Below are 57,180 nucleotides of genomic sequence, written 5' to 3'. Positions count from 1 at the left end.
GCCGTTGCCAGGAGGCCCAGCCGCTGGTAGGCGTTCTCGATCTGGGCCTTGGCCTCGGCGGGCAGCTCGGCCTGCGGGGGACGCGAGTGCGGGTAGGCGCCGGTCGGCAGCCCCAGCAGCGAGGCGGCGTACTTGAACGCCCCGCCCCAGTGGGTGAAGTAATCGGCCCTGCCCGGGTAGCAGGTCCACCACGAACCGACGTCCAGGTCGAACTGGTCCAACCCGGATTCCCGGCCGTAGTCCATCGCCTCGATGAGCTTGCCGCTCTGCACCAAATCCCAATATTCGGAGAACAATCGGCGCTGCGGGGTCTCGAACAGGTAGCCGGCGGTACCCAGCTGCGCCGGGCACACGATCCCGTCGCGCAGCCACCCGGCGCGGTACACCGTCTTGTCGCATTCCCAGAGCACCAGGCCGGGTGCCAGCTCGTGCAGCAGCCGGCTGGCCCCCGGCCGGAAGGCGCCTTCCTTGGTGGCGCACACCGCGGGAACCTCGTGATAGATCCGGGCGCTTTCGGCCGGCGTCAGCACGTAGCCCGACGACGGCGAGTTGAACATGCCCAGGGCGATGTCGGTGCGCGCCGCCACATACTCGAAGAAGCGCAACACGCCTTCGCCGCCGTGGGCCTCCATCATCGGCGTCTGGATGTAGGCGATGTCGGCGCCCACCTGCTGGGCGTGCAGCGTCAACTCCACGCAGTCCTTCGCCGACATGGCCGCCGTGCAGGCCTGGATCACCACGTCGGGATTCGCGGCGCGTCCTTCTTCGATTGCCACTTCCAGCAGGCGTTTTCGCTCATCGAGGGTCAGGGCCCAGAACTCGGCGATGCCGCTGGTGCACCACAACATCGGGTGGCCGAGATCGCCGACGCAGTAGCGCACCAGTTCCCGGTAGGCGTCCCAGTCGATGTCGTCGCCGTCCGGTCCGCAGAACGGGGTGTAGAGGGAGTCACCGATCCCCCGCAATGCGCCGCGCGCCCAGGTGCGCGCGTCTGCTGCCGTAGCCACAGTCGACTCCTTTTGTCTGCCAATCGTTTTCTTTCACCGCCGGTTCAGGTGAAGTCCGAACCGCCGTCGACGTTGATGTTGGCGCCCGTCATGTAGGAGTTGCGTCGTGAGGCCAGGAACGCCGCGACCGGTCCGATCTCCTCCGGCAGGCCGGCGCGCGGCATGTGCGCGGGATGACCGAAATGCTTGCCGATCGCCTCCATCAGGGCGTACGGGTCGCGCCCGTCGACGCCCACCGAATTCGCCCAGCCCACCAGCGATTCCGACGCGATGCTGCCCGGCGAGATCACGTTGACCAGGATCTCGTCCTTGGCCAGCAGCAGGGACAGGTTCTTGGAAACACTCGTCAGCATCGATTTGGCCGCGGTGTAGGCGGGCAGCAGCACGCTTTGACGCTGCGTCGAATGCGCCGAGAAGTTGACGATCCGCGCCCATTGCGCCTTGCGCAGCAGCGGAAGTGCCGCACGGACACAGCGCACCATGCCCAGCACCCCGTCCTCGACGGCCTGGCGCCACTGCTCGTCGGTCAGGTCCTCGAACGTGCCGGCCGCGCCCGGCCCCACCGTGATCACCAGAGCATTGAGTTCGCCGTCCCAGCGCCGCGCGAGCTCGCCGAACGCCTGGCCCACCGCGGCGTCGTCGCCGATGTCGGCGACCAGCCCGAGCGCGTCCGGGCTGCCGCGTCGGGTGAGATCGGTCACCGCCGAGTCGAGGGCGTCGCGGCTGCGGCCGATCACCGCGACCCGCGCGCCCTCATCGGCCAGGCAGCGCGCCGTCGCCAACCCCATCCCGCGGCTGCCGCCGACCACCACCGCGGCGGCATTGGCCAGCCCTAGATCCATTGCTCTAGCCTGGTCATTTTCGCCTGTCCAGCCGATTTACCAAAAAGCCTACGATAGGTATTACAGTAGCAGAGGGAAATTGCGACACGTAAGCGTATACGCAGGTCAGAACCGAGGAACCGGTAAATTCGAGTTTACCGGCTGCGCCGCCGCCGGACCGCATGCACGGAACAGATTTTGATGGAGGTGCCCGTAGTGGCAAAACAGGCAACCGCCGACAAGCGCCAACGACGCGAGCGCGGGTCCATCAATCCCGATGACATCATCACCGGCGCTTTCGAACTCGCGGAGCAGGTGTCGATCGACAACCTGAGCATGCCGCTGCTGGGCAAACATCTCGGTGTCGGTGTGACGAGCATCTACTGGTACTTCCGCAAGAAGGACGACCTGCTCAACGCCATGACCGACCGCGCGCTGAGCAAGTACGTGTTCGCCACCCCTTACGTCGAAGCCAGCGACTGGCGCGAGACGTTGCGAAATCACGCCCGTTTGATGCGTAAGACGTTCATGGGCAACCCCATTCTGTGCGACCTGATTCTGATTCGGGCGGCGCTGAGCCCCAAGGCGGCGCGGCTGGGGGCCCAGGAGATGGAAAAAGCGGTGGCCAATCTGGTGCAGGCCGGCCTGTCACCGGAGGACGCGTTCGACACCTACTCGGCGATCTCCGTTCACGTGCGCGGTTCGGTGGTGCTGCAACGGCTCTACGAAAAGAATCAGTCGTCCGACGTCGGGCCGCGCGCCATCGAGGACGCCGTTGCCATCGATCCGGAAAAGACCCCGCTGCTGGCTCAAGTGACCCGGATCGGTCATCGCATCGGGGCGCCCGACGAAACCAATTTCGAGTACGGCCTGACCTGCATCCTCGACCACGCCAGCCGGCTGATCGAGGAGGGTAAGGGCGCTAAGGCCGGGCCGTCGCGGCAGCGCAAGCCCGCCAAGTCGTCGGCCGCGCGGGGCCGCACCAAGGCGCCGGCGAATCGCTGACCGTTCCCGAAAAGGCTTGTCACGCCTCGGGTTCCGGCACGTGGAAGTGCTCGTCGCGAAGCCGGAACGCTTCCTTGGCGCCGTGCTCGGCGCGGGTCTTGACGAAGTTGAACTCCCCCGGGGCGAATTGCAGGTTGGTGCCGAAGGCATGGAACAGATAGCTGGCGACCTCCTCGCCCTGATACGCCTGGCTCTGCTCGACCAGCCGGAAGGCCTCCTTGGCGATCACCACCCCGTCGGCGGGCATCTTCGCCGCCTTCTCGGCCCAGTAGCGCGCCCGGGCCGTCACCGCAGCGGGATCGCAGGTGTCGGTGAAGATTCCGAGGTGTTCGACCTGCCCGGCGTCGATGATGTCGCCGGTCAGCAGTAGGCGCCGAGCCAGCACCGGCCCCAGCCGGTGGAAGAACATGTGCAGGCTGCCGAGCGCGGGGCCCAGGAAGCGGGTGGCCGGCATGCCGATCTTGGTGTCCCGCGCGATCACCGAGATGTCGGTCATCAGCGCCATCTCGAAGCCGCCGCCGAGCGCGTAGCCGGCGATCTCGCCGACCGTCACCTTCGGGAAGCCCATGAAATTGTGGTAGAAGCCAAAAGACTTGCGGTCCACCGTGAGTCGCCGACGCTGGCTGGGGCGGCGCCGGGTGGACTCGTCCGCGTTGCGTGACGTGCCGTACCAGCCGTAGGCGTTGTTCATGTCGGCCCCGGTGGAAAAGACCCCCTCGGCCCCGCGCAGCAGCACGACGGTGAGGTCGTCGTCCTCGGCGACGCGATCCAGGCAGCGGGCGATGGCCTCGCGCATGGCGGCGTCGTAGGAGTTGCGCTGCTTGGCATTGTTCAGCGTGATCGTCGCGATGCGGTGCTCGGCGTCGACGTCGAAGAGCACGCGATCGTCGGAGGTGCTCGAGGCGGTCATGTGTCGGACTCCTTTCGGCGCCGGCCGAATCGCGACCCGGCGAGCTGATCCGGGCGCGACGCCAACGTGTTGACCTCGCCGGTGCACAGCACGTCGTCGCCGAGCAACAGCCGTGCGGTCGAGGTGATGCCCCGTTCGCCCTGCGACCGAGTGATGTCGAATGCCAACTCGGTCAGCACCGGCGTCGGCCGGCGGAACGTCACGGCCAGGGAGCGGGTCTTCCCGGACCGGCCGGTGACGCAATTATGGTGCTGGATAACGCAGTCGAAGAACACGGCCAGGAATCCGCCGTGCACCAGCCCCGGCGGCCCTTCGTAGACCAGCGGGAAGTCCACACGCCCCGTTGCCTTTTCGGCATCCAGCCCGGTGAACCGGTACTCGGGGAAACACGGGTTGTAGGCACCGATGTCGGTGGCGTGGTTCAGATAGACCCGCCGCGGGTCATCAGGCATCTCCCCGATGCGCGGCGCATTGTCCGCCGGTGCCGCGGCCGACAGTTCGCTCTCCCACTCGGTGAACTTCGCCAGCATGGCGTCCACCGCCGGGTGCGGATGTTCGAGGGACACCAGCAGCGAGCTGAGCCGCCGGATGGCGGCGGCCGCGGCCACCGTCTGGGCAAGCGGCGCCTCGCCGAACCGGGCGTCACCGCCGGGCGCCGACGCGGGTGCGGCCTGCCCCTCCTCGATCGTCATCGGCGCCGCTCCTCCTCGTCGCTTCGCTGTGCGTCGCCGCCCGCGCGGGTCGCGCTGTCACCGGCTTTCACCGGGGTTGTTTCGCAGGCAGCGTATCCTTGCTAACTTATACAGCGTATCAATCGTATTGCCTACTGTATGGGTAACCGTATCGGTGAAGAAAGGCCGGATTCGACGGTGAGTCAGGGGGCCGACGCGGCCGCAGCCGAGGGTTCGGTGGCGGTGCACCGCCAGGGTGCGGTGCTGCGCCTCACGCTCGATCGCCCGTCGCGGCGTAATGCGTTGACGCAGTTGATGATCGCCACACTGGTCGATGCGTTGACCGCCGCGGCCTCCGACGATTCGCTGCGCGTCGTCCACATCGTCGGCGCCGGGGACGACTTCTGCGCCGGCGCCGACTGGGTGGCCGTCAACGATCCGGGCGGGCCCCGCCCGCGCGCCGGTGATCTGGTGCGCCGCATCCCCCACGCCGCGCACCGGGTGATCGAGCTCGTCGCCGGCATCCAGCTGCCGGTGGTGTGCAGTGTCCGCGGCTGGGCGGTGGGGTTCGGCTGCAATCTGGCGCTGGCCGCCGACTTCACCGTCGCCGCCGCCGACGCGGTGTTCTGGGAGCCTTTCGTCGAGCGAGGATTCAGCCCCGACTCGGGATCCACCTGGTTGTTGGCCCGGCTGGTCGGCCTGGCGCGGGCGCGGCGAATGCTGCTGCTGGGCGAGAAGGTCGGCGGGCGCGACGCGGCCGACTGGGGGTTGATCCACCGGGCGGTCGGCGGCGCCGAACTCGACGACGCCGCCGAGGAGTTGGTGGGCCGGCTGGCCGCCGGGCCGACCGCCGCGCTCGGCCTGGCCAAGCAGGCGCTGAGCTTCGGTCAGCACGCAACGCTGAGCCAGTCGCTGACCCAGGAGTTGTTCAATCTGGAATTATCTTGCCGAACAAGTGATTTCAAGGAAGGCCTGGAGGCGTTCCGGCAGCGACGGGACCCGGATTTCCGTGGCCGCTGACTACAGGCGCCGGGGCGTCGAGCGTGGGCGCCATGCACGAAAAGCGGCGCCCACCCGTACATACGGCCCACGCTCGGTGGCGCCGGGATACGAAGGGATGACTCATGCCCGTTGATTCGTTCGACACGATCAAGTACGAGGTCGACGGGCACACCGCGACCATCACCCTGAACCGCCCGGACGCCCTCAACGCGCTCAGCCCGCACATGATCACCGAACTGCGGGCCGCCTACCACGAGGCGGAGAACGACGACAGGGTGTGGCTGCTCGTCGTCACCGGCACCGGCCGCGCGTTCTGCTCGGGCGCCGACGTCAAGGAGATCCCTGAAGACGGCAAGGTGATCTACGAGCGGCCGTACCTGTCGACCTACGACCAATGGGAGGCCCCGCAGGAAGGGACGCCGCCGTTTCGCACCATGGCCAAGCCGGTGCTGACCGCGGTGAACGGAATCTGTTGCGGCGCGGGCATGGATTGGGTCACGACGACCGACATCGTGATCGCGTCCGAGCAGGCCACCTTCTTCGACCCGCACGTCAGCATCGGCCTGGTGGCCGGCCGCGAATTGGTCCGGGTGTCGCGGGTGCTGCCCCGCTCGATCGCGCTGCGGATGGCGTTGATGGGCAAGCACGAGCGGATGAGCGCACAGCGCGCCTACGAGCTCGGGCTGATCAGCGAGATCGTCGAGCACGACCGGCTGCTGGAGCGGGCGCACGAGATCGCCGACATCGTCAATTCCAATGCGCCGCTGGCCGTTCGGGGCACCCGGCTGGCCATCCTCAAGGGCCTGAACGTGCCGCTGCACGAGGCGGAGATCCTCGCCGAGACCTTCCGCGAGCGGGTGTTGCGAACCGAGGACGCGGCCGAAGGACCGAGGGCCTTCGTGGAAAAGCGCCAACCGAATTGGCAATGCCGATGAGCGCGCAGTTCGACACCATCCTGCTCGAGGTGGACGCCACCGACCACGTCGCCACCATCACGCTGAATCGGCCCGAGCAGCTCAACGCGTTCAACCGCGCCATGTGTGCCGAGATGGCTCAGGCGTGGCGCCTGGTCAAGCTCGACGACGCGGTGCACGCGGTGGTGTTGCGGGCCGCCGGCGACCGGGCGTTCAGCGCCGGGCTGGACATCAAGACGCCGTACGGTCAGCCCGAAAACATCTGGAACCACGAGGATCCCGGCGAAGCTCTGAGCCCGAAGTGGCAGAAGATGTGGAAGCCGGTGGTGTGCGCGGTCCAGGGCATGTGCACCGCGGGCGCGTTCTACTTCGTCAACGAGTCCGACGTGGTCATCTGCTCGCAGGACGCCACCTTTTTCGATTCGCATGTGTCGGCCGGCCTGGTCTGTGCCCTGGAACCGGTCGGCCTGATGCGTCGCATCGGGCTCGGCGAGACGTTGCGGATCGCACTGATGGGCAACGACGAACGGGTCGGGGCGGACACCGCGCTGCGGATCGGCCTGGTGACGGAAGTGGTTCCCGCCGAACGGCTCTGGGACCGGGCCCACGAGATCGCGGCGACCATCGCCGCCAAGCCCCCGACCGCGACCGCGGGCACGGTGAAGGCGATCTGGGAATCACTGGACAAGCCGTATCGCGCGGCGATGGAGCAGGGCCTCATCTACACCCGGCTGGGCAATCCGCTGGGCACCGCCGAGCTGGCCGCCGGCCGGGACGCCGGTGCACGCGGCGCGGCACGCACACCGAAGATCCGCTGATGCCGCGTCATCCCCTTGTCCAGCGCATCGCCGACGTGCTCGACCTCGAGCCGCACGGCCGCGCCATCGAGTATGGCGGCCAATGGTTTTCCTGGGCACAGCTGGGCGCGACGGCGCGACAGGTGGCCGCTCGCACCACCGGCACCGAGGTGGGGATGCTGCTACGCAACCGGCCCTGGCAGGTGGCGGCGTTCCTGGGCGTGCTGCTGGGCGGCGGAACGGTCGTGGTGGTCAACCCGTCCCGCGGCGACGAGCGCACCAGGGCCGACCTGGCGCGGCTGCGGCTGCCCCTGATCATCGGCGAGCCCGACGATCTGGCCGCCCTGGTGACCGACGACACCCCGACGATGCCGATCTCGCGCCTCGCCGACCCGCCGGGGCCGGCCGCCCCGCCCGCCGCCGCGCCGCGCAGTGTGGCGGTGCGCATGTTGACCAGCGGCACCACCGGCCCACCGAAGCGAATCGACCTGGGCTACGACATGCTGGCGCGCAGCGTGCTGGGCGTCGAGCCGGGCACCGCACCGGCGCCCACCGAACCGCGGCGCGGCGTCGCCATCGTGAACTCTCCGCTGGTGCACATCGGCGGGGTGTTCCGCGTGCTGCAATGCATCGCCGACGCAAGGCCATTCGTGTTGCTGGAACGCTTCGAGCTGAACGCCTGGGCCGCCGCCGTGCGCAGGCACCGGCCCCGCGCGGTGTCGCTGGTGCCCGCCGCGCTGCGCACGGTGCTGCACTCCGACCTGCCGCGCGCCGATCTGGAAAGCATCCAGGTCGTCACGTGCGGCACCGCGCCGCTGTCGGCCGATGACGCCGACGCGTTCACCGAGAAGTACGGCATCCCGGTGCTGACCTCTTATGCGGCAACGGAATTCGGTGGCGGCGTGGCGGGCTGGACCCTCGCCGATCACCGGCGGTACTGGCGGGTCAAACGGGGCAGTGTCGGCCGGGCCAACCCGGGCGCGGCGCTGCGGGTGGTCGCCGAGGACGGAACACCGCTGGGGCCGGACGAAATCGGGCTGATGGAGGTCAAGCCCGGGCAGCTGGGGCCCGACGCGGACTGGCTGCGCACCACCGACATGGCGCGCATCGACGCCGACGGGTTTGTCTGGATCGTCGGGCGCGCCGACCAAGCGATCATTCGCGGCGGGTTCAAGGTGATGCCCGACGACGTGCGCGCCGCGCTGGAAAGCCACCCCGCGGTCGCCGGTGCGGCCGTCGTCGCCCGGCCCGACCCACGACTGGGAGAGACGCCGGTGGCCATGGTCGAACTCCGCGCGCCGTCGACGACCGACGCACTGGTCGAGCATCTGCGAGAGCGCTTGGCGCGCTACGAGATTCCCACCGAGATCGCGATCGTCGACGCCCTGCCCCGAACCCCGTCCGGCAAGGCCGACCTGGCCGCGGTCCGCGGCTACTTCGCCGAGCGGCCGACGGTACTGCGCGACCATGCCCGGTGATTTCGCGACGGTCGGCGCGACGTTGCGGCACCAGGCGCGGTGGCGCGGCGACCACCCGCTGCTGATCTGCGACGCCGAACGGATCAGCTACGCCGAGGCCGACGTCCGATCGGCCGAACTCGCCCGGGGGCTGATCGCCCTTGGCGCCGGCAAGGGAACGCATGTCGGGCTGCTCCACCCGAACGGTGCGCGGTTCGTCGTCGCGATGCTGGCGGCGGCCCGGATCGGCGCCGTGGTGGTGCCGTTCTCGACGTTCGTCACCGTGCGCGAGCTGCGCGAGCAGCTTCTCGACAGCGACGTCGAGATCCTGTTGAGCGCCCGCTCCTTTCGCTCGCACGACTATGCGCGGCGCTTGTCCGAGGCGGTGTCGGAGACCGACTTCGATCCCGGCCGCCGGTTGTTTTGCACCGCGGCGCCGCAATTGCGCCGGGTGCTGTTCGCCCCGCAGACGGTGGGCGCCCCGGGCGGCGGCATCGACCCGGCACTGCTGGCCGCGATGGAGGACGACGTGCAGGCGTGCGATCCGCTGGCCATCGTGTACACCTCCGGGTCGACCAGCACCCCCAAGGGGGTGGTGCACACCCACGGTGCGCTGCTGGAACACCAGCGCAACCTCAACGGAATCCGGGGTTTGACGGCCGACGACCGATTGTTCTGCAATTCACCGTTCTTCTGGATCGGCGGGTTCGCCTTCGGACTGCTGGCCACACTGGTGGCCGGATCGACGCTGATATGCTCCAACGCCACCGACGCCGGGGCGACTCTGGACCTGCTGGAAGCCGAAAAGCCCACCATGACCAACGGTTTCAGCGCGGGGATCGCCCACCTGGCCGAGCACCCGAGCTTTGCCGACCGCGATCTGTCGTCGATGCGGCGGGGGAACCTGTATCCGATCATGGCGGTCGAGGCGCGGCCCGCCGACCCCGAACTGCGGCACAACATGCTGGGCATGACCGAGGCCGGCGGGGTGGTGCTGATCGGCGACGACGAAGCCGACCAGCCCGAGCACCGGCGCGGCTCGTTCGGCAAACCCGCGCCCGGGTTCGAGGCGAGGATCCTCGACCCCGACACCGGGGCCGCCGTCGCGGTGGGTGAGGTGGGCGAACTGTGCATCCGCGGGCCGTATCTGATGCAGCGGTACCACAAACGGAGCCGGGAAGAGTGTTTCGACCCCGACGGCTGGTTCCACACCGGCGATCTGGTGCGCGCCGACGCCGACGGATACTTCTATTTCGCCGGGCGGCTGGGCGCGATGATCAAGACCGCGGGCGCCAACGTCTCGGCGGTCGAGGTCGAAAAGGCGATCGCGGCGGTCACCGGCGGCGCGACCGCCTACGTGGTCGGGATTCCCGATGCCCGGCGCGGCCAGCTGGTCGCCGCCGCGGTGGTGTGGCCGGATGACCGGGCCGCCCTCGATCCGGACGCGCTGCGCGAACGACTCAAATCCGAACTGTCGGCGTACAAGATCCCCCGGCGGTTCGCTTCCCTGCGCCGCGCCGACGTCCCACTGCTGTCCAGCGGTAAGGTCGACCTGCGGCAACTGAGGAAGCTGTTCGATGCCTGAGGCGAGCACACCCACCATCGATCGCCTGGTCAGGTCGCGCGCCGCCGAGTTCGGCGGCAAGCCGATGGTGATCGACCCGGGTTACCGCATCACCTATGACCAACTCGACACCGCCACAAGGGAACTCGCCGCGGTGTTCGTGCAGGCCGGCGTCGGCAAGGGCACCCGGGTGGGATTGATCATGCCCAACAACACCCGTTGGGTGCTGATCGCCATCGCCCTGACCCGCATCGGCGCCGTCCTGGTACCGCTGAGCACGCTGCTGCGAGCCGGTGAACTCGTCGCGCAGTTGCGGGTCGCCGCCGTGCAGTTCTTGGTGAGCGTGGACGAATTCCGCGGTCACCGCTACCTCGACGACGTCGCGGCGGTGCGTTCCGAACTGCCAGCGCTGCAACAGGTTTGGCCGACCGAACAGCTCGACGCCGCCGCGGCCGGCGCGCGGGCCGGCCAGATCGTCGATGCCATGACCCAAACCGTCACCCCCGCGGACCCGCTGGTGATCATGTTCACCTCGGGAAGCAGCGGAACGCCCAAGGGCGTCTGGCACTCGCACGGCAGCGCGCTGGGCGCGGTGCAATCCGGCCTCGCGGCCCGCTGCATCGACGCCGACTCCCGTCTGTATCTGCCGATGCCGTTCTTCTGGGTGGGCGGTTTCGGCAGCGGAATACTGTCCGCGCTGCTGGCCGGCGCCACCCTGGTGACCGAGGAAATCCCTCGACCGGAGACCACCCTGCGATTGCTGGAAAGCGAACGGGTCACGCTGTTTCGGGGCTGGCCGGACCAGGCCGAGACCCTGGCCAGGCATGCCGGCACCGTCGGCGCCGACCTCTCGGCGCTGCGGCCCGGAAGCCTGCAAGCCCTGCTGCCGCCCGAACAGCGCGCCCGACCGGGCGCCCGGGCCACACTTTTCGGCATGACCGAGGCGTTCGGCCCGTACAGCGGTTACCCCGCCGACACCGACATGCCCGTTTCGGCGCGGGGCAGCTGCGGAAAGCCGTTCGACGGCATGGAAGTCCGCATCGTCGACCCCGACACCGGCGCGCCGGTCGGGGCCGGGACCGCCGGCATCATCCAGATCCGGGGACCGCACACGCTGCGCGGCATGTGTGGCCGCAGCCGCGAAGAGTTGTTCACCGTCGACGGCTTCTACCCCACCGGCGACCTGGGTCATCTCGACGACGCGGGGTTTTTGTTCTACCACGGGCGCGCCGACGACATGTTCAAGGTCAGCGGCGCCACCGTCTACCCGAGCGAGGTCGAGCGCGCGCTACGCACCATCGACGGGGTGGACGGCGCCGTCGTCACCAATGTGCCGGGCGCCACGGGTGACCGGGTGGGCGCGGCGGTGGTGTGCCGTGAGTTGACCGCCGCACAACTGCGCGCCGCCGCGCGAAACCTGTTGAGCTCCTTCAAGGTTCCCAGTGTGTGGCTGGTGCTGCGATCCGACGACGACCTGCCGCGCGGGGTCACCGGCAAGGTCGACGTGCGCCGGCTGCGCGAGCTGCTCGCCGACGCCGACCGGCGTCAGGAAACCCGTGTCCAGGGTTGACAGTTCTGCGACTCGAACGCCTTGACCGCGGAGTTGATGTTCGCATACATCGGGCCGATCGAGGTATTCGTCTGCAGCACATGCTCTTTGTTCGCGTCCGCCGTGCTGTAGGTGAACCACGAACACATCGAGTCCTGGGTCGGCACATTGTTGATCCAGACCCCGAAGGCCGAGCCCGAGCCGCCCGTGTGGTAGAGGCCCGGGGCGATGTCGGGGCCCACCACGAAAACACCGGTGCCGGGAATGGGGTCCATCGGGTCGGCGAAGGCCGGGGCCGCGAGCGCAATCGCCGCGACACAGACAACGAGCACCGCCGATGCGCGAAGCGTCGGGGACATTCTTCCTCGCTCCGTTCTGTTGCCCCCTTAGGTCGCAGCGTATGCCGCACGCGTCGACAAAGACAACACTCGCGTCAACCGGGGTCCGGCCCGCCGCCGTCGACCACCACACCGCGGGCGACCAGGTGATCGATCAGCGGAACCGCACCGGCGGCCAGGTGCTCCGACATCGCCGCACGGGCCAGCTTGTCGTCCCGCTTTTTCAGCGCGGACAAGATGCGCCGGTGGTCCTTCATCGACTGCTCGGGCCAGCCCTGGATCGCAGGGAACACCGATTCCGGTGCGTAGCGGGTGATTTGGGACATCAGCTGCGCCAGTTTGGGTGAGTCGGCGGCGATGTTGATGGCCCGGTGGAATTCGTGGTTCAGCCGGACAGTGCGCTCGTGCTCGTCGCCGGCGTAGGCGTCCTCCAGCTGCGCCTGGATCTGTTTGAGCTCGCGCAGCTGGTCGTCGGTGATGTTGACCGCCGCACGCGCGGCCAGCTCACCGCCGACGTGCGCCTGCACGTTCGCCACGTCGGTGACGTCGCGCCGGGTGACCGGCAGCACAACGAAGCCGCGCCGGGGCTGCTGGCTGATCAGGCCCTCGGCGCGCAGCGCGAACAGCGCTTCACGCACCGGTGTGACGCTGATCCCGAGTTCGGCGGCCAGCTGATCCAGCCGCACATAGGAGCCGGCGGCGTAACTGCCGTCAAAGATCCGGCCGCGGATCAGATGCGCGACGTCGTCGGAAAGTTGCGGTCGGGCCGCGAAATCCGGAACGCTCATCGTTGCCTACACCCGGTATTCGGCGAGCAGCCGCTTACTGATGATGTTCTTCTGGATCTCGCTGGTGCCCTCGCCGATGAGCAAAAACGGCGCGTCGCGCATCAGCCGCTCGATCTCGTACTCCTTGGAATAGCCGTAGCCGCCGTGGATCCGGAAACTCTGCTGGGTCACTTCGGCGCAGTATTCGCTGGCCAGGTATTTGGCCATTCCGGCGGCGACGTCGTTGCGCTCCCCCGAGTCCTTCAGACGTGCGGCGTTGACCATCATCAGGTGTGCCGCTTCGACTTTGGTGGCCATCTCGGCCAGTTGGAACGCGATGGCCTGGTGCTCGGCGATCGGCTTGCCGAAGGTCTCGCGTTGTTGCGCGTAGCGCACCGCCAGCTCGAAGGCGCGGATCGCGACACCGCACGCGCGGGCCGAGACGTTGACCCGGCCCACCTCGATGCCGTCCATCATCTGGAAGAAGCCCTGCCCCGGCGTGCCGCCGAGGATGTCGTCGGCGGCCGCCCGGTAGCCGTCGAAGATGAGCTCGGTGGTTTCGATGCCCTTGTAGCCCAGCTTGTCGATCTTCCCCGGAATCCGCAGGCCCGCAACGACTTCGCCGAACCCGACCGGCTTCTCGACCAGGAACGCGGTCAGGTTGCGGTGCGGCTTGTCCGAGCCCTCGTCGGTGCGCACCAGCACCGCGATCAGCGTCGAGGTGGCACCGTTGGTGAGCCACATCTTCTGGCCGTCGATGGTGTAGCCGCCGTCCGGATCGCGCCGGGCGCGGGTCCGGATCGCGGCCACATCGGAGCCCAGCTCCGGCTCCGACATCGAGAACGCGCCGCGGGTCTCGCCGACCGCCATCCGCGGCAGGAAGCGCTGCTTCTGTTCGTCGGTGCCGTGCTGGCGCAGCATGTAGGCCACGATGAAGTGGGTGTTGAGCACACCGGAGACGCTCATCCAGCCGCGGGCCAGCTCCTCCACGCACAGGGCGTAGGTCAGCAGCGACTCGCCCAATCCGCCGTACTCCTGCGGGATCATCAGCCCGAACAGCCCCATGTCGCGCATCTGGTCGACGATGTCCTGGGGGTAGGTGTCGGCGCGTTCCAGTTCCGCGGCGTGGGGAATGACTTCCTTGTCGACGAATTGCCGTACGGTGGCGATGATCTCGGTCTGGAATTCGGTCAACCCGAGGGTCTGGGCCAGTCTGGTCATGTGCTGCGTTCCCTTCGGTTGCTCAGCAGGCGATGGTCTTGGCGTCGGCCAGCCGCTCGATGTCCGCGGCGGTGAGCCCCAGCCGCGCGAGGACCTCGGCGGTGTCTTGCCCCAGGGCGGGGGCGGGCGCGCCGGCGGGATGGGTGCCGTCGAACGCGGCCGGCAATCCGGGCGCGAAGTAGTCGCCCAGGCCGGGCTGGTGCAATCGGGAAAACAGCGGATTGGCAGTGACTTTCGGCCCCGCCGCGACCTCGGCGAAGGTGCGGTACCGCTCGAAGAGCACGGTGGTGTGCGACAGCGCGGCGGTGATTTCGTCGGCGGTGTGATCGCCGAACCAGGTGGCGAACAGACCGGAGAGCACGTCGCGGTACCGGTAGCGCTCGCCCTCGGAGCCGAAGTCGACACCCAGCGCATCGGCGAGCGCCGACACCGCCGCGCCGGTGCCCGTCACGTCGAGCAGGTCGCGAAAATGCCGACCGGTCAACGTGACAACCATGAACCTGGCTCCGTCGCGGCTGGTGAAGTCCTGCCCGTACTGGCCGTAGATGGCGTTGCCCAACCGTTCGCGCTGGGTGCCGACGACTTGCGGCTCGGTGAGCAACCCCAGGTTGGCCGCGGTGGCCAGCGCGACGTCCTCCAGCGCCAGGCTGATCCGCGCGCCGGCCCCGGACTGCTCGCGGCGGTGGACGGCGGTGACGACGGACAGCGCGGCATACAGTCCGCAGCACACGTCCCAGGCCGGCAGCACGTGGTTGATCGGGCCGGCGTGCTCGGCCGGGCCGGTGACCAGCGGGTAGCCGATGCCGGCGTTGACGGTGTAGTCCACGCCGGTGGAGCCGTCGCCGCGACCGAGTAGCTGGACGTGGATGACGTCGGCGCGCAGCGCCGCCAGCGCATCGTGGCTCAGCCAGGACAGGCCCGCCGCGTTGGTGACGACGACGCCGTCGCCCTCCACGATCAGTCGCTGCACCAGCCGTTGGCCCTCGGCGGACCGCAAATCGATGGTGGCCGAACGCTTTCCCTTGTTCAGCCCGGTCCAATAGATCGACGTGCCGTCCGCCGCCAGCGGCCAGCGTTGCACGTCGGAAGCGCCGCCGATCGGGTCGACCCGGATCACCTCCGCGCCGAGCTGACTCAGCGTCATGCCGCACAACGGCGCGGCGACGAAGCTGGACACCTCCACCACGCTGAGGCCGTGCAGGGGCAGCCGCGGATCGGTCATCTCAGGCGACCCGCTCGAAGACGGCGGCCAGGCCCTGGCCGCCGCCGATGCACATCGTCTCCAGGCCGTAGCGGGCCTGGCGGCGGGTGAGCTCGCGTGCCAGGGTGGCCAGCATCCGGCCGCCGGTGGCGCCGACCGGATGGCCCAGCGAGATCCCGGAGCCGTGCACATTGGTGCGGTCGTGGTCGGCGGCGCCGAACTTCCATTCCCGCATCACCGCAAGCGCTTGCGCGGCAAAGGCTTCGTTGAGCTCGATGAGGTCGATGTCGGACAGTGACAGCCCCGCCTTGGCCAGCGCCACCTCGGTGGCCGGGACCGGCCCGATGCCCATGATGTGAGGGGCGACCCCGGCCACTGCCCACGACACCAGCCGCACCAATGGCCTCAGGCCGTGCTCGTCGGCCTTCTCCGGCGTGGTCACCACGCACATCGAGGCCGCGTCGTTCTGCCCGCTGGCGTTGCCCGCCGTGACGGTGGCCTCTGGATCCTGTTCCAGCAGAACGGGTTTGAGCTTGCTCAGCGACTCCACCGAGGTATCCGCGCGCGGGTGTTCGTCGGTGTCGATCAGCTCGTCGCCGTGCCGGGTGGGCACCGCGACGGCGATGATCTCCTGGGCCAGGATGCCGTCTTTCTGCGCGGCCACCGCGCGCTGGTGTGACCGCACCGCCAGCTCGTCCTGCTCCTGGCGGGAAATGCCGTACTGGCGGCGCAGATTCTCGGCCGTTTCCAGCATGCCGCCGGGCACCGGGTAGCGCCGGCCCCCGGCCGTGGTGCGTCCGCGGGCCAGCCCGTCATGCACCCGCACACCGCTGCGGGCGCCGCCCCAGCGCATGTCGGTGGAGTAGAAGGCGACGTTGCTCATGCTTTCGCAGCCGCCGGCGATGACCAGATCGTGATCGCCGTTGCGCACCTGCAGGCAGGCCTGGATCACGGCTTGCAGTCCCGAGCCGCAGCGCCGGTCGACCTGCATGCCCGGAACCGTCACCGGCAGACCGGAATCCAGTGCCACGACGCGTCCGATCGCCGGCGCCTCGCTGCTGGGATAGCAGTGCCCGAGAATGACGTCCTGCACGGCCTCGGGGGGCAACCCGGTTCGCTGCAACAGCCCACCGAGCGCCGCGACGCCGAGGTCGACGGCGGTGAGCGCCTTGAACATTCCCCCGTAGCGGCCGATCGGCGTCCGGACGGGCTCGCAGATGACGGCTTCGCGGACCGCGCTCACAGGTGCCGGCCGCCCGTGATCTCCATGACGGTGCCGGTCATGTACGACGACATGTCGGAGGCCAAAAACAGCGCCACGCTGGCGACCTCGCTGGGCTCGCCGGCCCGGCCCATCGGCACCTCGGCCACCTTGGAGTCCCAAATGCGTTGCGGCATGGCCTCTGTCATCGCCGAGCGGATCAAACCGGGGGCGATCGCGTTCACCCGCACACCCAGGTAGGCCAGCTCCTTGGCGGCCGCCTTGGTCATGCCCACGATGCCGGCCTTGGCCGCCGAGTAGTTGGTCTGGCCGACCATGCCGACCTTGCCCGACACCGAGGACATGTTGATGATGGCGCCGCGCTTGTTTTCCCGCATGATCGCCGCCGCCAACCGGGTGCCGTTCCAGGTGCCCTTCAAGTGCACGGCGATGACCTGATCGAACTGCTCCTCGGTCATCTTGCGCATGGTGGCGTCCCGGGTGATCCCGGCGTTGTTGACCATGATGTCCAGGCCGCCGAACCGCTCGACGGCGGTCTGGATCAGCGTTTCGACCTCGGACGACTTGGTGACGTCGCAGCGCACGGCCAGCGCCACCTGGTCACCGCCCAGCTGTTTGGCCGCGGTTTGCGTCGCCTCCAGATTGACGTCGCCGAGGACGACCCGCGCCCCTTCGGCGACGAACCGTTCGGCGATCGCGAACCCCAAACCTTGTGCGCCACCTGTGATGACCGCGGTCTGACCACTGAGCAAGGACACCTGTACCACGCCTCCCTTGAATTGGCCCCCGGCCGGGGGTGCCCGACGTCCGAATATCATATTTCATATAGGATCTGCCTCGATGCCGGGTACCCGGCCCGGGCCGACGGAGGGGCCCGCCCCCTGCGGCGCAGGGATCCCGACCAGATAGGTGCCAGAAGAGGGAGCGTCCGCAGATGACCAGCGCTGAAGTCGCCGAGGTCTCGGAGCAGGATTTCGGCGAGATCCTGGCCCAGACCCGCCAGTTCGTCCGCACCGCCGTGGTGCCCCGCGAGCAGGAAATCCTGGACGGCGACCGGGTGCCCGACGACCTGCGCGACCAGGCCAAGAAGATGGGGCTGTTCGGGTACGCCATCCCCCAGCAGTGGGGCGGGCTCGGCCTCAACCTGATGCAAGACGTCGAGCTGGCGATGGAATTGGGCTACACCTCGCTGGCGCTGCGTTCGATGTTCGGCACCAACAACGGCATCGCCGGTCAAGTGCTGGTCGGCTTCGGCACCGAGGCGCAAAAGGCTCGCTGGCTCGAGCCGATGGCGGCCGGCGACGTCGTCGCCTCCTTCGCCCTGACCGAACCCGGCGCCGGGTCCAACCCGGCCGGCCTGCGCACCAAAGCCGTTGCCGACGGCGACAATTGGGTGATCTCCGGGCAAAAGCGCTTCATCACCAACGCGCCCGTCGCCAACCTGTTCGTGGTGTTCGCCCGCACCCGGCCGGCCGACGACCAGGGACCCGGAATCGCCGTCTTCCTGGTTCCGGCGGACGCGGCGGGTGTGCAGATCGGCGCCAAGGACGCCAAGATGGGCCAGGAGGGCGCCTGGACCGCCGATGTCAGCTTCGACGACGTCCGGGTCGGGGGCGACGCGCTGATCGGCGGCAGCGAGGACATCGGGTATCGCGCGGCGATGACCTCGTTGGCGCGCGGACGGGTGCACATCGCCGCCCTCGCGGTCGGCGCCGCGCAACGCGCGCTCGACGAATCGGTGTCCTACGCCTCCACCGCGACACAGGGCGGCACACCGATCGGAAACTTCCAGCTGGTGCAGGCCATGCTGGCCGACCAGCAGACCGAGGTGCTGGCCGGGCGCGCGCTGGTGCGCGAGGCCGCCCGGCTGTGGGTGACCGGCGAGGACCGCCGCGTGGCACCGTCGGCGGCCAAGCTGTACTGCACCGAAATGGCCGGCCGGGTGGCCGATCTCGCGGTCCAGGTGCACGGCGGCAGCGGCTACATGCGCGGTGTCCCGGTGGAACGCATCTACCGCGACGTGCGCCTGCTGCGGCTCTACGAGGGCACCAGCGAGATACAGCGTCTGATCATCGGGTCGAACCTCGTCAAGGCGGCCCAGCGAGCCACTACCACGAAGGAGCGCTGATGGCCGGAAAGCTCGAGGGGCGAGTAGCTTTCATCACCGGGGCGGCCCGCGGCCAGGGCCGTGCGCATGCGGTCCGGATGGCCGCCGAGGGCGCCGACATCATCGCCGTCGACATCGCCGGCAAGCTGCCCTCGTGCGTTCCCTACGATCCGGCGAGCCCGGAGGACCTGAGCGAAACCGTGCGCCTGGTCGAGGCCGCGAACCGCCGGATCGTCGCCGCGGTGGTGGACACCCGCGACTTCGACGGGCTGCGAAAGGTGGTGGACGACGGCGTGGCCGCGTTGGGGCGCCTCGACATCATCGTCGCCAACGCCGGGGTCGCGGCCCCCCAGGCCTGGGACGACATCACCCCGGAAGACTTCCGCGACGTCATGGACATCAACGTCACCGGCACCTGGAACACGGTGATGGCCGGCGCGCCCCGGATCATCGAGGGCGGCCGCGGCGGCTCCATCATCCTGATCAGTTCGGCGGCGGGAATGAAGATGCAGCCGTTCATGATTCACTACACGGCCAGCAAGCACGCGGTGACCGGGCTGGCGCGGGCGTTCGCCGCGGAGTTGGGCAAGCATTCGATCCGGGTCAACAGCGTCCATCCCGGACCGGTGAACACGCCGATGGGCTCGGGCGACATGGTCACCGCGGTGGGCCAGGCCATGGAGACCAACCCGCAGCTGTCGCACGTGCTGACACCGTTTTTGCCCGACTGGGTCGCCGAGCCGGAGGATATCGCCGACACGGTGTGCTGGTTGGCCAGCGACGAATCGCGCAAGGTCACCGCCGCCCAGATCCCGGTCGATCAGGGCTCGACCCAGTACTGAGCGCCGGCCCCGGGAATAGATCACGCGCGTCGCGCACTTGCAGGCCACATGAAACCCTTCAGCGAATCCGAACGCCAGGAGTTCCTCGCCGGCACACACGTCGCGGTCCTATCGGTCGAGGCCACCGACGGCCGCCCGCCGGCCGCCGTCCCGATCTGGTACGACTACACCCCCGGCGGCGACATCCGGATCATGACCGGGGCGTCCAGTCGCAAGGCCCGGCTCATCGAGCGGGCGGGCAAGGTCACTGTGGTGGTCCAGCGCGAGGAGCCGCCGTATCAGTACGTGGTGGTGGAGGGCACCGTCGTCGACGCCACCAAGCCGGCCCCGTCCGACGTGCAATTGGCCGTCGCCATCCGTTACCTGGGCGAGGAGGGTGGGCGCGCGTTCGTGCAAAGCCTGGAGGGTGTCGAGGAGGTGCTATTCACCATCCGGCCCGACCGCTGGCTGAGCGCCGACTTCACCGGCGACCTCTGAGGCGTCAGCCGATCAGCTCGAGGGTGCCCAGCTCGCGGATCGCCCGGCAGCCGCGGCCCAGCATGGTCAGCACCATGTCGTCGCCGCGCTCGGTGGCCGCGGCGAACGCGAACCCCAGCGCGGAGATCAGCGGCGCCTGCAGCACCCCGAGCCGGTAGTCGCGCCAACAGGTTTCGCGGTCGTAGCCGTTGACCCCACCGGCCACCAGCGCGCGGTGGTAGTCGGCGACGAGCTCTTCCTCGATGGCCGCGCGCAGCGGCGAATCCAGGCTGGTCGCGGTGAAGTAGGCAAGGTCGCGGGCCGGAAGGCCGACGCCGAGCGTCTGCCAGTCGACCACGCTCACCCTGGTTCGGTCCGGGTCGAACAGCAGGTTGTCCAGCCGGTAGTCGCCGTGCAGCAGGGCGAACCGGTCATACTCGGACAGCAGCCACGGCGCGATCACACCCATTGCCGCGGCGAAGGTTTCGCGGTCTTCGGCGCTCATCCGATCGCCCAGCCGCTCCAGCGTGATGTCGGCGCTCATCTTCGCCACCTCCCCCATGCCGCCCGCCCCGGCTTCGTCGGGCCGCCCGAACGCGATGCCCGGGAAGTCGAGCCACACCGGGTCACACCAGCTGGGCGCGTGCAGACCGGCCAGCGCGGTGACCGCAAGCCGCGCCTCGGTTTCACCGCAGCCCAACAGCTGATCGCCCTGCACCGCCGGCGCCTGATCGGCCAGCAGCAGGGCGAAATCCATTGCGTCCTCGGTGATCTCGGAGTAGAAGCAGCGCGGTGTCGGCACCTGCACCCGGTCGGCCACCGAGGAGTAGAACGCGCATTCGCTGCGGTAGCCGATGACCACCCGGTCGCGCACGGTGTCGTCCTGAGCGGGAAGTTTGATCACGAAGGTCTGCGGCAGGTCACCGGGATCGGTGGCGTAGCGGGCCGTCACCCGGTAGGTGGCCCCGGTCTGCCCGGTGCCGATCGCGGCCACGTCCACCTCGGCGACCTCGACGGGAGCGCCGCGCCCGCTCAGCGCCGCCGACAGCCACTGCGGGGTGACGTCGCCGGGGTAACGCGGTATCGACAGCACAGCACTCATCGCGGCACGCCTCCTGGATGCAGATCCGACTGACAAACTGTAAGGCATACCGCAAGAGTTGCGGTCAACCGCGGTGAGCTAACCGGCCGGAATCCGCCATTCGGCGGCCTCGTGCTGCTGCCGCCAGAATTCGGCGAAACGCCCGCCCGCGGCGCGCAATTCGTCGACCGTTCCGTCCTCGACCACCCGTCCGTGGTCGAGGAACAGGACGCGGTCGGCGTGCCCGATGCTGGCCAGCCGGTGCGCCACGATGATCTGGGTGCGCGAGCGCGGGTCGGCGGTGAGCGCGTCGACGACCGCCGCCTCGTTCTCGGTGTCCAGCGCGCTGGTCGCCTCGTCGACCAGCAGTATGGGCGCCGGTTTGAGCAGTGCGCGGGCGATGCTGACGCGCTGGCGTTCACCGCCGGACAGCGCCGAGCCGGCCTCCCCGACCACGCTGTCGGCGCCGTCGGGCAGTCGTGCGACGAGCTCGTCGACGCGGGCCAGCGCCACCGCGCGCGCGTAGGCGTCGTCGCCGGCGCCGGGATCACCGGCCAGCACGTTGTCGCGGATGGAGCCGTGGAACAGGTAGGGGTGCTGGAACACCACGCTGCTGGCCGCGCGGCGGGATTCGGCGTCCAGCGTCGCCGCGTCCACGCCGTCGATGCGCACCCGGCCCCGGGTGGGCTCGTGCAGTCCGGCGATCAACGCCAAAATGGTGCTCTTGCCCGATCCGGACGGTCCGACGATCGCCGTCGTGCTGCCCGGCTCCAACGAGAAGCTCACCCCATCGAGCACCGGCACGCTCGCCCCGTCGTAACGGAAGACGACGTCGTCGAACTCGATGCGCGGCGCCGCGGTACCCGGCAGGGACGCCGAGCCGGCGTTCATTTGCGGCGCGGTGAGCACGGCGCGGATGTTGTCGAGCGTGGCGCGGGTGCTCTCCAGTGCGGGCGCCAGCTCGCTGATGGTGGTGAACGGCTCGAGGTAGCGCACGATGACGACGATCAGCGCGATGGCCTCGGCCACCGTCAGCGTGCCGTTGACGGTCAGCGCGGTGGCGGCCCCGGCCAGCAGGATCAGGGCCAGCTGGCTGGCCAGGCTGAACAGCAGCTGGCCCGGGACCTGCATGGCCAGCAGGCGCATCGTCGCGCCGTGCTGGGCGGCCAGCGCGTCGCCGACCAGGCTGCGCGCCGGCTCGACGCGCCGCGCGGCCCGCAGCGCCTGCTGGGTGCGGGCGAACTCGATGATCCGCTCGGTGAGCGCGCTATTGGCTTCGGCGGCAGTCGAATCGGCGCGCCGCGCCAGGCGCGCCGACGCCCACAGCGCGCCCAGCATCAGCGGCAGCCCGCCCAGCGCGGCCAGCCCCAGTTGCCAGGACACCGGCACTAGCGCCACCGCGATGGCGGCGGGCAGCAGCACCGCCGAGATCAGCGGCGTGAGCAGGTTGACCACCAGGCCGACCAGTTCCGGACCGGTGGCCGCGATGGCCTGCCGGGCCGTCGCGGTGTGCTCGACGGTGAACCAGTCCAGCCGCACCCCGGGCAGCCGGTCGGCCACATCGTGCTGGCTGTGGTCGAGCACCGCGAAACCCAGGTTGAAGCCGATGCGTGCGGTGGCGGTGTCGATCGCCCAGCCGATCGCGGTGGCGGCGGTCAGCCAGCCCAGCCAGACCAGCGCCCGGTGCGGGGCGCCGCTGAACAGCGCGCCCACCAGCGGCACCAGCAGAACGGTGGCCACCGCGCGCACCGCGACGGACAGCAGGGCCAGGACGGTATAGGCGACGACCTTGTTGCGGCGGTCCGCCGGGACCAGGCTCAGCCAGGTGCGAATCATCGGGCAACCTCCCCCGCCGTGCCGACGGTCACCGCGCCGCGCCGACCGCCCTCCCACAGCCGCCGGTAGCGGCCGTCGGCGGCCAGCAGTTCCTCGTGCCTGCCGCGCTCGACGATGCGGCCGTGGTCGAGCACGACGATCTGGTCGGCCCGGGTGATGGTGTGCAACCGGTGGGCGATCACCAGCACGGTGCGGTCCCGCGTCAAGCGGTTAAGTGCTTGCTGCACAAGGTATTCCGATTCCGGATCGGCGAACGCGGTGGCCTCGTCGAGGATCAGGATCTCGGTGTCGGCCAGGATGGCGCGGGCGATGGTGAGGCGTTGCCGCTCCCCGCCCGAGAGCCCGACGCCGGCGCCCAGCACGGTGTCATAGCCGTGCGGTAGCCGCATGATGCGGTCGTGGATCTGCGCCTCGCGCGCGGCTTGCTCGATCTGCGCGGCGGTGGCGTCGGGCACCGCCAGGGCGATGTTCTCCGCGACCGTCCCGTGCACCAACTGCGTCTCCTGCAGCACGAATCCGACCCGGGCGTAGAGCTCGTCGGCCGTCATCGACCGAATGTCGCGCCCCCCAACGGTTATCGAGCCCCGGTCGACGTCGTGGAAGCGGGCCAGCAGGGCGGCCAGCGTCGACTTGCCGGATCCCGACGGGCCGACCAGCGCGGTGAGGGTGCCGGGCCGCAGCGTCAGCGACACGTCGTGGATCACCGGAACGTCGGGGCGGTAGCCGAAACCGACGTTGTCGAACACCACCGCCTGCGCCGACTCCCCGGTGGGCTCGCCCGGCTCGCGCACCTCGAGTTCGTGTTCGTCGAGCGTGTTCTGCAGGCGCCGGGCCGCCAGCATGCCGGCCCGGATACCGCCGAGGCCGTAGGCGATGCCGAGCAGTCGTGCGCCAAAGGTGGTGCCCAGCAACAGGAACGGCAGCAGATTCACCGGATCCATCCGGCCCGCGACCACGAGCAGGGTGCCGACGGCCGCGATGAGCCACAGGAAGGTCGAGGGACGGGTGACCAGGTCCATGAAGGTCTTCTTGCCGGCCAGCGGGCGCTGCCAGGCGACCAGGAAGCCGACGTACTCGTCGAGGCGGCGCCGGAAACTCGATGCGGCGGCACCACCGAAGACCCGGATCACCGGCTGGCCCTCCAGGTAGGCGCCGGCCTCGTCGCTCATCGTCTCGGCCCAGCGCTGCGACTGCGGGATGCGGGGCCCCGACTGGATCGTCAGCGACGACGTCAGCACCAGGTAAACCAGCACCGGCACGAACAGCACCAGCGCCACCCGCCAGTCGACCGCGAACAGGTAGACCAGCACCGCGACCGGCGCCACCACCGCGGCGACCGCGTCCGGGATGGCGTGGGTGACCAGGTAGTGCAGCGACAGCGTGTCGTCCTGCAGCAGCTGCTTGATGGAGCCCGATCCGCGGGCGGTGAACCAGCCCAGCGGCAGCCGGGAAAGCTTGCGCAGCAAGGCCGAACGAAGGTCACGGGCGAACCGCGCGTCGACGACATGCAGCCACAACGTGAGCGCGGCGCCCAGCAACGCCCCCAGACCCAGCAGCGACACCGCGGCGATGCCGACGTCCCACAGCCGGGCGGCGGGCGCCCCGGCCACCAGGCGCCGGACCAGCTCGACCAGCAGCACGAACGGCGCCAGTTGGATCAGCGTGATCACCGCCTGCAGCACGCCGGACAGGATCAGCGCCCAGCGCAGCGGTGCCAGCAACCGGCCGGCGGCCTGGGTGCGCCAGTTTCCGCGCGCCGCCGGCACCGGCGCGGCCTCGGGCTGACGTTGGGGCGAATCGACCTGTGCCGCAATGTCTTCCGCGGCTTCGGTGCCGCCGTCGGTGGTCGCCGACTCGTCCCCGCGGCGGGTGCCCATCGCGCGCCCTGCGCTCCAGTAGGCCTGGGCGTGCACCTCGGACTTGGGGAAGCCGAACTCGTCGCGCAGCCGGGCGCGCACGTGCTTGAGCGTGGTGGCCTCGGGAGTCGCCCACGCGTACCAGTTGGACCAGTCGCGGCTTTCCAGTGCCGCGGCAAGCGATTTCTCGTCGCGCCGGGCGACCCAGTGCACCCGCAGCCGGGGGTGCACGGCAATCGGGATCAGGGTGTCGTCGTCGTGGTGCTGTTCGAGGTACATCTCGATCGGGACGTCGTCGGGGACGACGCCGATGATGCCGTTCATTCCGGGGATGGATGCCGAGTCGCCGATCAGCAGGTAGCCGGCGGGCTGCTCGTCGGGCACGTCGAACCGGGACGAGCCCATCAGCGCCATCACGGCGATGGTGGCGCCGGGCTGCACGGTGCGCGCCCACCGCGACGCCGGCCCGGCGGGGTCGTGCAGCACGACGTCGACCGCGAACCGTCCGGCGGTGGGGTCGGCCTCCGAAATCGTGTAGGCGCGCTGGAATTCGGTTTTCGACCCGTCCGGGTCCGGGAACCAGAACCGTAGCCAGGCGGCGGGCTCGGCATCCACGTCCTCGAAGAGCGTGGGCGAGGTCATGCGGACCCGCACGAAATGCGGTGCGATCCGCACGGTTTCGAGCACCGTCGCGGTGTGGTCGCGGGCGCCGAAGCTGCGCAGCATCACACCCTGGAGGCCGCGGGCCATGAGCGCTCCTTTCTCGCGGCGCGCCGGACACCGGCCTCGCCGATCCGACGCCCGGGCAGCATCGTCGCCGCCGGGGCCGCGGCCAATCCCGGTCTCGTCACCCGGGCGTGCCCGGGTGGGTGGCATCCCCGTTCGCCGACCACCGGCCAGCCGCTCACGACTCGGTACGTCACCCACAAACTAAGGGTTGCCTTACCAAAGGTCAACCTGCGGGCCCGGCCGCTGCCGGCCCGGCTGCGCGACTGGCTCTACGACCGGGTCGCCGACGTCCGGTAGCGCCTGTTCGGTAAGTACGACACTCGTCCGCTGCCGGCGCCCGACGTGCGGGCCCGGTTCATCGAGGACTGGCCGGCGTCAGTCGCTGGCCGACGCCGGAGAGGCCAGGTCGGCGGCGGATTCCCGGCGCTTGCGCTCGGCCAGCTTGCGGTCCTCCGCCGCCGCCTGACGGTGCTTGATCGCCGACGCGCGGTGCATGTCCACCTCCGGCACGCCCTGTTGGACCGTCCAGTCCTGCGTCTTGGCGACCCGTTCGTGTTGGACGGCCGATTCCTCGAAACTGCGCGCCGCCGACAGTCCCGCGCGGGCGGCGCGTTCCCGCGCCTTCGCGGCCCTGAGTTCGGCGAGCTCGACATCTTCTGCGCTGACGGCCTTTTCGCCGTGTGGTGTTGACTCGTATCCGGTGGGCATGGCGTCTCCCTCATATCCCGTGAGGTCCATGTACCCGGCAGGACGTGTTTGACGCCTACCAGCCCGCAGGATTTCGGTGACGAACTCGCGCCGGCACCGTGTCGAGGGAACTAGCCGACCAGCTCGCCCATGACGTCGCGACCAGCCTGGAAGCTCACAAAAGTCCCTGAGCAATAACGTTCGGTCAGGTTTGTCCCACTCGGCCTTTTGTCATTGAGGCTGGATTTCCTTGCTGACGTCGACGGGAGACGTCGAGCCGTCAGTGCGGTGGTCGGTGGTGTCGCGGCATTCGCCGTTGATGTCGGCGCCGACATGCCGGTGATAGACGGTGCTGGGCCCGGCTTGCGGCGCGATCGTCAGGATGACGTTGACGCCGTTCTTCTTCAGCGTTGCGCCGTGCGATACGAAGTCGGAATCGGTGCTCCACCCGTCGGCGACGAGGCCCTTGATGACTGCTTGCGGGTCGACGGCCTGCTTGTGCGGCACTCCTGGCATCCAAAACGACAGGTTGACAACACCGCGAAAAGGCGCCTCGCCCTGGTCATTACACGACTCGTAGCTGAAGTTCGCTTCGGTCACTTCAGCGTGTAGCGCCTGGACGATGTCGCGGGCGGCGGCGATGACCTGAGCCCGCGCCTGTGGCGGCGCGATGGGGTTGCGCACTTCAGAACAGCCACTCAGGAGCAGGCTGACACCTGACCCCGGAACGGCGATTCTGGCTCCCAAGGTCCACACTCGTCACTTCCCTTCTGAAACGGTATTCCTCATCCACCGGGGGGGCGCTGTGTGTGTGCCCGGTGGTTGCCTGCCCACCCACATGATTGGGATGGCCGTATTGCAGGTCATGCTCAGCAGCGTCGATCGTTGCGTCCCCGCCTTCTGCGCTTCAGCCAGCGCGGCGGCGATGTTCTCCAGATCGGTGCCGATCTTGGGAAGTTGCTCCGACTGCGCGCCAAGGGATTTGACGAGGCGCTGCACTTCGGCGGAGTCATTGATCGGGTGGTCGCCGTTCTGGTGATTCCAGGCCGCGTCGAAGCGTTTCCGGGCTTGCTCGAATGCGTGATCGGCTTCGGCCGTGTGGCGTCCGGCTCCGTGGAAAGGCTCAGCGAGGCTGGATATTTGAGAGGGGCTGCCGGCCTGAAGGCTCTGGTTGATCGCCCACGGATCGCCGCCGGCTTCCGCGATCAGCTCGGCGACGCTCAACCACTTCAGCTGCACTGCCGCGCCCGAGTTTTCGCAGTTGTCCCCGTCGCCCTGCGGGCGTGCGTCGGACGTTGCGACCGGGCCAACCTAGCGAGCATCGCCCATCCCTTTCCCCGCCAGCCTGATGACCCACGCTAGTACCGCACGTCAGGCGTCACGGCTGATACCGCCGCGCCTAGCAACACCGGTTTGGGCGGCCGCGGCGCGTTCATCGAGCAGCGCGTCCAGCAATGCAGCTCGCCCAAGTTACTCGTGAGTTGTGGCCAAAATGCGGCCACGGAGCGGCCAGAGAGAACATGAAAACCGCTGTCTACCTGCATGAATGCCCTTACCGCATCGGTGCGGGCGGAGGGACTCGAACCCTCAAGCTCTTTCGAGCAATGGCACCTAAAACCATCGCGTCTGCCAATTTCGCCACGCCCGCGGCGTGGCGATCGTAACGCCTCGTCGCCTCCCGGGCCGTCTCGGCGGTGCGCAGCGGTACGGTCGAGGGGTGTCCACCCCGGTCCCTCGAAAGCGCCGTCGCCGGCCCGCGCTGATCGCTCTGGTGATCATCGCGGCGTGCGGCTGCCTGGCGCTGGGCTGGTGGCAGTGGACCAGGTTTCAGTCCGTCTCCGGCTCGTTCCAGAACCTCGGCTACGCGCTGCAATGGCCGCTGTTCGCGTGGTTCTGCGTGTACGCCTACCGCAAATTCGTTCGCTACGAAGAGGAACCGCCCCGGCCGCGCGACACCGCCGCCGTGACGGAGATACCCGCCGGGCTGCTGCCCGAGCGGCCCAGGCCCACCCCCCGGCCGCCCGACGACCCGGCGCTGCGGGAGTACAACCGTTATCTGGCCGAGCTCGCCGCCCAGGACGCCGCACAACAGGACAGGACAACCACATGACCACACCGGAGACGCCCGGAGCGCCCGTGCCCGCGGTCCCCGTCGACAAGATCCGCACCGCGCTGCTCGGCTACCGGATCATGGCGTGGACGACGGGGCTGTGGCTCATCGCGCTGTGCTACGAGATCGTCTCGCACCTGGTCATGCACCACGAAATCCGGTGGATCGAGGTGGTGCACGGCTGGGTCTATTTCGTCTACGTGCTGACCGCATTCAACCTGGCGGTCAAGGTACGCTGGCCGATCGGCAAGACGATCGGCGTGCTGCTGTCCGGCACCATCCCGCTGCTCGGCATCATCGTCGAGCACTTCCAGACCCGAGACGTCAAGGCGCGCTTCGGCGTGTAAGCCCGGCCGCCGATTCAACCCCGCGCGCGGGCCAGCGTTTCCAGCGCCGGCACCAGCAGCCGCAGCGCGCGACCGCGATGCGACACCGCGTCCTTCTCCGCCGGGCTGAGCTGTGCCGCGGTGCGGCCCCCGGCATCGTCGGGGACGAAGACCGGGTCGTAGCCGAAGCCGCCGTCCCCGCGCGGCTCGCAGGCGATGCGGCCCGGCCACTCGCCGCGAACGACGACCTCCCCCGACGCCGACACCAGCGCGCACGCGGACACGAACGACGCGGCACGCCGCTCGTCGGGCACATCCCGCAATTGCGCCAGTAGCAACGCGGTGTTGGCGGCGTCGTCGCCGTGGCGGCCCGACCAGCGGGCCGACAGCACGCCGGGCATGCCGTTCAGCGCGGCCACCTCCAGCCCGGAATCGTCGGCCACGCTCGCCAGACCGGTCGCGTCGAACGCGTCCCGGGCCTTGGCCAACGCGTTCTCCTCGAACACCGCACCGGTCTCCGGGGCCTCCTCGAACGGCGCCACATCGTCGAGCGACACCAGCGTCAACCCCGTCACACCGGCCGCGTCGAGGACGCGGCGCAACTCGGCCAGCTTCTTGCGATTGCGGCTGGCGACCAGCAGCGGGCTCAACAGTTATCCCTGAACGTGCGTCGGCTTCACTTGCACGACTCTAGGCAATCTGTCAGGGCCACCAGGCGAGGGAACCCCTGCCCGGTGGGAGGCAGAACTAATTTCCCTGTGCCACAACGAAATTCGTCTCAGGCTTTACTGATCCTGCTCAGCAGCCAGGTAGTCCGCATCCCGTGCCGCTCGATGCCGCTCGGCAGACCTGTGGTGAGCTTCGACGTCACCGAAGCCCCCCCCCAGCAGCTCTGTCGTGCAACTGCGCGGCACGCTCATGGGCATCGCCGGCGGACAGGCGGGCCGCATGCAGACGTTCGCGTGCCGCCGCGACACGCTCGGCCGCCTCATCAGCGGACCTACGTGCGGCTCCCGAAACTCTGGACCGCCGTTCGGCGTCGTCGCTCATGCGGCACCTCCAAGCCCACAACGCTACGCGCATGTCGGGCGGGTATCACACGGAAACGCTGGTCACCGGCAGGCGGGTCAGCTGCCGAACACCTTCGGCGGCGGCGGCCCCTCGGGCAACACCCCCGGGTAGGGCAGCTTGAGCGCCTCGCGCTGGGCGGCGAACAGCTTGTCGCAGGCGGCCAGCGCCGCGTCGAGCAGTTTGTCCAGGGTCGAACGCGGGAAGGTCGCCCCCTCGCCGGTGCCCTGCACCTCCACCAGCGTGCCGGTGTCGGTGGCGACGACGTTCATGTCGACCTCGGCACGGGCGTCCTCCTCGTAGGGCAGATCGACCCGGATCCGGCCGTCGACCACGCCGACGCTGACCGCCGCGATGGCACACGACAACGGCCGCGGATCGGACAGTTTCCCCGCCGCCGACAGGTAGGTGACGGCGTCGGCCAGCGCCACGAAGGCGCCGGTGATGGCCGCGGTGCGGGTGCCGCCGTCGGCCTGCAGCACGTCGCAGTCGACGGCGATCGTGTTCTCCCCCAGCGCCGCCAGGTCGATGCAGGCCCGCAGCGACCGACCGATGAGCCGGCTGATCTCCTGGGTGCGCCCGGACAGCCGGCCCTTGACCGATTCGCGGTCCGAACGGGTGTGCGTCGCCGACGGCAACATCGCGTACTCGGCGGTCAGCCAGCCCAGGCCCGAGCCCTTGCGCCAGCGCGGCACGCCCTCGGTGACGCTGGCCGTGCACATCACCTTGGTGTGGCCGAATTCGATCAGCACCGAACCGGCGGGGTGTTCGGTGAACCCGCGGGTGATCACCAGCGGGCGAAGCTCGTCGTCCAGGCGGCCGTCTTCTCGTCGCGTCACCCAGTAACCCTAAGCCACCTCGAACCGGTCGGCTCAGACCCTCTCGGAACGGCGGACGTCGAACGTCTCGCCGCACACCACCGCGTGCACGGGGCCGTCGAACTCGGCCTTGGCCTCGCTGATGACGTCCTCCCGCGAGGTCCACGGCGGGATGTGGGTCAACAACAACTCGTGGACGCCGGCCTGCGCGGCGGCCCGGCCCGCCTCGGTGCCCGACAGGTGCAGCGCGGGCGGGCGGTCGGGCGAATGCGTCCAGGAAGCCTCGCACAAAAAAACATCGGCGCCGCGAGCCAGCTCGACGAGCTGATCGCAGGCGCCGGTGTCACCGCTGTAGACGAAGGACGCGCCGGTGTGATCGGTGACGCGCAAGCCGTAGGACTCGGTCGGATGGGCCACCACCCGCGGCGTCACCGTCAACCCTCCGATCGTCACCGGCTCGCCGTCGACCCAATGGCGAACGTCGAAAATATCTGAGCAGTCATCGATTTCACCGCCGTAGGGTGACGACGCCGCGCCCAACCGCGACCAGGTGTCGCCGGGGCCGTACAGCATCGCCTTGCCGAGCGGGCGCGTCGGGTGATAGCGCCGCCAGACGAAAAGCCCGGGCAGATCCAGGCAGTGATCGGCGTGCAGATGCGACAGGAGCACGTGCACCGAACTGGGATCGGCGTAGCGCTGCAGCGCGCCCAGCACACCCCCGCCGAAGTCGATGACCAAGGGCGGAGTATCCGGTGCCCGAAGCAGATAACCCGACGCAGGCGAATCCGGACCCACCACGCTGCCCGAGCAGCCGAGCACGGTTATTCGCACGGACACTACTGTGCCATGCCCGATGGGACCATGACGAAAACATTGCCGCATTGGTGTGACGAGAATCTCGTCCGCGGGTCAGTCAATACGCACATGATGGACAGGCCGGACACCCGAGACGGCCGGACCCAGGAAGCGGGCCGCCAATCGGGTGAATGCCTCGGGGTCGCCGGTGGCTTCGAACACCCGGGACGGGCCGGCGGCGCGGGGATCGTCGGGGTGCGGGTGCAGCAGGTCCCGCTCGGTGAGCACCCGCAGCACCTCCTTGGCGGTCTCCTCGGCGCTGGACACCAACGTCACGTTGTCCCCCATCGCCAACTGGATCAGCCCCGACAGCAACGGGTAGTGCGTGCAACCGAGCACCAGCGTGTCGACCTGCGCGCGCTGCAGCGGCTCCAGATAACCCTCGGCCAGCCCGAGCACCTGACGGCCGCTGGTCACCCCGCGCTCGACGAAGTCGACGAACCGGGGACAGGCCACCGCGGTGATCTCGGTGTCGCGGGCGGCGGCGAACGCGTCCTGGTAGGCGTGCGAATTGATGGTCGCCTGGGTGCCGATCACCCCGATGCGGCCGTTGCGCGTGGTGGCGACCGCGCGGCGCACCGCGGGCAGGATCACCTCGACGACGGGCACCTCGTAGCGTTCGCGGGCATCCCGCAGGCAGGCCGCCGACGCGGTGTTGCACGCGATCACCAACGCCTTGACCCCGCGGCCGACCAGGTCGTCGCCGATGGCCAGCGCGTGCGCCCGCACCTCGGGAATGCTCAGCGGGCCGTACGGCCCGTGGCCGGTGTCGCCGACGTAGATGATGTGCTCGTCGGGCAGCTGGTCGATGATGGCCCGCGCGACGGTCAGTCCGCCGACGCCGGAGTCGAAGATCCCGACGGGCGCCAGTGCCGAGCTCATGTCTTGGGGCGCGGCGCGACGGCGCCGGTCTTGCGGCCGGAGCGGCCCTTGCGTTCCGGTTCGGACAGCAGGTAGGCGGCCAGCACGCCGGCGATCGCCCCGCACAGGTGGCCCTGCCAGGACACGCCGCCGCACAGGCCGAGCACCGGCATGGCGCCGAGCAGCACGCCGCCGTAGGCGAACATGACCGCCAGGCCGATGATGATGTCGCGGACCCGGCGCACGAAGATGCCGAACACCAGCAGGAAGGCCAGCCAGCCGAAGATCAGGCCGGAGGCCCCGATGTGGTCGGTGGGCCCGCAGCTGCTGCCGACGTTGCCGATCAGCCAGGTGCCGAAACCCCCCACGATCCAGATGATCACGGTCGCCCAGACGAACCGGGCCAGCCCGGCCAGCGTCATCAGGAATCCGAGCACCAGCAGCGGCACGGTGTTGGCCATCAGGTGCTGCCAGCTCTCGTGCAGCACCGGGGCGAAGAGGATGCCCCACAGGCCGTCGAGCCGCTGCGGCCGGATGCCGTGGACGTCCAGCGCGTGGCGGGTCAGCTTGTCGATCAGCTCGACGAGGTAGAGCAGCGCGACGAAGGTGACGATGGTGGTGGCGCCCGCCACCGCCGTGGACCGCTTCTTGGTCTGGGCGGCAGGTGCCCGTCCGGTGGTCTTACCCATGGCTGCCCTTCCAGCGCGCTGCCAGCATCGTCAAGGCTACCGGTCGGCGTTCACCGGCCCAGCGCGCCGGGCAGCACGTCCCGGTAGCTCGGGATGCCGGCGACGGAGTCGGCGGCCAGCACACCGCCCAGCACTGCGTGCGCCAGGCAGTCGGCGGCGGCGGCGCCCACCTCGGTGGCCAACCGGGTCTCCGGCGAGAAGGCGGCCGGCGTATCGGCCTCGGGCGGCACCTCGACCGCCCCGGTGGCCAGCACGAACACGGTGTCACCGTCGACCGGGGTGTGGGCCGGGCGGATGCTGCGGGCCAGGCCGTCGTGGGCCGCGACGGCCACCCGCCGGCAGGCCGCCGCGCTCAGCGCGGCGTCGGTGGCCACCACCGCGATGACGGTGTTGAGCGGGTTGTCCAGCGGGTTCGACGGCGACGGCAACGCGGCGAACGCCTCGATCTGCTCGACCGGCGGCGGTCGCAGCCCGAACTGCTCGACCAGGTCCGTCATCCACGGCAATCCGGTCGCCCGGTCGACGACCTCGCCCGCGGAGTTCACCACCGCAAGCGCCCCGACGGTCACACCGCTGGGCAAGCTGCGCGAGGCGGTCCCGACGCCACCCTTGAGCGCGCCGGCCCGCGCCCCCACCCGGCGCCGACGGTCCCGACGGCCGGCGCGTCGTCGTCGCGCGCGGCGGCGCAGGCCAGGTAGCCGAACTCGGCCGTCGGGCGGCACTGCCAGCCGCCGACGGGCAGGTCGAAGATCACCGCCCCGGGGACGATGGGCACCACGCCGCCGTCCATCGCCACCCCACGGTCGTGTTCCTCCAGCCAGCGCATCACGCCGTCGGCGGCGGCCAGCCCGTAGGCACTACCGCCGGCGAGCAGCACCGCGTCCACGAACCGCACGGTGTTGGCCGGGTCCAGCAGGTCGGTCTCGCGGGTGCCGGGCGCACCGCCGCGGCAGTCCACCGCGCCGACGGTGCCCGGCGGGGTGAGCACGACGGTGACGCCGCAGGCCCAGCCGGCGCCCAGCGACGCGTCGGGATCCAATCGCTGGTGGTGGCCGACGCGGATGCCGCCGACGTCGGTGATGGCGTTCATCGCCGAGCCGTCACGATGACCGGGGCCCCATGAGCACCAGGACCAGGTACTCCTGCAGCACGGTCAGCCACTGGTAGACGTCGAAGTGCACGGCCAGCGGATGGTCGGCCGGCAGCCGCTCCGGGCCGTCCGGCCCGATTTCGAGCATGACGCCCAGCGTCAGCCGGATGTCGTTGACCGCCGCGATCCACGCGTTCGCGTCGTCCTCGGTCAACTCGAACCGGCCGCCGTCGTCGGGGACGGTGTCCAATAAGCGCTGTGCGGCAACACGTTTGGCGTTGACGATGCCGGGCTCGTGCAGGCTGCGCAGCGCGGCGTTCAGGCTCTCGGCGGCATCGGGCGACTCGTCGCCGTTGTCGTCGGGCCGGTAGAAGTCGGGCAGCAGCCGGCGCAGCGTCGGATCCTTCGGTGGTTGCGCGTTCCCGGTCTTGATGCCGGTGATTTCCTCGAGTTCGTCTGCCGGCGAAGAGGATTCACGCTCATCGAGCAGCCCGATCATCGCGGTGGCCAGGTTTTTGAGCAGCGCGGCCTCATGGGAGGCCAGGGCGGACCGAAAACGGGGACCGTCCGCAGTCTCGACCCGCTTCCACTTGCGCACAGGAAATCGCCGGTGCCCCGAATCTCAGCGGTCCTGCTGCATGGTCGCCCACAAACCGGCGGCATGCAGTTTGGACACGTCCACTTCCATGGCCTCGCGGCTGCCCGCGGACACCACGGCCTTTCCCTCGTTGTGCACCTGCAGCATCAGCTTGGTGGCGTGCGGTTCGCTGTAGCCGAACAACTTCTGGAACACGTAGGTCACGTAGGTCATCAGGTTGACCGGGTCGTCCCAGACGATCGTGACCCACGGGCTGGCCGTGACGTCCTCGGGAGCGGACTCGCGTTGTCCTGTAGTGCCCGGCCTGGACTTCGGCTCGGTGGGCGCTGACATAACAACCATGGCCCCCACGATACCGAGGGATGGACGACGTTACCGAGCCCCGATCCGCAGCCGATACCGTTATGGAATGAACGACCCGGTCGTCACTGGGCTCCTGACCGACAAATACGAGTTGACCATGTTGGCGGCCGCATTGCGCGACGGCAGCGCCGGTCGGCGGACCACCTTCGAACTGTTCGCGCGCCGGCTTCCCGAGGGACGCCGGTACGGCGTGGTGGGCGGAACCGGCCGGCTGCTCGAGGCGCTGCCGCAGTTCACCTTCGGCGACGAGGCCTGCCAGTCGCTGCGGCAATTCCTCGATCCCGACACGCTGCGGTACCTGCGCGATTTTCGGTTCGGCGGCGACATCGACGGCTACGCCGAGGGCGAGCTGTATTTCCCCGGGTCGCCGGTGCTGTCGGTGACCGGGACCTTCGCGGAATGCGTGGTGCTCGAAACGCTGGCGCTGTCGATCTTCAACCACGACACCGCGATCGCGTCCGCCGCGGCGCGCATGGTCAGCGCGGCCAGGGGCCGGCCGCTGATCGAGATGGGGTCACGGCGCACGCATGAGCAGGCGGCGGTGGCCGCGGCCCGCGCCGCCTACATCGCCGGCTTCGCCGCCTCCTCGAACTTGGAGGCCCAGCGCTGCTACGGAATTCCGGCCGAGGGCACCTCGGCGCACGCGTTCACCATGCTGCACGCCCGCACCGACGCCGCCGCGGAATCGACTGAACTGGCGGCGTTTCGGGCACAGGTGCAGGCGCTCGGCGTCGACACCACGCTGCTGGTGGACACCTACGACGTGACGACCGGGGTGGCCAACGCGGTGACGGCGGCCGGCACCGGGCTGGGCGCGGTGCGCATCGACTCCGGCGAGCTGGGCGTGCTGGCCCGCCAGGTCCGCGAGCAGCTGGACAGGCTCGGAGCCACCCGCACCCGCATCGTGGTCTCCGGTGACCTCGACGAGTTCTCCATCGCCGCGCTGGCCGCCGAGCCGGTGGACAGCTACGGCGTGGGCACCTCAGTGGTGACCGGTTCGGGCGCCCCGACGGCGAACATGGTCTACAAGCTCGTCGAGGTGGACGGCCTGCCGGTGCAGAAGCGCAGCAGCCACAAGGAATCCCGGGGCGGGCGCAAGGAGGCGCTGCGGCTCTCCCGGGACACCGGCATCATCACCGAGGAGCTGGTCTACCCGGCCGGCCATCGGCCGGACGTCGCCGAGCCGGCCCGGGCGGTGACGGTGCCGTTGGTGCGCGGCGGCGAGCTGGTGTCCAAACCGAACCTCGCCGCGGCGCGCGAACTGGTAGCTTCCGGGCTGCGCAGTCTGCCGTGGGAGGGGCTGAACCTGTCCCACGGCGAACCCGCGATCCCGACCACCCAGATCCCGGCCGACCGGCGACGGCCGCCCGGCATCGACTGACCGGGCTCGACCGAGCAGAACCGAGCGAAGAGGATCGTCACGTCCGAGCTTTCCGTGCCCGAGTTGCTGGCCACCGCCGTGGCCGCGCTGGGCGGCAGCGAGCGCGAAGGCCAGCAGCAGATGGCCGCCGCGGTGGCCCAGGCCTTCGACACCGGCCGGCACCTGGTCGTGCAGGCCGGCACCGGCACCGGCAAGTCGCTGGCGTATCTGGTGCCCGCGATCGTGCACGCCCTGCGCGACGACTCCCCGGTGGTGGTGTCGACGGCCACCATCGCGTTGCAGCGCCAGCTCGTCGACCGCGACCTGCCCCGGCTGATCGATTCGCTGGCCGCGGCGCTGCCGCGGCGGCCCCAGTTCGCGTTGCTCAAGGGACGACGAAACTATTTGTGCTTGAACAAGATTCACAATGGCGGGCCGGCCGACGGTGAGGAAGCCGCCGACCGGCCGCAGGAGGAACTGTTCAACCCGATGGCGGTCAGCGCGTTGGGCCGCGACGTGCAACGGCTCACCGAATGGGCGTCGAGCACCGACTCCGGTGACCGCGACGACCTCAAGCCCGGCGTGCCGGACCGGTCCTGGTCGCAGGTCAGCGTTTCGGCGCGGGAATGCCTCGGGGTGGCGCGCTGTCCGTTCGGCGCCGAATGCTTCTCCGAGCGCGCGCGCAGCCGGGCCGGTCAGGCCGATGTCGTGGTCACCAACCACGCGCTGCTGGCCATCGACGCGGTGTCCGACTCGGCGATCCTGCCCGAGCACGCGCTGCTGGTCATCGACGAGGCGCACGAGCTGGTGGACCGGGTGACCTCGGTGGCCACCGCGGAGCTGACGTCGGCGGCCCTCGGCATCGCCGCGCGCCGGATCGGCCGGCTGGTGAGCCCGGAACTGGTCCAGCGGCTGGAGGCGACGACGGCGACCTTCGCCGCGGCCATCCACGACGGCACGCCGGGGCGCATCGATCGCCTCGACGACGAGCTGGCGACCTACCTGGCGGCGCTGCGCGACGCGGCGAGCGCGGCCCGCTCGGCGATCGACACCACCAGCGACCCCAAGGCGGCGTCCGCGCGCGCCGAAGCGGTTGCGGCACTGAGCGAGATCTCCGACACCGCGTCGCGGGTGCTGGCGTCGTTCGGCCCGGCCATCCCCGACCGCACCGACGTGGTGTGGCTGGACCACGAGGACAACCGGGGCGCGATGCGCCCGGTGCTGCGGGTGGCCCCGCTGTCGGTGGCCGACCTGTTGCGCGACCGGGTGTTCTCGCGTTCCACCGTGGTGCTGACGTCGGCGACGCTGACCATCGGCGGCTCCTTCGACGCCATGGCCGCGGCCTGGGGGCTGAAAGGACCCGACGGTGACGACCCGCCCTGGCGCGGCCTGGACGTGGGGTCGCCGTTTCAGCACGCCAAGGCCGGAATCCTTTATGTGGCAGCGCATCTGCCGCCGCCCGGACGCGACGGCGTCGGCTCGGCCGAGCAGCTGACCGAGATCGCCGAGCTCATCACCGCCGCCGACGGGCGCACCCTGGGCCTGTTCTCGTCGATGCGGGCCGCCCGGGCGGCCGCCGAGGCGATGCGCGACCGGCTGTCGACGCCGGTGCTGTGTCAGGGCGACGACAGCACCTCGGCGCTGGTCGAGCAGTTCAGCGCCGAGCCGCAGACGTCGCTGTTCGGCACCCTGTCGCTGTGGCAGGGCGTCGACGTGCCCGGCCCGTCGCTGTCGTTGGTGTTGATCGACCGCATCCCGTTTCCCCGGCCCGACGACCCGCTGCTCGGAGCGCGGCAGCGCGCGGTGGCCGCGCGCGGCGGCAACGGCTTCATGGCCGTTGCCGCCAGCCATGCCGCGCTGCTGCTGGCGCAGGGCTCGGGCCGGCTGTTGCGGCGGGTCAGCGACCGCGGCGTGGTCGCGGTGCTCGACTCGCGCATGGCCACCGCCGGCTACGGCGGCTACCTGCGCGCCTCGCTGCCGCCGTTCTGGCAGACCACCAACGGCGCGCAGGTGCGAGCGGCGCTGCAGCGGCTGCGCACCGCCGCGACGGCTAGCGGGCCAGGGTGACCAGGCCCAGCTCGTTGCCGGCGGCCAACATCGGATGCCGGGGCAGCACCCGCACCGTGTAGCCGACCGACCCGGCCAGCGGCAGCGGCGTCGTCGTCGAGAAGACCTGATTGCCGCCCTCGGCCGTACCGGCGTACGACATCTCGACGGTGACCGGCTCGAGCAGTGCATCGCTGCCGTCCACCCGGCCCACCACCGCCTCGACGGTGACCTCGTCGGGCGCCAGCCCGCCCAGCGCCACGGTGGCGGTCAGGGTGAGCTTGGAGCCGAGCACCGGGCTGTCGGGCAGGCCGGTGCTGTCCACGTCGGTGATCACGATGTTGGGCCATGCCTCTTCGGCGCGCCGGCGATAGGCGGCCAGCTCCCGGGCGGCGCCGAACTCGGCGCCGCCGGTCGCCCCCTCGGCCGGTCCGATCGTCCGGCGCCACGACTGCGCGGCCGGCGTGTAGTACTGCTCGACGTAGTCGCGCACCATCCGCGACGCCAGCACCTTCGGGCCGAGCGTCTGCAGGGTGTGGCGCACCATCTCGATCCAGCGCGGCGGCACCCCGCGCTCGTCGCGTTCGTAGAACTTCGGCGCTACCGCTTCCTCGAGCAGCCGGTAGAGCGCGCCGGATTCCAGGTCGTCGCGGCGTTGCTCGTCGGCCACACCGTCGGCGGACGGGATCTCCCAACCGTTTTCGCCGTCGTACCACTCGTCCCACCAGCCGTCGCGGATGGACAGGTTCAGCCCGCCGTTCAGCGCGCTCTTCATCCCCGAGGTGCCGCAGGCCTCCAGCGGCCGTAGCGGATTGTTCAACCAGACGTCGCAGCCCCAGTACAGCAGCCGCGCCATCGACATGTCGTAGTCGGGCAGGAAGGCGATGCGGTGGCGCACCTCGGGCCGGTCGGCGAAGCGCACCACCTGCTGGATCAACGCCTTGCCGCCGTCGTCGGCCGGGTGGGATTTGCCGGCCACGATCAACTGGATCGGCCGCTGCTCGTCGAGCAGCAACTGCTGCAGCCGGTCGGGGTCGCGCAGCATCAACGTCAGCCGCTTGTACGTCGGCACCCGCCGGGCGAACCCGATGGTCAACACGTCGGGATCGAAAGCCGTTTCGATCCAACCCAATTCGGCGTCCGTGGCACCTCGTTCCAGCCATGAGCGGCGCAGCCGCTGCCGCACGTCCTCGACGAGCAACGACCTCAGCTGGCAGCGGATCCCCCACAGATGGCCGGCGTCGACCTGCTGCACCCGCAGCCACACGCCCGGGTCGCTGAACGAATCCGACCCCGCCAGTTCGTAACCCAGCTGCAGCCACTGCGGGGCCGCCCAGGTGCGCGCGTGCACCCCGTTGGTGATCGAACCGATCGGCACCTCGTTGCTGTCGAAGCCCGGCCACAGCTCGTTGAACATGGCCCGGCTCACCCGGCCGTGCAGCGACGACACACCGTTGGCCCGCTGGGCCAGGCGCAGACCCATGTGCGCCATGTTGAATTTCGTCGGATCGTCCTCGGCGCCGAGCGCCAGGATGCGGGCGGTCGGCACCCCCGGCAGCAGCACGGGCGCTCCCGCCGCGTCGTCGGCGTGGTCGTCGAAGTACAGCCGTACCATGTCGATGGGGAACCGGTCGATGCCGGCCGGCACCGGTGTGTGCGTGGTGAACACCGTGCTGGATCGCACCACCGCCAGGGCGGTGTCGAAGTCCAAGCCCGAACCCGTCATCAGCTCGCGGATGCGCTCGGCCCCGAGGAAGCCGGCGTGGCCCTCGTTCATGTGGAACACCTCGGGTTCGGGCAGCCCGTGGATCGTGGTGTAGGCGCGGATCGCCCGCACCCCGCCGATGCCGGCCAGGATCTCCTGCCGCATCCGATGCTCCTGATCGCCCCCGTACAGACGGTCGGTGACGCCGCGCAGGTCGTGCTCGTTCTCGGGCACGTCGGAATCCAGCAGCAGCAGCGGCACCCGGCCCACCTGGGCCACCCAGATGCGGGCATGCAGCTGCGCGGAGTCGGGCAGCGTCAACTCGACCAGGGCGGGATCGCCGGTGGCGTCGGTCAGCAGCCGCAACGGCAACCCCTGGGGGTCCAGCGCCGGGTAGTTCTCGTGCTGCCAGCCGTCGGCGGTCAACGACTGCCGGAAGTAGCCGGAGCGGTAGTACAAGCCCACCGCCACCAGCGGCACACCCAGATCCGACGCGGACTTCAGGTGGTCACCGGCGAGGATCCCCAGCCCGCCGGAGTAGTTGGGCAGCACCTCGGCGACGCCGAACTCCATCGAGAAGTAGGCGATGGCTGCCGGCATCTGCGCCCCCTGGTCCTGCTGCTGCTGGTACCACAGCGGGCGGCTCAGGTAGTCGTTCAGGTCGGCGGTCAGCTCGTCGAGCCGGCCCAGGAACGTCTCGTCGACCGCCAACTCGTCCAGCCGCGCCGGTTTGACCGCGCCCAGCAACGCCACCGGGTCGCTGCCGCAGCGCTGCCACAGCTCGGGATCGATGCTTGCGAAGAGGTCCTGAGTGGGCTTGTCCCACGACCAGCGCAGGTTGGTCGACAGCTGGTCCAGCGCGGCCAGACGCTCGGGCAGATGAGCACGGACGGTAAACCGGCGGAGGGCTTTCACGCGTCCCTACCTTACTGAGGTTCCCGGCCCGCGCACGGCGGCAGGAAAACACCGCTGCCGTGCGCCTGCGTTTGCTTTTCAGTGGCGGGGGTGTGACCGGAGACTAGGGTGGGTACCGGATAGTTATCGGGGTCGCGACGATGCTTCCCCACCCAGAAAGTTCCCCACCACAGGAAGTTTCCCGACGAGCGGCATTCCGCACGGAGCACACCGCGGGTGGGCCGCCCACAATCGGAAAACCCCGGTGCCGATTGCGAACCGCCAGGCGGGCGCGAAGGACCCGGGCAGATCGGAACGGAGTGTTGGTGCCCGGTCGTGTCGAGATCGATAACGTCCAGCCGGTCGTCTCCTGTGGGACATATCCCGCCAAGGCCGTCGTCGGCGAGGTGGTGCCGGTCAGCGCCTCGGTGTGGCGCGAGGGACACGAGGCGGTGGCGGCGACGCTGGTGGTGCGCTACCTGGGACCGGCCTATCCGCCGGTGACCGAGACGCGCCGGGTCAAGGCGGTGCAGGCACCGGTCGCCGACCGCGAGGGCAGGGTCGACCAGCAACGGATCAAGCCGCTGTCGCTGCCGATGACGATGGGCCCCGAACCCTACGTCTTCCACGGTCAGTTCACCCCCGACCAGGTCGGATTGTGGACCTTCCGGGTGGACGGCTGGGGCGACCCGATCCACTCCTGGCGGCACGGGCTGGTCGCCAAGCTGGACGCCGGCCAGGGCGAGACGGAGCTGTCCAACGATCTGCTGGTCGGCGCGGAGCTGTTCGAGCGCGCCGCCACGGGTGTGCCGCGCACCCGGCGCGAACCGCTGCTGGCCGCCGCGGCCGCGCTGCGCACCGCCGGGGACCCGGTCACCCGGACGGCGCTGGCGCTGGCGCCGGAAATCGAGGAGATCCTGGCGGAGTATCCGCTGCGCGATCTGCTGACCCGCGGCGAGCAGTACGGGGTCTGGGTGGATCGGCCGCTGGCCCGCTTCGGCTCCTGGTATGAGATGTTCCCCCGCTCGACCGGCGGCTGGGACGACGACGGCAACCCCGTGCACGGCACCTTCGCGACGGCGGCCGCGGCGCTACCGCGCATCGCGGCGATGGGCTTCGACGTCGTCTACCTGCCGCCGATCCATCCCATCGGGAAGGTACATCGCAAGGGGCGCAACAACTCTCCGACCGCCGGCCCGACGGATGTGGGCTCGCCGTGGGCGATCGGCAGCGACGAGGGCGGCCACGACGCCGTCCACCCGGATCTGGGCACCATCGAGGATTTCGACGCGTTCGTCGCCCGGGCCCGCGAGCTGGGCATGGAGGTGGCGCTCGACCTGGCGCTGCAATGCGCGCCGGATCATCCGTGGGCGCGCGAGCACCGCAACTGGTTCACCGAATTGCCGGACGGCACCATCGCGTACGCGGAGAACCCGCCCAAGAAGTACCAGGACATCTATCCGCTCAACTTCGACAACGACCCGGCCGGTCTCTATGACGAGGTGCTGCGGGTGGTCCGGCACTGGATCGACCACGGCGTCAAGTTCTTTCGCGTCGACAACCCGCACACCAAACCGCCGGACTTCTGGGCCTGGCTGATCGCCGCGGTCAAGGGCATCGATCCCGATGTGCTGTTCCTGTCCGAGGCCTTCACCCCGCCGGTCCGGCAATACGGGCTGGCCAAACTGGGCTTCACCCAGTCCTATACGTACTTCACCTGGCGCACCGCGAAGTGGGAGCTGACCGAGTTCGGCAACGACATCGCCGCGCTGGCCGATTTCCGCCGGCCCAACCTGTTCGTCAACACACCCGACATCCTGCACGCCATCCTGCAGCACAACGGTCCGGGGATGTTCGCCATCCGCGCGGTGCTGGCCGCCACGATGGGTCCGGCCTGGGGGGTGTACTCGGGCTACGAACTGTTCGAGCACCGCGCGGTGCGCGAGGGCAGCGAGGAGTACCTGAACTCCGAGAAGTACGAACTGCGGCCCCGCGATTTCGCCGGCGCGCTCGCCGAGGGAAGGTCGCTCGAGCCATTCATCACGCAGCTCAACACGATTCGGCGGCTCCACCCCGCGCTGCAACAGCTGCGCACCATCCATTTCCACGGCGTGGACAACGACGCGCTGCTCGCCTACAGCAAGTTCGACCCGGCCACCGGCGACTGCGTGCTGGTGGTGGTGACGCTCAACGCATTCGGCCCCGAGGAAGCGACGCTGTTTTTAGACATGGCGGCATTGGGTATGGAGCCTTACGAGCGCTTTTGGGTGCGCGACGAGATCACCGGCCAGGAATTCCAGTGGGGGCAAGCCAATTACGTTCGCATCGACCCGGCACAGGCGGTCGCTCACGTCATCAACATGCCGCTCATCCCCGATGAGGCTCGAATGACCTTGCTACGCAGGCGCTGAACGCACGACGAAACGGACCGGAGGTGAAAGGGACATGAGCCACGCCGATCAACTCGCTCGGACGCACCTGGCGCCCGATCCTGCGGACCTGTCGCGCCTGGTCGCCGGCACCCACCACGACCCGCACGGAATTCTCGGGGCCCACGAATACGGCGATCACACCGTCATCCGGGCGTTCCGGCCGCACGCGACCGAGGTCGCCGCGCTGGTCGGCGGCGACCGGTTCGCGATGCAGCACATCGAATCCGGCCTTTTCGCGGTGGCCCTGCCCTTCACGAACCTGATCGACTACCGGCTACAGATCACCTACCCCGACTCCGAGCCCTACGTCGTCGCCGACGCCTACCGCTTCCTGCCCACCCTGGGCGAGGTCGACCTGCACCTGTTCGGCGAGGGGCGCCACGAGCGGCTCTGGGAAGTCCTTGGCGCGCATCCCCGCTCGTTCACCACCGCCGACGGCGTCGTCACCGGGGTGTCGTTCGCGGTGTGGGCGCCCAACGCCAAGGGCATCAGTCTGATCGGTGAGTTCAACGGCTGGACCGGTACCGAAGCGCCGATGCGGGTGTTGGGCTCGTCGGGCGTGTGGGAGCTGTTCTGGCCCGACTTCCCGATCGGCGGGCTGTACAAGTTCAAGGTGCACGGCGCCGACGGCGTGGTCACCGAGCGGGCCGATCCGATGGCGTTCGCCACCGAGGTGCCCCCGCACACCGCCTCCCGGGTGACGCGCAGCAGCTACACCTGGGGAGACGCCGACTGGATGACCCAGCGCGCCGCGCGCAACCCGGTCTTCGAGCCGATGAGCACCTACGAGGTCCACCTGGGCTCCTGGCGTCCCGGGCTCAGCTACCGCCAATTGGCCCGCGAGCTGACGGACTACGTTGTGGAGCACGGCTTCACCCACGTGGAGCTGCTGCCGGTCGCCGAGCATCCGTTCGCCGGCTCCTGGGGATACCAGGTGACGTCGTACTACGCGCCGACCTCCCGATTCGGCACGCCCGACGAGTTCCGGGCGCTGGTCGACGCCCTGCACCAGGCCGGTATCGGTGTGATCGTCGACTGGGTGCCGGCACACTTCCCGAAGGACGCGTGGGCGCTGGGACGGTTCGACGGCACCCCGCTCTACGAACACTCCGACCCCAAGCGTGGGGAGCAACTCGACTGGGGCACTTACGTATTCGACTTCGGCCGTCGGGAGGTGCGTAACTTCCTGGTGGCCAACGCGTTGTACTGGCTGCAGGAGTTCCACATCGACGGGTTGCGGGTGGACGCGGTGGCCTCGATGCTGTACCTGGACTACTCCCGCCCCGAGGGCGGCTGGACCCCCAACGTCTACGGCGGCCGGGAGAACCTGGAGGCCGTCCAGTTCCTGCAGGAGATGAACGCCACCGCGCACAAGTCCGCGCCCGGCATCGTCACCATCGCCGAGGAGTCGACCTCGTGGCCCGGCGTGACCAGGCCGACAAACCTTGGCGGACTTGGATTTTCGATGAAGTGGAACATGGGCTGGATGCACGACACGCTGGACTACATCAGCCGCGACCCGATCTATCGCAGCTACCACCACCACGAGATGACGTTCTCGATGCTCTACGCATTCAGCGAGAACTACGTGCTGCCGCTCAGCCACGACGAGGTGGTGCACGGCAAGGGCACCCTGTGGGGCCGGATGCCGGGCAACAATCACGTCAAAGCCGCCGGGCTGCGCAGCCTGCTGGCCTACCAGTGGGCGCACCCCGGTAAGCAATTGTTGTTCATGGGCCAGGAATTCGGGCAGCGCGCCGAGTGGTCCGAAGAACGCGGCCTGGACTGGTGGCAGCTCGACGAGCAGGGCTTCTCCAACGGGATCCTGCGTCTGGTGCGCGACATCAACGACATCTATCGCAGCCACCCGGCGCTGTGGAGCCAGGACACCGTGCCCGACGGCTACTCCTGGATCGACGCCAACGACTCGGCCAACAACGTGCTGAGCTTCCTGCGCTACGGCAAGGACGGCTCGGTGATGGCGTGCGTCTTCAACTTCGCCGGCGCCGAGCACAGCGGCTATCGGCTGGGATTGCCGTCGGCCGGCCGCTGGCGCGAGGTGCTCAACACCGACGCGACGGTCTACAACGGCTCGGGCATCGGCAACATGGGCGGCGTCGACGCCACCGAAGACCCTTGGCACGGTCGGCCCGCCTCGGCGGTGCTGGTGCTGCCGCCGACGTCGGCGCTGTGGCTGGAACCCGAGTAGCCCGCAACGACTTTCGCGAGCGCGCTTAATACAGCGCGTTTGCCAGGTTGCGCCGTCCAGCCACGACCTCGGGGTCGGCCGGATCGAAAAGGTCGAACAGCTCGACCAGCCTGGTCCGCACCCGGGCCCGGTCGTCGCCGGATGTGTTGCGCACCAAGGCAATCAGGCGGTCGAACGCGGCGCCGACGTCCTGGTTGAGGATCTGCACGTCGGCGGCCGCGAAGGCGGCGTCGATGTCGCCCGGCGCGGCATCGGCGACGGCGACGGCGTCCGGGCGCTGCGCGGTGGCGCGGGTGAGGAAGTCGATCTGGCGGATGGCGCCCTTGGCCTCCGCGCTGGCCGGGTTGGCATCCAGGATCGCCTGATACGACGTCCGGGCCGCCTCGAAGTCGCCGGCCTCCAGCTGTTGACGGGCCGCGGCCAGCTCCGGGTCGACCGCCTCGGATTCCGCGGAACCCGTTGCGCCCTTGAGCTTCCCGGCGGTCGCCGAAAGGATCTGATCGAGCCAGCCGCGCAACTGGTCGGCCGGCTGCATGCCCTGGAAGCTCGAAATCGGCTGCCCGGCAGCCAATGCCACCACGGTCGGAACGGCATCCACCCCGAATATCTGGGCCACCCGGGGCGCCACGTCCACGTTGACGGTGGCCAACGACCACTTGCCGTTGTCCTGGGCGGCCAACCCGGACAGCGTGTCGAGCAGCTGGACGCACGCGTCGCTGCGCGGTGACCACAGCAGCACCACCACCGGCACTTCCTCGGACCGGATCAGCACCTCGGCCTCGAAGTTGGCCTCGGTGACCGCGCTGATGCCGGGGCCACCGTCGGCCGGCGCGGGCCCGCCGGCCGGGCCGCTCGCCGCCTGGGCCCGCTGCTTGAGACCGGAAAGATCGACGGCCCCGGCCAGGGCGGGGCCGATGGAAGGTCGCGGACGTGTCACGTCGTCAAGTTTGGCATGCGCATCGGCAACCGCTCCACCCGGTGGCGACGGCGCTCAGGCACTGGCCCGGCCACGGCGAAAGCACCCGAAAAAGCCCCGAAAAAGCGGTGTGATCGGCCGATATGACGAAGATCACACTTCGTCGCGGCGGGCGAATGCCAGCAACCTCGGCGAACGCCGCGACCGCTGGCTAACCCGCCCGCAGAATCAGCGCGTCGCCCTGCCCGCCGGCCCCGCACAGGGCCGCGACGGCGTAGCCCGAGCCGCGCCGCGACAATTCCAGCGCGGCATGCAGGGTGATCCGCGCCCCCGACATCCCGATCGGGTGCCCGACCGCGATCGCACCGCCGTTGACGTTGACGATGTCGGGATTCACGCCGAGTTCGCGGGTCGAGGCCAGCGCCACGGCCGCAAACGCCTCGTTGATCTCCACCACGTCGAGCTGGTCGACGGAGATGCCCTCGCGACCGAGCGCTTTCTTGATGGCGTTGGCCGGCTGCGACTGCAGGGTGGAGTCCGGTCCGGCGACCACCCCGTGCGCACCGATCTCGGCCAGCCAGCTCAGCCCGAGCTGCTGGGCCTTGGCCTTGCTCATCACGACCACCGCGGCCGCGCCGTCGGAGATCTGCGAGGCCGACCCGGCGGTAATGGTGCCGTCCTTGCGGAACGCCGGCTTGAGGCCGGCCAGCGACTCGGCGGTGGTGTTGGCCCGGATGCCCTCGTCCTCGGTGAACTGCAACGGATCGCCCTTGCGCTGCGGGATGTTCACCGGCACCACCTCGTCGGTGAACACGCCGTCCTTCCACGCCGCGGCCGCCCGCTGATGCGACCGTGCGGCGTACTGGTCCTGCTCTTCGCGGGTGAACTTGTCGACGTCGTTGCGCTGCTCGGTGAGCGCGCCCATCGGCTGGTCGGTGAACACGTCGTGCAGGCCGTCGTAGGCCATGTGGTCCAGGACCGTCACGTCGCCGTACTTGTAGCCCGCGCGGCTGTCCATCAGCAGGTGCGGCGCCTTGGTCATCGACTCCTGACCGCCGGCTACCACCACGTCGAACTCTCCGGCGCGAATCAGCTGGTCGGCCAGGGCGATGGCGTCGATCCCGGACAGACACATCTTGTTGATGCTCAACGCCGGCACGTCCCAACCGATGCCGGCCGCCACGGCCGCCTGCCGGGCCGGCATCTGACCGGCCCCGGCCGTCAACACCTGCCCCATGATCACGTACTCGACCAGGTCGGCCGGGACGTTGGCCTTCTCCAGCGCGCCGGCGATGGCGATGGCACCCAGGTCGCTGGCGGAGAAATCCTTCAGCGAACCCATCAGCTTGCCGATGGGTGTCCGCGCTCCAGCAACGATCACCGACGTCGTCATGACTCTCTCCTCAGGCCTGCTAATGCCTCCCGGGAGCCTCCCGGAGAAGCGCAATCTTTGCCGTCAGGTTACCGTTATGAGATGACGACCGATCAAGTTGACGCCCGTCAGGTCCTGGCCACCGCGCTGGTGACGGCGATCGATCACGTCGGCATCGCAGTCGCCGACCTGGACGCGGCAATCGCCTGGTATCACGACCACCTCGGCATGATCCTGGTGCACGAGGAAGTCAACGAGGAGCAGGGAATCCGCGAGGCGATGCTGGCCGTGCGGGGTGCCCCGGCGGGCACCGCGCAGCTGCAGCTGATGGCCCCGATCGACGACTCCTCGACCATTGCGAAGTTCCTGGATAAGCGGGGGCCTGGCATCCAGCAGATGGCGATGCGGGTCAGCGACCTGGACACCCTGATCGAGCGGCTCCGCGAGCAAGGCGTGCGGCTGATCTACGACGCACCGCGTCGCGGCACGGCAAACTCGCGGATCAACTTCATCCACCCCAAGGACGCCGGCGGCGTGCTCATCGAGCTCGTCGAGCCGGCCGCCTGAGCCGTCGGATTCACGACCACTTCCGGGTGGGGCCGCGGGTGGCGCGGTGCGCCCAGCAGCCGGTGTGCCAGTGCCGGCGGTCCTCGGCTCCCCCGAGCGTCGGCTCGACCGGCCATACCACCAGATGGGCTGCGCCCGAACGGATTTCGTGATCGCAGCCGGGGCACCGGTAGGTCTTGACGGCACGCGCCGCCGCGATGGGACGGACCTCGTAGTCATGCCCGTCGGGCCCGGCTTCCACCCGGCGCAGTGCCGGTGGCGGCCCGAGCGGCCGTTGCCGGCGGGGCGGTGTGCGGCGCCGAGCCATGCGACCAGTGTAGGGGCGAGGCCCTAGAACAGCCGGTATTCGTCGCTGTCCATCCCGCGCATCTTGTCGTAATCCAATGTCACACAACGGATACCACGATCGGTGGCCAGCGTGCGGGCTTGCGGTTTGATCTGCTGCGCGGCGAACACGCCGCGCACCGGCGCCAGCACGCTGTCGCGGTTGAGCAGCTCGAGGTAGCGGGTGAGCTGTTCCACGCCGTCGATCTCGCCGCGCCGTTTGATCTCCACCGCCACCGATCCGCCGCGCTCGTCGCGGCAGAGCAGATCGACCGGCCCGATGGCGGTCATGTACTCGCGGCGGACCAGCGTGTACCCCTCGCCCAGCAGTTGCACGTGCTCGGCGAGCAGGGCCTGCAGGTGCGCCTCGACGCCGTCCTTGACCAGGCCGGGATCGACGCCGAGGTCGTGGCTGGAGTCGTGCTCGATGTCCTCGACGGTGATGCGGAGCTGCTCGCCGGCCTTGTTCTCGACCACCCACACCGGCGCCGCATCGCCGGCCTCCTCGCGCAGCCAGCACGGCGGGCTCATCCAGTTCAACGGCTTGTAGGCACGGTCGTCGGCGTGCACGCTGACCGATCCGTCGGCCTTGAACAGCAGCAGCCTGCGCGCCGACGGCAGATGCGCGGTGAGCCGGCCGACGTAATCCACGGTGCACTGGGCGATCACTAGACGCACCCGACTCACCTTAGAGCGTGGCCGACAAATTAGGCTGACGCCACCATGTCGGCCACGCAGAGCACGGCACAACGCATCGGCCGGGTGCTCGAAAAGATCACCCGGCAAAGCGGCCGCCTGCCGGAGACCCCCGCCTACGGCTCCCTGCTGCTGGGGCGGGTCACCGAGAGCCAGCACCGGCGGCGGATCCGCATCCAGATCATCATGACCGTGATGGTGCTGGGCGCCAACCTGATCGGCATCGGGGCCGCGCTGATCCTGGTGATCGTCGCCATTCCGGCGCCGAGCGTGTTCAACGACGCGCCGGCATGGATCACCTTCGGGGTCGGGCCGGCCTATGTGGCCTCGGCGTTGGCGGTGGGCACCTACTGGATCACCCGGCGGACCGTGCTGGCGCTGCGCTGGGCCATCGAGGAGCGCAAGCCCACCCCCACCGACGAACGCAACACCTTCCTGGCCCCGTGGCGAATCGCGCTGGTGGATCTGGTGTTGTGGGGCGCCGGGACGCTGTTGCTGACCGTCCTCTACGGCCTGGTCGACACCATGTTTATCCCGCGGTTCCTGTTCGGGGTGAGCTTCTGTGGTGTCCTGGTGGCCACCGCGTGCTACCTGCTCGCCGAGTTCGCGCTGCGCCCGGTGGCTGCTCAGGCCCTCGAGGCGGGACCGCCGCCCCGGCGACTGACCGCGGGCATCATGGGCCGGACCATGACGGTGTGGTTCCTCGGCTCGGGCGTGCCCGTCATCGGCATCGCCCTGTTGGCGCTGTTCGAGATATGGCTGCGGAACCTGACCGAGACCGAGTTCGCCGTCGGCGTGCTGATCGTGTCGACGGCGGCGCTGATCTTCGGCTGCCTGCTGATGTGGATCCTGGCCTGGCTCACCGCGACGCCCGTGCGCGTGGTGCGTGCCGCCCTGAAACGCGTGGAGCGCGGCGACCTGCGTGGCGACCTGGTGGTGTTCGACGGCACGGAACTCGGTGAGCTGCAACGGGGATTCAACGCGATGGTGGACGGCCTGCGGGAGCGCGAGCGGGTGCGCGACCTGTTCGGCCGGCACGTCGGTCGCGAGGTGGCGTTGGCCGCCGAGCGGGAACGGCCGAAGCTGGGCGGCGAAGAACGCCACGTCGCCGTCGTGTTCATCGACATCGTCGGCTCCACCCAACTGGTCACCCGCCGGCCACCGGCCGAGGTGGTATCGGTGCTCAACCAGTTCTTCGGCATCGTCGTCGAGGAGGTGGACCGGCACTGCGGCTTGGTCAACAAGTTCGAGGGTGACGCGACGCTGGCCATCTTCGGGGCGCCGAATCATCTTGACTGCCCCGAGGATGCGGCGCTGACCGCCGCGCGCGCCATCGCCGACCGGCTGGCCAACGAGATGCCGCAGTGTCGCGCCGGCATCGGCGTGGCGGCCGGGCAGGTCGTCGCCGGCAACGTCGGCGCCCGGGAACGCTTCGAGTACACCGTCATCGGTGAACCGGTCAACGAGGCGGCCCGGCTGTGCGAGCTCGCCAAGTCCCACTCCGGCCGCCTGCTCGCGACGGGCGACGCCATCGAAGGCGCGAGCGAAAAAGAGCGGGCCCGTTGGTCTTTGGGCGACACCGTGACCCTGCGCGGCCACGAGCGTCCCACCCGGCTGGCCTCGCCCGCCGGCGCCGCCGACCGGCCGGCCGGAACGGATTGATTTTCGGAAGAAATGGGTAGAGGGACAACGACTCTAACCCCTCGAGAGATTGGTTTCGACGTGACCGGTAGCCGAAGTGCCCGCCGTATTTCCGTCGCCGCCGGGATGGCCGCCGCGATAGCGTTGAGCCCGCTGGCCGCGGGGTGCAGCTCGGGCAACAACAAGAGCCCGACGACCTCGACCGTCACCACCACCGTCACGACACCGGTCACCGTCACGACCACCGCACCGGCGGCGACGACCACCGCCGGGCCGGGCGGTGGCGGTGGCCCGATCGTCGGACCGGGCGGTGCGACCACCGCCGGCCCCGGCGGATCCGGGCGGGGCCGGACCCGGCGGCGCGAGCGCGAGTGTGCCGGGCGCCGGAGCATCCGCGGGGCCCGGCGGCGCGGGTGCCTGCGCCGGCGGTGTCTGCGTGGGGACCCCGCCCGGGCCGTAGCCGCGGACCCGCGGGCGAGCCTCACTTCACGCTGGCCACGCCGGCGACCACGCGCCGGCCGATGCGGAATCCGTTGTCCCGCACCAACAATGCGACCAGTGCGGCGCCGGCCATCAGCAGCACGACGACGAAACAGACAGTCGCCGACCAGCCGCCCACGCCGTACAGGACGCCGCCGAACGCACCGGCCACCGAACCACCCAGGTAGTAGCTGAACAGATACAGCGCCGACGCCTCGGCGCGGTCGCGCTGAGCGACGGCGCCCACCCAACCGCTGGCCACGGTGTGCGCGGCGAAGAAGCCCCCGGTGAAGACGCCGACGCCGGCGACGATGGCGGCCAGGGAGGGCGGCACGGTCAGCAGCAGTCCGGCTACCGCGATGGGTAACGCGGCCCCCAGCACCAGGGGGCGTCCCCGGCGATCGGCGAGCCGTCCGGCCACGACCGACGTCCCCGTCCCGACGAGATAGAGCAGGAAAAGCAGGCCCACCACCGACGGCGCCAGCCCGAACGGCCGGGCGGCCAGCCGGTAACCGAGGTAGTTGTACACCGTCACGAATCCACCCATCAGCACAAAGCCCACCGCAAAAAGCTTGGCCAACACCGGGTTTCGCAGATGCCCGGCGAGGTTGCGCAGGGCGGCGCGCACGCTGGCCGGCTTCGGGGTGAAGAACCGGGACCGCGGCACCAGCACCGCGAACACCGCCGTGCCGGCCAGCGTGATGAGGGAGCACGCCAGCAGGGCCACCCGCCAGGTGCCGACCTGGACGACCACCGACGGAACGATCCGCCCGGCCAGCCCGCCTATCGTGGTTCCGGCGATGTAGCGCCCCATCGCGGATCCCAGGGACGACGCGTCGACCTCCTCGGCCAGCAGCGCCATCGCGACCGCGGGTATCCCGGCGAGCGCGACGCCCTGCACCGCACGTCCGAAGACCAGCACGCCGAGCGAGGGGCTGAACGGCAACAACAGCCCGATGACACTGGAGGCCACCCCTGAGATCAGCATCACCCTGGTCCGGCCGTAGCGCTCGGAGAGCACACTCGCGGGAATGATCGACAGCGCCAACGCGCCGGTCGTCAGCGACACGGTCAGCGCCGCGGTGGCCGGGCCGATCCGGTGGTGCGCCGACAGGGCGGGAAGCAGCGCCTGGGTGCAATACATCGCGGCGAAGCTGGCCAGGCCGGCGCCGCAGAGCGCCGCGGTCATCCGCCGGTATCCGCGGGTTCCTGCTTGATGCGCGACCGGACCGTTGGGCATGACCACCATGCTTCGGGCCGGCACCGCCCGACAGAAATGAATTTTCGCCCGCCCTATGATGCGTTCAGCGCATAAGTAGAGGTGGGCGGGATGGCAGTGGGTGACTACGAGTGGTTCATCACACTCGCCGAGCTGCAGCACGTCACCGCGGCGGCCGAGCAGCTGCACGTCGCACAGCCGACGTTGACCCGGATGCTGGCGCGCCTGGAACAGCGACTCGGCGTGGCGCTGTTCGATCGTCACGGCCGGCGACTGTCCCTCAACACCTACGGCCGCATCTTCTACGAACACGCGCGCCGGGCGCAGTTGGAGCTGGATTCGGCACGGCGTGCGATAGCGGATCTGGCGGATCCCGCCGTCGGCGAGATCCGGTTGGCCTACCTCAGTTCATTCGGATCAACCGTGGTGCCGCGGTTGATCGCCCGGTTCAAGGAGTCGTCTCCGCGGGTGACCTTCACACTGGAGGAAGGCGCCGCCGAATCGATCGCCGATCGCGTGCGGTCCGGCGGCGTGGACATCGGGGTGGTATCCCCGCGACCGGTCGAGCGAACCCTGGCCTGGCGCAGCCTGTTTCGCCAGCGCCTCGGTGTCGCGGTGCCCGATGGTCATCGATTCGCCCGCGGTGCCGCGGTGTCCATGGTGGACCTGGCCGACGAGCCCTTCGTGACGATGCACCCCGGGTTCGGGATGCGACGGCTCCTCGACGAGCTTTGCGCCGCAGCCCAATTCCGGCCTCGGGTCGCCCTGCAAGCGCCGAATCTCACGACCGCGGCCAGCCTGGTCGCCGCGGGGCTGGGCATCAGCCTGGTCCCGATCGACGGCAGCAGCTATCCGTCGGGAGTATCCGTCAAGCCGCTGGCCGACGCGGATGCCTACCGCGATGTCGGCATGATCTGGGATTCCGGCCGACCGTTGCCGCGCTCGGCGCGCGACTTCATCGCGGGCGCCGCGGCCGTCGGGCACGGGGGTTGGTAACCGAGCGCGTCCCCGCTCCACGCCCGGCGACGACGATGTCGCTTTTCCGCTAGTTTTGTCGGCGGGCGGGTGTAAGTCTTGAGGCGTGCACGACGATTTCGAACGCTGCTACCGCGCCGTCCAGTCCAAGGATGCGCGGTTCGACGGCTGGTTCGTCACCGCCGTGCTGACCACCGGAATCTACTGCCGGCCTAGTTGCCCGGTGCGGCCGCCGTTCGCCCGTAATGTGCGGTTTTATCCGACCGCGGCGGCCGCTCAGCGCGCCGGCTTCCGGGCCTGCAAGCGGTGCCGTCCCGACGCCTCGCCGGGATCGCCGGAATGGAACGTGCGCGGCGACGTGGTGGCGCGCACGATGCGGCTGATCGCCGACGGCACGGTGGACCGCGACGGTGTCGGCGGCCTGGCCGCCCGGCTGGGCTACACCACCCGGCAGCTGGAGCGGTTGCTGCAGGCGGAGGTCGGCGCCGGTCCGCTCGCGCTGGCCCGGGCGCAACGCGCCCAGACGGCGCGGGTGCTGATCGAGACCACGGAGCTGCCCTTCGGCGACGTGGCATTCGCCGCCGGCTTCTCCAGCATTCGTCAGTTCAACGACACCGTGCGCGCGGTGTTCGAAAGCCCGCCGAGCGTGCTGCGCCGGCGCGCCGCGGCGCGCTGCGCATCCACGGCCAATTCGCCTGGCGCCGTGTGCCTTCGGCTGCCGGTCCGCACACCCTTCGGCTTCCAGGGCGTCTTCGGTCACCTCGCCGCGAGCGTCGTTCCCGGGTGCGAGGAGGTCCGCGACGGCGCCTACCGACGCACGCTGCGGCTGGGGTTCGGCACCGGCATCGTCACGTTGACCCCCGCCGCCGACCACGTCCGTTGCGAGCTGGTGCTCGACGACTTCCGGGACCTGACGGCGGCGATCGCCCGTTGCCGGCGGCTGCTGGATCTCGACGCCGACCCCGAAGCGGTGGACGAGGCGGTGGCCGCCGACCCGCAGCTCGCCCCGGCGGTGAGAAAGGCGCCCGGCCAACGCATTCCGCGCACCGTCGACGAGGCCGAGCTCGCGGTGCGCGCCGTGCTGGGCCAGCAGGTGTCCATCCGGGCGGCGCGCACCCATGCGGGGCGTTTGGTCGCCGCCTACGGCCGGGCGGTCCACGACCCCGAGGGAACCTTGACCCACACCTTCCCGTCGGTGCAGCAGCTGGCCGACGTCGACCCCATCCATCTGGCGGTGCCCAAGGCCCGGCAGCGCACGCTGGCCGCGCTGGTCGCCGGCCTCGCCGACCGCAGCATCGTCCTGGACACCGTGTGCGACTGGCAAAGCGCCCGAACACAATTGCTGGCATTACCGGGAGTCGGCCCGTGGACCGCGGAAGTCATTGCGATGCGCGGCCTGGGCGACCCCGATGCGTTCCCGGCCGCCGACCTGGGTCTGCGCGTCGCGGCCAAACGGCTCCGACTGCCGTCGAGCCAGCGGTCGCTGACCGCTGCCAGCGCACGCTGGCGGCCCTGGCGTTCCTATGCCACGCAATACCTTTGGACCACTCTCGAGCATCCGGTGAACCATTGGCCACCGCAGCAGCCATCGAAGGAGACAGCATGATCGAGTACCGCACCGTCGACAGCCCGATCGGACTGCTGACCCTGGCCGGGCGCGATCCGGTTCTGACGAACTTACGGATGGTCGACCAGACCTACGAACCGAGCCGCACCGGGTGGACGGAGAATCCGCGGGCGTTCGCCGGGGCCGTCGAGCAACTCGGTGCCTATTTCGCCGGCGAGCTCACCGAGTTCGACATCGAGCTGGATCTGCGCGGCTCGGAATTCCAGCGCCGGGTGTGGCGGGCGCTGCAGACCATCCCCTACGGGGAAACCAGGTCGTACGGCGAAATCGCCGAGCAGATCGGCGCGCCCGGCGCCGCGCGCGCCGTCGGATTGGCCAACGGGCACAACCCGATCGCGATCGTGGTGCCCTGCCATCGCGTCATCGGCGCCAGCGGGAAGCTGACCGGATACGGCGGCGGACTGGACCGCAAACAAACGCTGCTGGCGCTGGAGAGGCGCCACTCGCCGGCGAGCCTGACGCTATTCGACTGAGCGGGTGCCGGGCCGGTAAAACTGGCCAGCATAAGGATTTTCGGTTTCATTCACCGCGGTTGCCCTCGGTCAAGTCCGCGAGAAATCGCGGCAGGCGACCCGCACCGAAATCGTAGAAGCGTACCCAGGTCGCCGTGATCCCGATCCTCGCCTGGCGGTCGTACGTCGTGCGCACCTGCTCCTCGAACCTCGCGGCGGCGTCGGCGTCCATGCTCTTGCGGGCGGCAGCCAAATACTCCGGCACCACGCCGTCGACGATCTCCACACGGGCCCGCCCGCGAATCGACAACGCGCGCGCCGTCTCCGGCGTATCTCCACCGTCGATGGACAGGGCGACATCGGCACACGCGGACAGGGCAGCGACCTTCGGAGACGTGGCGGCGGTGGCGATGACGAATTCCGCACCGGTCCAGAAGTAACCCACCGGGATCACCCTCGGCGTCCCGTCCTTGGCCGTATACGCCAGATGCGCCGCCGACGTGGAGGCGAGCAACTCTTGCGCCCCGGGCGCGCCCAATTCGGCCGCGATCTCGGATCTATCCATGACGAACCCGCCTCGATCGTGTCCGCGACATGAGCGCCTCCCCTTTTCCTCTCCACGCACGGGTAGACCCGCCGGCGCCGTAAAAGTCATCGCCTAGCGGAAGCCCCCGCACGCACGGTTATCCGCCCGTCGATCTACCAGCCTCGACAACAGCGAATGTAAAAACGCCCCCGGTTTCCCGGGGGCGTTTTTGTATGTTCGGCGGTGTCCTACTTTTCCACCCGTATGGGCAGTATCATCGGCGCTGACAGGCTTAGCTTCCGGGTTCGGAATGGGACCGGGCGTTTCCCTGTCGCTGTGGCCGCCGTAACTCTATTTAAATTTGTTTCGGTGGGGGGTGTGGTGCCCGAGTTTCCACGGCGAATTGCCGCGAAAATGGATCGTGGTTGCGAGTTGTGTGTTGGTAAGTTTTCGGCCGGTTAGTGCCAGTTCCCTGCACTCATTACTGAGCTTCCAGGTCTGGCCTATCAATCCCGTGGTCTGCGGGGGGCCTTATCCCTCTAAAAGGGTGAGAAACCTGATCTTGGAGAAGGTTTCCCGCTTAGATGCTTTCAGCGGTTATCCTGTCCGAACGTGGCTATCCAGCCGTGCCCCTGGTGGGACAACTGGTATACCAGAGGTTCGTCCGTCCCGGTCCTCTCGTACTAGGGACAGGTTTCCTCAAGTTTCTGACGCGCGCGGCGGATAGAGACCGAACTGTCTCACGACGTTCTAAACCCAGCTCGCGTGCCGCTTTAATGGGCGAACAGCCCAACCCTTGGGACCTGCTCCAGCCCCAGGATGCGACGAGCCGACATCGAGGTGCCAAACCATCCCGTCGATATGGACTCTTGGGGAAGATCAGCCTGTTATCCCCGGGGTACCTTTTATCCGTTGAGCGAC

General features: G+C 69.4%; 50 protein-coding genes, 1 tRNA gene, 2 rRNA genes and 2 pseudogenes (1 of these 55 only partly in view). 21 read left to right on the top strand and 34 right to left on the bottom strand.

Annotation, left to right across the window (positions count from 1 at the left end):
* Positions 1–1,007, bottom strand: the 5' portion of a protein-coding gene (locus NF20_RS05480; RefSeq protein WP_011724239.1) for a dihydrodipicolinate synthase family protein. It extends 10 nt beyond the left edge of the window; the window shows 1,007 of its 1,017 coding nt (coding positions 1–1,007); it begins with the start codon at positions 1,005–1,007; its stop codon lies off the left edge, out of view.
* A 44-nt stretch (positions 1,008–1,051) separates the two neighbouring features.
* Positions 1,052–1,849, bottom strand: coding sequence for an SDR family NAD(P)-dependent oxidoreductase (locus NF20_RS05475; protein WP_009975793.1), 798 nt, complete (start codon positions 1,847–1,849; stop codon positions 1,052–1,054).
* Between the two features lie 180 nt (positions 1,850–2,029).
* Here NF20_RS05475 and NF20_RS05470 point away from each other — a divergent pair, with 180 nt between their 5' ends.
* Entirely contained in the window at positions 2,030–2,833 is an 804-nt protein-coding gene (locus tag NF20_RS05470) for a TetR/AcrR family transcriptional regulator (protein ID WP_009975791.1), read from the top strand.
* A 19-nt stretch (positions 2,834–2,852) separates the two neighbouring features.
* Here the strand turns inward: NF20_RS05470 and NF20_RS05465 are convergent, their stop codons facing one another.
* Positions 2,853–3,743: an enoyl-CoA hydratase/isomerase family protein gene (locus tag NF20_RS05465; RefSeq protein ID WP_011724238.1), complete on the bottom strand. Its 891-nt coding sequence runs from the start codon at positions 3,741–3,743 to the stop codon at positions 2,853–2,855.
* Positions 3,740–4,435: a hypothetical protein gene (locus NF20_RS05460; RefSeq protein ID WP_003873169.1), complete on the bottom strand. Its 696-nt coding sequence runs from the start codon at positions 4,433–4,435 to the stop codon at positions 3,740–3,742. The genes NF20_RS05465 and NF20_RS05460 overlap by 4 nt, the downstream gene beginning before the upstream one ends.
* 177 nt (positions 4,436–4,612) lie before the next feature.
* Here NF20_RS05460 and NF20_RS05455 point away from each other — a divergent pair, with 177 nt between their 5' ends.
* The 6 genes from NF20_RS05455 (at position 4,613) to NF20_RS05430 (ending at position 11,718) form a co-directional block, all read left to right on the top strand.
* Positions 4,613–5,434: an enoyl-CoA hydratase/isomerase family protein gene (locus NF20_RS05455; protein WP_009975786.1), complete on the top strand. Its 822-nt coding sequence runs from the start codon at positions 4,613–4,615 to the stop codon at positions 5,432–5,434.
* A gap of 104 nt (positions 5,435–5,538) precedes the next feature.
* Positions 5,539–6,351 carry an enoyl-CoA hydratase/isomerase family protein gene (locus tag NF20_RS05450; RefSeq protein ID WP_003873171.1) on the top strand — a complete coding sequence of 271 codons (813 nt, stop codon included), beginning with the start codon at positions 5,539–5,541 and terminating at the stop codon, positions 6,349–6,351.
* A complete protein-coding gene (locus NF20_RS05445; protein WP_011724236.1) occupies positions 6,342–7,148 on the top strand; it encodes an enoyl-CoA hydratase/isomerase family protein in 807 nt (268 codons plus the stop codon). The genes NF20_RS05450 and NF20_RS05445 overlap by 10 nt, the downstream gene beginning before the upstream one ends.
* On the top strand, positions 7,148–8,605 hold the full coding sequence (locus NF20_RS05440; protein WP_011724235.1) for a class I adenylate-forming enzyme family protein: 1,458 nt from the start codon (positions 7,148–7,150) through the stop codon (positions 8,603–8,605). Before NF20_RS05445 ends, NF20_RS05440 begins: the two co-directional genes overlap by 1 nt.
* Positions 8,595–10,169 (top strand): class I adenylate-forming enzyme family protein, encoded by a 1,575-nt coding sequence (locus NF20_RS05435; protein ID WP_009975779.1) that lies wholly within the window; start codon positions 8,595–8,597, stop codon positions 10,167–10,169. Before NF20_RS05440 ends, NF20_RS05435 begins: the two co-directional genes overlap by 11 nt.
* Positions 10,162–11,718, top strand: coding sequence for a class I adenylate-forming enzyme family protein (locus NF20_RS05430; RefSeq protein WP_011724233.1), 1,557 nt, complete (start codon positions 10,162–10,164; stop codon positions 11,716–11,718). Before NF20_RS05435 ends, NF20_RS05430 begins: the two co-directional genes overlap by 8 nt.
* Here NF20_RS05430 and NF20_RS05425 read toward each other — a convergent pair.
* From NF20_RS05425 to fabG, 6 genes are all read right to left on the bottom strand, one after another.
* Positions 11,694–12,056, bottom strand: coding sequence for a hypothetical protein (locus NF20_RS05425; protein WP_011724232.1), 363 nt, complete (start codon positions 12,054–12,056; stop codon positions 11,694–11,696). The two genes, NF20_RS05430 and NF20_RS05425, sit on opposite strands and share 25 nt — an antisense overlap.
* A 74-nt stretch (positions 12,057–12,130) precedes the next feature.
* Positions 12,131–12,823 (bottom strand): GntR family transcriptional regulator, encoded by a 693-nt coding sequence (locus NF20_RS05420; protein ID WP_011724231.1) that lies wholly within the window; start codon positions 12,821–12,823, stop codon positions 12,131–12,133.
* 6 nt (positions 12,824–12,829) lie between these two features.
* Positions 12,830–14,023 (bottom strand): acyl-CoA dehydrogenase family protein, encoded by a 1,194-nt coding sequence (locus tag NF20_RS05415; RefSeq protein ID WP_003873177.1) that lies wholly within the window; start codon positions 14,021–14,023, stop codon positions 12,830–12,832.
* A 22-nt stretch (positions 14,024–14,045) separates the two neighbouring features.
* Positions 14,046–15,245, bottom strand: a complete 1,200-nt coding sequence (locus NF20_RS05410) for a CoA transferase (protein ID WP_003873178.1) — start codon at positions 15,243–15,245, stop codon at positions 14,046–14,048.
* Between the two features lies 1 nt (position 15,246).
* The gene (locus tag NF20_RS05405) at positions 15,247–16,467 is read right to left on the bottom strand and encodes an acetyl-CoA C-acetyltransferase (protein WP_009975768.1); all 1,221 of its coding nucleotides are present in this window, start codon (positions 16,465–16,467) and stop codon (positions 15,247–15,249) included.
* A complete protein-coding gene (fabG, locus tag NF20_RS05400; protein WP_015632616.1) occupies positions 16,464–17,213 on the bottom strand; it encodes a 3-oxoacyl-ACP reductase FabG in 750 nt (249 codons plus the stop codon). Before fabG ends, NF20_RS05405 begins: the two co-directional genes overlap by 4 nt.
* A 167-nt stretch (positions 17,214–17,380) precedes the next feature.
* Between fabG and NF20_RS05395 the strand changes: the two genes are divergently transcribed.
* Genes NF20_RS05395 through NF20_RS05385 form a run of 3 tightly spaced genes read left to right on the top strand, consistent with a single transcriptional unit; the run spans position 17,381 to position 19,872 of the window.
* The gene (locus NF20_RS05395; protein ID WP_011724230.1) at positions 17,381–18,574 is read left to right on the top strand and encodes an acyl-CoA dehydrogenase family protein; all 1,194 of its coding nucleotides are present in this window, start codon (positions 17,381–17,383) and stop codon (positions 18,572–18,574) included.
* Positions 18,574–19,395: a mycofactocin-coupled SDR family oxidoreductase gene (locus tag NF20_RS05390; RefSeq protein ID WP_009975763.1), complete on the top strand. Its 822-nt coding sequence runs from the start codon at positions 18,574–18,576 to the stop codon at positions 19,393–19,395. Before NF20_RS05395 ends, NF20_RS05390 begins: the two co-directional genes overlap by 1 nt.
* Positions 19,396–19,443: 48 nt before the next feature.
* Positions 19,444–19,872, top strand: a complete 429-nt coding sequence (locus NF20_RS05385) for a pyridoxamine 5'-phosphate oxidase family protein (protein WP_011724229.1) — start codon at positions 19,444–19,446, stop codon at positions 19,870–19,872.
* A 4-nt stretch (positions 19,873–19,876) separates the two neighbouring features.
* Here the strand turns inward: NF20_RS05385 and NF20_RS05380 are convergent, their stop codons facing one another.
* The 7 genes and pseudogenes from NF20_RS05380 to NF20_RS05350 form a co-directional block, all read right to left on the bottom strand.
* Entirely contained in the window at positions 19,877–20,953 is a 1,077-nt protein-coding gene (locus NF20_RS05380) for a phosphotransferase family protein (RefSeq protein ID WP_023863557.1), read from the bottom strand.
* Positions 20,954–21,031: 78 nt separating this feature from the next.
* Entirely contained in the window at positions 21,032–22,768 is a 1,737-nt protein-coding gene (locus NF20_RS05375) for an ABC transporter ATP-binding protein (RefSeq protein WP_011724227.1), read from the bottom strand.
* Positions 22,765–25,374, bottom strand: coding sequence for an ABC transporter ATP-binding protein/permease (locus NF20_RS05370; protein ID WP_024637120.1), 2,610 nt, complete (start codon positions 25,372–25,374; stop codon positions 22,765–22,767). Before NF20_RS05370 ends, NF20_RS05375 begins: the two co-directional genes overlap by 4 nt.
* A gap of 354 nt (positions 25,375–25,728) precedes the next feature.
* Complete coding sequence (locus tag NF20_RS05365; RefSeq protein ID WP_003873187.1) at positions 25,729–26,091, bottom strand: hypothetical protein; 363 nt, start codon at positions 26,089–26,091, stop codon at positions 25,729–25,731.
* A 180-nt stretch (positions 26,092–26,271) separates the two neighbouring features.
* Positions 26,272–26,724 (bottom strand): hypothetical protein, encoded by a 453-nt coding sequence (locus NF20_RS05360; RefSeq protein ID WP_024637121.1) that lies wholly within the window; start codon positions 26,722–26,724, stop codon positions 26,272–26,274.
* Between the two features lie 186 nt (positions 26,725–26,910).
* Positions 26,911–27,279 (bottom strand): annotated as a pseudogene (locus tag NF20_RS05355) (hypothetical protein); the annotation flags it as partial.
* 325 nt (positions 27,280–27,604) lie between these two features.
* Positions 27,605–27,688: transfer RNA gene (locus NF20_RS05350), tRNA-Leu, on the bottom strand.
* Between the two features lie 69 nt (positions 27,689–27,757).
* On the opposite strand from NF20_RS05350, the gene NF20_RS05345 reads away from it, so the two are divergent.
* Positions 27,758–28,150 carry a hypothetical protein gene (locus tag NF20_RS05345; RefSeq protein WP_023868637.1) on the top strand — a complete coding sequence of 131 codons (393 nt, stop codon included), beginning with the start codon at positions 27,758–27,760 and terminating at the stop codon, positions 28,148–28,150.
* On the top strand, positions 28,147–28,497 hold the full coding sequence (locus tag NF20_RS05340) for a DUF3817 domain-containing protein (RefSeq protein WP_003873191.1): 351 nt from the start codon (positions 28,147–28,149) through the stop codon (positions 28,495–28,497). The genes NF20_RS05345 and NF20_RS05340 overlap by 4 nt, the downstream gene beginning before the upstream one ends.
* Positions 28,498–28,511: 14 nt before the next feature.
* Here the strand turns inward: NF20_RS05340 and rdgB are convergent, their stop codons facing one another.
* The 8 genes and pseudogenes from rdgB to clpS all read right to left on the bottom strand — a co-directional run bounded on the left by rdgB (position 28,512) and on the right by clpS (position 34,797).
* Entirely contained in the window at positions 28,512–29,129 is a 618-nt protein-coding gene (gene rdgB, locus NF20_RS05335; RefSeq protein ID WP_170945455.1) for an RdgB/HAM1 family non-canonical purine NTP pyrophosphatase, read from the bottom strand.
* A 474-nt stretch (positions 29,130–29,603) separates the two neighbouring features.
* Positions 29,604–30,383 (bottom strand): ribonuclease PH, encoded by a 780-nt coding sequence (rph, locus tag NF20_RS05330; protein WP_011724220.1) that lies wholly within the window; start codon positions 30,381–30,383, stop codon positions 29,604–29,606.
* A 33-nt stretch (positions 30,384–30,416) separates the two neighbouring features.
* Entirely contained in the window at positions 30,417–31,199 is a 783-nt protein-coding gene (locus NF20_RS05325) for a cyclic nucleotide-degrading phosphodiesterase (protein WP_019684009.1), read from the bottom strand.
* A gap of 72 nt (positions 31,200–31,271) precedes the next feature.
* Positions 31,272–32,099: a glutamate racemase gene (murI, locus tag NF20_RS05320; RefSeq protein WP_009975745.1), complete on the bottom strand. Its 828-nt coding sequence runs from the start codon at positions 32,097–32,099 to the stop codon at positions 31,272–31,274.
* On the bottom strand, positions 32,096–32,767 hold the full coding sequence (locus tag NF20_RS05315; RefSeq protein WP_023897748.1) for a rhomboid family intramembrane serine protease: 672 nt from the start codon (positions 32,765–32,767) through the stop codon (positions 32,096–32,098). The genes murI and NF20_RS05315 overlap by 4 nt, the downstream gene beginning before the upstream one ends.
* A gap of 50 nt (positions 32,768–32,817) precedes the next feature.
* A pseudogene (locus tag NF20_RS05310) lies at positions 32,818–33,857 on the bottom strand (P1 family peptidase).
* A gap of 10 nt (positions 33,858–33,867) precedes the next feature.
* Positions 33,868–34,455: a DUF2017 domain-containing protein gene (locus tag NF20_RS05305; RefSeq protein WP_009975741.1), complete on the bottom strand. Its 588-nt coding sequence runs from the start codon at positions 34,453–34,455 to the stop codon at positions 33,868–33,870.
* A gap of 24 nt (positions 34,456–34,479) precedes the next feature.
* Complete coding sequence (gene clpS, locus NF20_RS05300) at positions 34,480–34,797, bottom strand: ATP-dependent Clp protease adapter ClpS (protein ID WP_010949598.1); 318 nt, start codon at positions 34,795–34,797, stop codon at positions 34,480–34,482.
* A 67-nt stretch (positions 34,798–34,864) separates the two neighbouring features.
* On the opposite strand from clpS, the gene NF20_RS05295 reads away from it, so the two are divergent.
* Positions 34,865–36,199, top strand: a complete 1,335-nt coding sequence (locus NF20_RS05295; RefSeq protein WP_009975739.1) for a nicotinate phosphoribosyltransferase — start codon at positions 34,865–34,867, stop codon at positions 36,197–36,199.
* Between the two features lie 33 nt (positions 36,200–36,232).
* On the top strand, positions 36,233–38,245 hold the full coding sequence (locus tag NF20_RS05290; RefSeq protein ID WP_033712534.1) for an ATP-dependent DNA helicase: 2,013 nt from the start codon (positions 36,233–36,235) through the stop codon (positions 38,243–38,245).
* On the opposite strand, the gene glgP is transcribed toward NF20_RS05290, so the two are convergent.
* A complete protein-coding gene (gene glgP / locus NF20_RS05285) occupies positions 38,229–40,844 on the bottom strand; it encodes an alpha-glucan family phosphorylase (protein WP_023881211.1) in 2,616 nt (871 codons plus the stop codon). The two genes, NF20_RS05290 and glgP, sit on opposite strands and share 17 nt — an antisense overlap.
* 305 nt (positions 40,845–41,149) lie before the next feature.
* Between glgP and NF20_RS05280 the strand changes: the two genes are divergently transcribed.
* Both NF20_RS05280 and glgB read left to right on the top strand, forming a co-directional pair.
* Positions 41,150–43,234 carry an alpha-1,4-glucan--maltose-1-phosphate maltosyltransferase gene (locus NF20_RS05280; protein WP_198801502.1) on the top strand — a complete coding sequence of 695 codons (2,085 nt, stop codon included), beginning with the start codon at positions 41,150–41,152 and terminating at the stop codon, positions 43,232–43,234.
* A gap of 34 nt (positions 43,235–43,268) precedes the next feature.
* Positions 43,269–45,464: a 1,4-alpha-glucan branching protein GlgB gene (glgB, locus tag NF20_RS05275; protein WP_023861307.1), complete on the top strand. Its 2,196-nt coding sequence runs from the start codon at positions 43,269–43,271 to the stop codon at positions 45,462–45,464.
* A gap of 25 nt (positions 45,465–45,489) precedes the next feature.
* Here the strand turns inward: glgB and NF20_RS05270 are convergent, their stop codons facing one another.
* Together NF20_RS05270 and NF20_RS05265 are read right to left on the bottom strand one after the other, a co-directional pair.
* Entirely contained in the window at positions 45,490–46,401 is a 912-nt protein-coding gene (locus NF20_RS05270; RefSeq protein ID WP_011724214.1) for a tetratricopeptide repeat protein, read from the bottom strand.
* A gap of 190 nt (positions 46,402–46,591) precedes the next feature.
* The gene (locus NF20_RS05265; protein WP_011724213.1) at positions 46,592–47,773 is read right to left on the bottom strand and encodes an acetyl-CoA C-acetyltransferase; all 1,182 of its coding nucleotides are present in this window, start codon (positions 47,771–47,773) and stop codon (positions 46,592–46,594) included.
* 81 nt (positions 47,774–47,854) lie between these two features.
* On the opposite strand from NF20_RS05265, the gene mce reads away from it, so the two are divergent.
* A complete protein-coding gene (gene mce, locus NF20_RS05260) occupies positions 47,855–48,319 on the top strand; it encodes a methylmalonyl-CoA epimerase (protein ID WP_003873207.1) in 465 nt (154 codons plus the stop codon).
* A gap of 10 nt (positions 48,320–48,329) precedes the next feature.
* On the opposite strand, the gene NF20_RS05255 is transcribed toward mce, so the two are convergent.
* Entirely contained in the window at positions 48,330–48,626 is a 297-nt protein-coding gene (locus NF20_RS05255) for a hypothetical protein (RefSeq protein WP_023861306.1), read from the bottom strand.
* A 23-nt stretch (positions 48,627–48,649) separates the two neighbouring features.
* Complete coding sequence (nucS, locus tag NF20_RS05250) at positions 48,650–49,321, bottom strand: endonuclease NucS (RefSeq protein ID WP_003873208.1); 672 nt, start codon at positions 49,319–49,321, stop codon at positions 48,650–48,652.
* A gap of 45 nt (positions 49,322–49,366) precedes the next feature.
* Between nucS and NF20_RS05245 the strand changes: the two genes are divergently transcribed.
* Complete coding sequence (locus NF20_RS05245; RefSeq protein WP_009975725.1) at positions 49,367–51,001, top strand: adenylate/guanylate cyclase domain-containing protein; 1,635 nt, start codon at positions 49,367–49,369, stop codon at positions 50,999–51,001.
* 460 nt (positions 51,002–51,461) lie between these two features.
* On the opposite strand, the gene NF20_RS05240 is transcribed toward NF20_RS05245, so the two are convergent.
* On the bottom strand, positions 51,462–52,709 hold the full coding sequence (locus NF20_RS05240) for an MFS transporter (RefSeq protein ID WP_023870934.1): 1,248 nt from the start codon (positions 52,707–52,709) through the stop codon (positions 51,462–51,464).
* Between the two features lie 81 nt (positions 52,710–52,790).
* Here NF20_RS05240 and NF20_RS05235 point away from each other — a divergent pair, with 81 nt between their 5' ends.
* From NF20_RS05235 to NF20_RS05225, 3 genes are all read left to right on the top strand, one after another.
* Complete coding sequence (locus NF20_RS05235; RefSeq protein ID WP_011724209.1) at positions 52,791–53,675, top strand: LysR family transcriptional regulator; 885 nt, start codon at positions 52,791–52,793, stop codon at positions 53,673–53,675.
* A gap of 85 nt (positions 53,676–53,760) precedes the next feature.
* Positions 53,761–55,260 (top strand): DNA-3-methyladenine glycosylase 2 family protein, encoded by a 1,500-nt coding sequence (locus NF20_RS05230; protein ID WP_033712530.1) that lies wholly within the window; start codon positions 53,761–53,763, stop codon positions 55,258–55,260.
* On the top strand, positions 55,257–55,754 hold the full coding sequence (locus tag NF20_RS05225) for a methylated-DNA--[protein]-cysteine S-methyltransferase (RefSeq protein ID WP_010949605.1): 498 nt from the start codon (positions 55,257–55,259) through the stop codon (positions 55,752–55,754). Before NF20_RS05230 ends, NF20_RS05225 begins: the two co-directional genes overlap by 4 nt.
* A 46-nt stretch (positions 55,755–55,800) precedes the next feature.
* Here NF20_RS05225 and NF20_RS05220 read toward each other — a convergent pair whose 3' ends face one another.
* From NF20_RS05220 to NF20_RS05210, 3 genes are all read right to left on the bottom strand, one after another.
* Entirely contained in the window at positions 55,801–56,298 is a 498-nt protein-coding gene (locus NF20_RS05220; protein ID WP_011724207.1) for a pyridoxamine 5'-phosphate oxidase family protein, read from the bottom strand.
* A gap of 196 nt (positions 56,299–56,494) precedes the next feature.
* Positions 56,495–56,607 (bottom strand): 5S ribosomal RNA (gene rrf / locus NF20_RS05215).
* Between the two features lie 90 nt (positions 56,608–56,697).
* Positions 56,698–57,180 (bottom strand): 23S ribosomal RNA (locus tag NF20_RS05210); the annotation flags it as partial.

The sequence above is a fragment of the Mycobacterium sp. MAC_080597_8934 genome, from assembly GCF_000523975.1.
GTDB lineage: Bacteria > Actinomycetota > Actinomycetes > Mycobacteriales > Mycobacteriaceae > Mycobacterium > Mycobacterium avium.
This window is presented reverse-complemented; position numbering and strand designations above follow the sequence as displayed.

Excerpts from the sequence above, each read along its gene's own strand:
- NF20_RS05430 (WP_011724233.1), top strand. The coding sequence starts at position 10,162 with ATGCCTGAGGCGAGCACACCCACCATCGATCGCCTGGTCAGGTCGCGC.
- NF20_RS05395 (WP_011724230.1), top strand. The coding sequence starts at position 17,381 with ATGACCAGCGCTGAAGTCGCCGAGGTCTCGGAGCAGGATTTCGGCGAG.
- NF20_RS05240 (WP_023870934.1), bottom strand. The coding sequence starts at position 52,709 with ATGGTGGTCATGCCCAACGGTCCGGTCGCGCATCAAGCAGGAACCCGC.
- NF20_RS05425 (WP_011724232.1), bottom strand. The coding sequence starts at position 12,056 with ATGTCCCCGACGCTTCGCGCATCGGCGGTGCTCGTTGTCTGTGTCGCG.
- NF20_RS05450 (WP_003873171.1), top strand. The coding sequence starts at position 5,539 with ATGCCCGTTGATTCGTTCGACACGATCAAGTACGAGGTCGACGGGCAC.
- NF20_RS05370 (WP_024637120.1), bottom strand. The coding sequence starts at position 25,374 with ATGGCCCGCGGCCTCCAGGGTGTGATGCTGCGCAGCTTCGGCGCCCGC.
- NF20_RS05375 (WP_011724227.1), bottom strand. The coding sequence starts at position 22,768 with ATGATTCGCACCTGGCTGAGCCTGGTCCCGGCGGACCGCCGCAACAAG.
- glgB (WP_023861307.1), top strand. The coding sequence starts at position 43,269 with ATGAGCCACGCCGATCAACTCGCTCGGACGCACCTGGCGCCCGATCCT.
- NF20_RS05295 (WP_009975739.1), top strand. The coding sequence starts at position 34,865 with ATGAACGACCCGGTCGTCACTGGGCTCCTGACCGACAAATACGAGTTG.
- NF20_RS05440 (WP_011724235.1), top strand. The coding sequence starts at position 7,148 with ATGCCGCGTCATCCCCTTGTCCAGCGCATCGCCGACGTGCTCGACCTC.
- NF20_RS05365 (WP_003873187.1), bottom strand. The coding sequence starts at position 26,091 with ATGGACCTCACGGGATATGAGGGAGACGCCATGCCCACCGGATACGAG.
- NF20_RS05265 (WP_011724213.1), bottom strand. The coding sequence starts at position 47,773 with ATGACGACGTCGGTGATCGTTGCTGGAGCGCGGACACCCATCGGCAAG.
- NF20_RS05475 (WP_009975793.1), bottom strand. The coding sequence starts at position 1,849 with ATGGATCTAGGGCTGGCCAATGCCGCCGCGGTGGTGGTCGGCGGCAGC.
- NF20_RS05235 (WP_011724209.1), top strand. The coding sequence starts at position 52,791 with ATGGCAGTGGGTGACTACGAGTGGTTCATCACACTCGCCGAGCTGCAG.
- NF20_RS05420 (WP_011724231.1), bottom strand. The coding sequence starts at position 12,823 with ATGAGCGTTCCGGATTTCGCGGCCCGACCGCAACTTTCCGACGACGTC.
- NF20_RS05315 (WP_023897748.1), bottom strand. The coding sequence starts at position 32,767 with ATGGGTAAGACCACCGGACGGGCACCTGCCGCCCAGACCAAGAAGCGG.
- NF20_RS05255 (WP_023861306.1), bottom strand. The coding sequence starts at position 48,626 with ATGGCTCGGCGCCGCACACCGCCCCGCCGGCAACGGCCGCTCGGGCCG.
- NF20_RS05245 (WP_009975725.1), top strand. The coding sequence starts at position 49,367 with ATGTCGGCCACGCAGAGCACGGCACAACGCATCGGCCGGGTGCTCGAA.
- clpS (WP_010949598.1), bottom strand. The coding sequence starts at position 34,797 with ATGGTTGTTATGTCAGCGCCCACCGAGCCGAAGTCCAGGCCGGGCACT.
- NF20_RS05470 (WP_009975791.1), top strand. The coding sequence starts at position 2,030 with ATGGAGGTGCCCGTAGTGGCAAAACAGGCAACCGCCGACAAGCGCCAA.
- NF20_RS05390 (WP_009975763.1), top strand. The coding sequence starts at position 18,574 with ATGGCCGGAAAGCTCGAGGGGCGAGTAGCTTTCATCACCGGGGCGGCC.
- NF20_RS05410 (WP_003873178.1), bottom strand. The coding sequence starts at position 15,245 with ATGACCGATCCGCGGCTGCCCCTGCACGGCCTCAGCGTGGTGGAGGTG.
- NF20_RS05225 (WP_010949605.1), top strand. The coding sequence starts at position 55,257 with ATGATCGAGTACCGCACCGTCGACAGCCCGATCGGACTGCTGACCCTG.
- NF20_RS05460 (WP_003873169.1), bottom strand. The coding sequence starts at position 4,435 with ATGACGATCGAGGAGGGGCAGGCCGCACCCGCGTCGGCGCCCGGCGGT.
- NF20_RS05415 (WP_003873177.1), bottom strand. The coding sequence starts at position 14,023 with ATGACCAGACTGGCCCAGACCCTCGGGTTGACCGAATTCCAGACCGAG.
- NF20_RS05340 (WP_003873191.1), top strand. The coding sequence starts at position 28,147 with ATGACCACACCGGAGACGCCCGGAGCGCCCGTGCCCGCGGTCCCCGTC.
- NF20_RS05445 (WP_011724236.1), top strand. The coding sequence starts at position 6,342 with ATGCCGATGAGCGCGCAGTTCGACACCATCCTGCTCGAGGTGGACGCC.
- NF20_RS05220 (WP_011724207.1), bottom strand. The coding sequence starts at position 56,298 with ATGGATAGATCCGAGATCGCGGCCGAATTGGGCGCGCCCGGGGCGCAA.
- mce (WP_003873207.1), top strand. The coding sequence starts at position 47,855 with ATGACGACCGATCAAGTTGACGCCCGTCAGGTCCTGGCCACCGCGCTG.
- NF20_RS05435 (WP_009975779.1), top strand. The coding sequence starts at position 8,595 with ATGCCCGGTGATTTCGCGACGGTCGGCGCGACGTTGCGGCACCAGGCG.
- murI (WP_009975745.1), bottom strand. The coding sequence starts at position 32,099 with ATGAGCTCGGCACTGGCGCCCGTCGGGATCTTCGACTCCGGCGTCGGC.
- NF20_RS05385 (WP_011724229.1), top strand. The coding sequence starts at position 19,444 with ATGAAACCCTTCAGCGAATCCGAACGCCAGGAGTTCCTCGCCGGCACA.
- NF20_RS05380 (WP_023863557.1), bottom strand. The coding sequence starts at position 20,953 with ATGAGTGCTGTGCTGTCGATACCGCGTTACCCCGGCGACGTCACCCCG.
- NF20_RS05465 (WP_011724238.1), bottom strand. The coding sequence starts at position 3,743 with ATGACCGCCTCGAGCACCTCCGACGATCGCGTGCTCTTCGACGTCGAC.